The sequence below is a fragment of the Micromonospora acroterricola genome (assembly GCF_003172955.1).
GTDB classification, from domain to species: domain Bacteria; phylum Actinomycetota; class Actinomycetes; order Mycobacteriales; family Micromonosporaceae; genus Micromonospora; species Micromonospora acroterricola.
This window is the reverse complement of sequence record NZ_QGKR01000140.1, coordinates 1-54444: the sequence shown is the minus strand read 5'-3', so window position 1 is coordinate 54444 and position 54444 is coordinate 1. Positions and strand designations below refer to the sequence as shown.

The 54444-nt window shown below is 72.3% G+C and carries 47 protein-coding genes; 22 read left to right on the top strand and 25 right to left on the bottom strand.

The features are described from left to right. Window positions 1–268: 268 nt before the first annotated feature. The 4 genes from DKT68_RS06635 (at window position 269) to DKT68_RS06620 (ending at window position 4386) form a co-directional block, all read left to right on the top strand. Window positions 269–1027: a hypothetical protein gene (locus DKT68_RS06635; RefSeq protein ID WP_236646747.1), complete on the top strand. Its 759-nt coding sequence runs from the start codon at window positions 269–271 to the stop codon at window positions 1025–1027. A 153-nt stretch (window positions 1028–1180) separates the two neighbouring features. Continuing rightward, complete coding sequence (locus tag DKT68_RS06630) at window positions 1181–2599, top strand: WGR domain-containing protein (RefSeq protein ID WP_109816531.1); 1419 nt, start codon at window positions 1181–1183, stop codon at window positions 2597–2599. A gap of 68 nt (window positions 2600–2667) precedes the next feature. Then, a complete protein-coding gene (locus DKT68_RS06625; protein ID WP_109816530.1) occupies window positions 2668–3594 on the top strand; it encodes an acetamidase/formamidase family protein in 927 nt (308 codons plus the stop codon). Window positions 3595–3714: 120 nt separating this feature from the next. Beyond that, entirely contained in the window at window positions 3715–4386 is a 672-nt protein-coding gene (locus DKT68_RS06620; protein WP_236646746.1) for a hypothetical protein, read from the top strand. A gap of 30 nt (window positions 4387–4416) precedes the next feature. Here the strand turns inward: DKT68_RS06620 and DKT68_RS06615 are convergent, their stop codons facing one another. After that, entirely contained in the window at window positions 4417–5322 is a 906-nt protein-coding gene (locus DKT68_RS06615; protein WP_236646745.1) for a LysR family transcriptional regulator, read from the bottom strand. 163 nt (window positions 5323–5485) lie between these two features. Here DKT68_RS06615 and DKT68_RS06610 point away from each other — a divergent pair, with 163 nt between their 5' ends. After that, window positions 5486–6424, top strand: a complete 939-nt coding sequence (locus DKT68_RS06610) for an SDR family NAD(P)-dependent oxidoreductase (RefSeq protein ID WP_109816528.1) — start codon at window positions 5486–5488, stop codon at window positions 6422–6424. Window positions 6425–6483: 59 nt separating this feature from the next. Here DKT68_RS06610 and DKT68_RS06605 read toward each other — a convergent pair whose 3' ends face one another. After that, window positions 6484–7032, bottom strand: a complete 549-nt coding sequence (locus DKT68_RS06605) for an RNA polymerase sigma factor (protein WP_109816527.1) — start codon at window positions 7030–7032, stop codon at window positions 6484–6486. Between the two features lie 55 nt (window positions 7033–7087). Between DKT68_RS06605 and DKT68_RS06600 the strand changes: the two genes are divergently transcribed. Then, window positions 7088–8455: a serine/threonine-protein kinase gene (locus DKT68_RS06600; RefSeq protein ID WP_109816526.1), complete on the top strand. Its 1368-nt coding sequence runs from the start codon at window positions 7088–7090 to the stop codon at window positions 8453–8455. Here the strand turns inward: DKT68_RS06600 and DKT68_RS06595 are convergent. The 3 genes from DKT68_RS06595 to DKT68_RS06585 form a co-directional block, all read right to left on the bottom strand. Beyond that, entirely contained in the window at window positions 8452–9168 is a 717-nt protein-coding gene (locus DKT68_RS06595) for a hypothetical protein (protein ID WP_146218300.1), read from the bottom strand. The genes DKT68_RS06600 and DKT68_RS06595 overlap by 4 nt on opposite strands. Window positions 9169–9308: 140 nt before the next feature. Next, window positions 9309–9764 carry a spore-associated protein A gene (locus tag DKT68_RS06590; RefSeq protein ID WP_146218299.1) on the bottom strand — a complete coding sequence of 152 codons (456 nt, stop codon included), beginning with the start codon at window positions 9762–9764 and terminating at the stop codon, window positions 9309–9311. Continuing rightward, window positions 9764–10231, bottom strand: a complete 468-nt coding sequence (locus tag DKT68_RS06585) for a hypothetical protein (RefSeq protein WP_109816523.1) — start codon at window positions 10229–10231, stop codon at window positions 9764–9766. The genes DKT68_RS06590 and DKT68_RS06585 overlap by 1 nt, the downstream gene beginning before the upstream one ends. 235 nt (window positions 10232–10466) lie before the next feature. On the opposite strand from DKT68_RS06585, the gene DKT68_RS06580 reads away from it, so the two are divergent. The 4 genes from DKT68_RS06580 (at window position 10467) to DKT68_RS06565 (ending at window position 16807) form a co-directional block, all read left to right on the top strand. Further along, the gene (locus tag DKT68_RS06580) at window positions 10467–12056 is read left to right on the top strand and encodes an MFS transporter (RefSeq protein ID WP_109816522.1); all 1590 of its coding nucleotides are present in this window, start codon (window positions 10467–10469) and stop codon (window positions 12054–12056) included. Between the two features lie 96 nt (window positions 12057–12152). After that, on the top strand, window positions 12153–12923 hold the full coding sequence (locus tag DKT68_RS06575; protein WP_109816521.1) for a DUF1223 domain-containing protein: 771 nt from the start codon (window positions 12153–12155) through the stop codon (window positions 12921–12923). Between the two features lie 276 nt (window positions 12924–13199). Then, entirely contained in the window at window positions 13200–16070 is a 2871-nt protein-coding gene (locus DKT68_RS06570) for a glycosyl hydrolase (RefSeq protein WP_109816520.1), read from the top strand. Window positions 16071–16267: 197 nt separating this feature from the next. After that, window positions 16268–16807, top strand: a complete 540-nt coding sequence (locus DKT68_RS06565) for a DinB family protein (protein WP_109816519.1) — start codon at window positions 16268–16270, stop codon at window positions 16805–16807. 64 nt (window positions 16808–16871) lie between these two features. On the opposite strand, the gene DKT68_RS06560 is transcribed toward DKT68_RS06565, so the two are convergent. From DKT68_RS06560 to DKT68_RS06540, 5 genes are all read right to left on the bottom strand, one after another. After that, window positions 16872–19025 carry an FtsX-like permease family protein gene (locus tag DKT68_RS06560; protein WP_109816518.1) on the bottom strand — a complete coding sequence of 718 codons (2154 nt, stop codon included), beginning with the start codon at window positions 19023–19025 and terminating at the stop codon, window positions 16872–16874. After that, the gene (locus DKT68_RS06555) at window positions 19022–19702 is read right to left on the bottom strand and encodes an ABC transporter ATP-binding protein (protein ID WP_109816517.1); all 681 of its coding nucleotides are present in this window, start codon (window positions 19700–19702) and stop codon (window positions 19022–19024) included. Before DKT68_RS06555 ends, DKT68_RS06560 begins: the two co-directional genes overlap by 4 nt. Continuing rightward, window positions 19699–20223, bottom strand: a complete 525-nt coding sequence (locus tag DKT68_RS06550) for a PadR family transcriptional regulator (RefSeq protein ID WP_109816516.1) — start codon at window positions 20221–20223, stop codon at window positions 19699–19701. Before DKT68_RS06550 ends, DKT68_RS06555 begins: the two co-directional genes overlap by 4 nt. Before the next feature lie 83 nt (window positions 20224–20306). Beyond that, window positions 20307–21023: an isocitrate lyase/PEP mutase family protein gene (locus tag DKT68_RS06545; protein WP_109816515.1), complete on the bottom strand. Its 717-nt coding sequence runs from the start codon at window positions 21021–21023 to the stop codon at window positions 20307–20309. Window positions 21024–21136: 113 nt separating this feature from the next. Continuing rightward, entirely contained in the window at window positions 21137–21892 is a 756-nt protein-coding gene (locus DKT68_RS06540) for an SDR family NAD(P)-dependent oxidoreductase (RefSeq protein WP_109816514.1), read from the bottom strand. An 89-nt stretch (window positions 21893–21981) separates the two neighbouring features. Here DKT68_RS06540 and DKT68_RS06535 point away from each other — a divergent pair, with 89 nt between their 5' ends. Together DKT68_RS06535 and DKT68_RS06530 are read left to right on the top strand one after the other, a co-directional pair. Beyond that, window positions 21982–22572: a TetR/AcrR family transcriptional regulator gene (locus tag DKT68_RS06535; RefSeq protein ID WP_109816513.1), complete on the top strand. Its 591-nt coding sequence runs from the start codon at window positions 21982–21984 to the stop codon at window positions 22570–22572. Between the two features lie 151 nt (window positions 22573–22723). After that, window positions 22724–23908: a low temperature requirement protein A gene (locus DKT68_RS06530; protein ID WP_109816512.1), complete on the top strand. Its 1185-nt coding sequence runs from the start codon at window positions 22724–22726 to the stop codon at window positions 23906–23908. Window positions 23909–23931: 23 nt separating this feature from the next. Here DKT68_RS06530 and DKT68_RS06525 read toward each other — a convergent pair whose 3' ends face one another. The 5 genes from DKT68_RS06525 to DKT68_RS06505 form a co-directional block, all read right to left on the bottom strand. Further along, a complete protein-coding gene (locus DKT68_RS06525) occupies window positions 23932–25119 on the bottom strand; it encodes a low temperature requirement protein A (protein WP_109816511.1) in 1188 nt (395 codons plus the stop codon). 84 nt (window positions 25120–25203) lie between these two features. Then, window positions 25204–26055 carry a pyridoxal kinase PdxY gene (pdxY, locus tag DKT68_RS06520; protein WP_109816510.1) on the bottom strand — a complete coding sequence of 284 codons (852 nt, stop codon included), beginning with the start codon at window positions 26053–26055 and terminating at the stop codon, window positions 25204–25206. An 84-nt stretch (window positions 26056–26139) separates the two neighbouring features. Next, on the bottom strand, window positions 26140–27111 hold the full coding sequence (locus tag DKT68_RS06515) for a pyridoxal-phosphate dependent enzyme (protein ID WP_109816509.1): 972 nt from the start codon (window positions 27109–27111) through the stop codon (window positions 26140–26142). Window positions 27112–27164: 53 nt separating this feature from the next. Then, window positions 27165–28076, bottom strand: coding sequence for an alpha/beta fold hydrolase (locus DKT68_RS06510; RefSeq protein WP_236646744.1), 912 nt, complete (start codon window positions 28074–28076; stop codon window positions 27165–27167). A gap of 77 nt (window positions 28077–28153) precedes the next feature. Continuing rightward, on the bottom strand, window positions 28154–29680 hold the full coding sequence (locus tag DKT68_RS06505) for a glycerol-3-phosphate dehydrogenase/oxidase (RefSeq protein WP_109816508.1): 1527 nt from the start codon (window positions 29678–29680) through the stop codon (window positions 28154–28156). A 45-nt stretch (window positions 29681–29725) separates the two neighbouring features. On the opposite strand from DKT68_RS06505, the gene DKT68_RS06500 reads away from it, so the two are divergent. Further along, window positions 29726–31291, top strand: a complete 1566-nt coding sequence (locus tag DKT68_RS06500) for an FAD-binding oxidoreductase (RefSeq protein WP_109816507.1) — start codon at window positions 29726–29728, stop codon at window positions 31289–31291. Between the two features lies 1 nt (window position 31292). Beyond that, the gene (locus tag DKT68_RS06495; RefSeq protein WP_109816506.1) at window positions 31293–32156 is read left to right on the top strand and encodes a diacylglycerol/lipid kinase family protein; all 864 of its coding nucleotides are present in this window, start codon (window positions 31293–31295) and stop codon (window positions 32154–32156) included. Window positions 32157–32180: 24 nt separating this feature from the next. Here the strand turns inward: DKT68_RS06495 and DKT68_RS06490 are convergent, their stop codons facing one another. From DKT68_RS06490 to DKT68_RS06480, 3 genes are all read right to left on the bottom strand, one after another. After that, window positions 32181–32774 carry a TetR/AcrR family transcriptional regulator gene (locus DKT68_RS06490; protein WP_109816505.1) on the bottom strand — a complete coding sequence of 198 codons (594 nt, stop codon included), beginning with the start codon at window positions 32772–32774 and terminating at the stop codon, window positions 32181–32183. A gap of 86 nt (window positions 32775–32860) precedes the next feature. Beyond that, entirely contained in the window at window positions 32861–33673 is an 813-nt protein-coding gene (locus DKT68_RS06485) for a SigB/SigF/SigG family RNA polymerase sigma factor (protein ID WP_109816504.1), read from the bottom strand. A 171-nt stretch (window positions 33674–33844) separates the two neighbouring features. After that, window positions 33845–34315, bottom strand: coding sequence for a response regulator (locus tag DKT68_RS06480; protein ID WP_109816537.1), 471 nt, complete (start codon window positions 34313–34315; stop codon window positions 33845–33847). Between the two features lie 104 nt (window positions 34316–34419). Here DKT68_RS06480 and DKT68_RS06475 point away from each other — a divergent pair, with 104 nt between their 5' ends. The 5 genes from DKT68_RS06475 (at window position 34420) to DKT68_RS06455 (ending at window position 39007) form a co-directional block, all read left to right on the top strand. Then, a complete protein-coding gene (locus tag DKT68_RS06475) occupies window positions 34420–35223 on the top strand; it encodes a Stf0 family sulfotransferase (RefSeq protein WP_109816503.1) in 804 nt (267 codons plus the stop codon). Between the two features lie 8 nt (window positions 35224–35231). After that, the gene (locus tag DKT68_RS06470) at window positions 35232–36068 is read left to right on the top strand and encodes a hypothetical protein (RefSeq protein WP_109816536.1); all 837 of its coding nucleotides are present in this window, start codon (window positions 35232–35234) and stop codon (window positions 36066–36068) included. A 161-nt stretch (window positions 36069–36229) separates the two neighbouring features. Further along, window positions 36230–36646: a helix-turn-helix domain-containing protein gene (locus DKT68_RS06465; protein WP_109816502.1), complete on the top strand. Its 417-nt coding sequence runs from the start codon at window positions 36230–36232 to the stop codon at window positions 36644–36646. 102 nt (window positions 36647–36748) lie between these two features. Next, window positions 36749–37030 carry a GNAT family N-acetyltransferase gene (locus tag DKT68_RS06460; RefSeq protein ID WP_330848929.1) on the top strand — a complete coding sequence of 94 codons (282 nt, stop codon included), beginning with the start codon at window positions 36749–36751 and terminating at the stop codon, window positions 37028–37030. Between the two features lie 147 nt (window positions 37031–37177). Further along, window positions 37178–39007, top strand: a complete 1830-nt coding sequence (locus DKT68_RS06455) for an AMP-dependent synthetase/ligase (RefSeq protein WP_407940696.1) — start codon at window positions 37178–37180, stop codon at window positions 39005–39007. 135 nt (window positions 39008–39142) lie between these two features. Here the strand turns inward: DKT68_RS06455 and DKT68_RS06450 are convergent, their stop codons facing one another. Together DKT68_RS06450 and DKT68_RS06445 are read right to left on the bottom strand one after the other, a co-directional pair. Continuing rightward, window positions 39143–40318 (bottom strand): zinc-dependent alcohol dehydrogenase, encoded by a 1176-nt coding sequence (locus DKT68_RS06450; RefSeq protein ID WP_109816500.1) that lies wholly within the window; start codon window positions 40316–40318, stop codon window positions 39143–39145. Between the two features lie 7 nt (window positions 40319–40325). Continuing rightward, window positions 40326–41276, bottom strand: coding sequence for an SRPBCC family protein (locus DKT68_RS06445; protein ID WP_236646743.1), 951 nt, complete (start codon window positions 41274–41276; stop codon window positions 40326–40328). A gap of 306 nt (window positions 41277–41582) precedes the next feature. Here DKT68_RS06445 and DKT68_RS06440 point away from each other — a divergent pair, with 306 nt between their 5' ends. After that, on the top strand, window positions 41583–42410 hold the full coding sequence (locus DKT68_RS06440; RefSeq protein ID WP_109816498.1) for a peptidoglycan-binding domain-containing protein: 828 nt from the start codon (window positions 41583–41585) through the stop codon (window positions 42408–42410). Window positions 42411–42466: 56 nt separating this feature from the next. Here DKT68_RS06440 and DKT68_RS06435 read toward each other — a convergent pair whose 3' ends face one another. Further along, window positions 42467–42904 (bottom strand): nitroreductase/quinone reductase family protein, encoded by a 438-nt coding sequence (locus DKT68_RS06435; protein ID WP_236646742.1) that lies wholly within the window; start codon window positions 42902–42904, stop codon window positions 42467–42469. A gap of 25 nt (window positions 42905–42929) precedes the next feature. Next, complete coding sequence (locus DKT68_RS06430; RefSeq protein ID WP_109816497.1) at window positions 42930–43052, bottom strand: ribosomal protein bL36; 123 nt, start codon at window positions 43050–43052, stop codon at window positions 42930–42932. A gap of 327 nt (window positions 43053–43379) precedes the next feature. Here DKT68_RS06430 and hflX point away from each other — a divergent pair, with 327 nt between their 5' ends. Next, entirely contained in the window at window positions 43380–44531 is a 1152-nt protein-coding gene (hflX, locus tag DKT68_RS06425; RefSeq protein ID WP_109816496.1) for a GTPase HflX, read from the top strand. A gap of 43 nt (window positions 44532–44574) precedes the next feature. Here the strand turns inward: hflX and DKT68_RS06420 are convergent, their stop codons facing one another. After that, a complete protein-coding gene (locus tag DKT68_RS06420; RefSeq protein ID WP_236646741.1) occupies window positions 44575–45315 on the bottom strand; it encodes a class I SAM-dependent DNA methyltransferase in 741 nt (246 codons plus the stop codon). A gap of 345 nt (window positions 45316–45660) precedes the next feature. On the opposite strand from DKT68_RS06420, the gene DKT68_RS06415 reads away from it, so the two are divergent. After that, on the top strand, window positions 45661–51120 hold the full coding sequence (locus DKT68_RS06415; RefSeq protein WP_109816495.1) for an ATP-binding protein: 5460 nt from the start codon (window positions 45661–45663) through the stop codon (window positions 51118–51120). 51 nt (window positions 51121–51171) lie between these two features. On the opposite strand, the gene DKT68_RS06410 is transcribed toward DKT68_RS06415, so the two are convergent. Further along, window positions 51172–53028, bottom strand: coding sequence for an L-lactate permease (locus DKT68_RS06410; protein ID WP_109816494.1), 1857 nt, complete (start codon window positions 53026–53028; stop codon window positions 51172–51174). Between the two features lie 49 nt (window positions 53029–53077). After that, a complete protein-coding gene (locus DKT68_RS06405; RefSeq protein WP_201748930.1) occupies window positions 53078–54403 on the bottom strand; it encodes a (Fe-S)-binding protein in 1326 nt (441 codons plus the stop codon). Window positions 54404–54444: the final 41 nt, after the last annotated feature.

Here is a 54444-nt window from a genome sequence, read left to right as displayed (position 1 = left end):
ACGCGTCTCGTGGGCTCGGAGATGTGGATAAGAGACAGCGGCCCGGCTGACCGCGGCGCCCGCGGGCGCCGCGGTCAGCCGGGCCGAGCTCGCCCTTCGCTGGGCGCCCGTCCACCACCAGGACGTCGACGCCACCGGTAGCCACGCCCTGGGCGGCCAGGCCGACTACATCGCGAAGGTCGACTTCGACGGTGACCTGAACGGGCGCAACAACTGGGACCGGACCGGCCAGAGCGGGACGTCGCTCGCCGCGCACGCGTACTACTCGGTGGTCGAGACCAGCACCCACTGGTACATCACCTACCTGTTCTTCCATCCTCGGGACTGGACGGACCACCCGTTCTTCGAGACCGAGCACGAGAACGACGGCGAGGGCGTCCTGTTCGCCATCGAGCGCGACGGCTCCGCGTACGGCGTCCTGCGCGGGGCCGTCACCGTCGCGCACAGCGACTTCTACTCGTACACGCCGGCCGGCAGCACCTGGACCAGCGGCCGGGAGAGCGTCGACGGCACCCTCCAGTTCCAGGCGTCACCGCACGACACGTTCCCGCACCCGGTGACGGCGCAGGAGGCGCAGGGCCACGGGTTGAAGGCGTACCCCCAGTACGCCATCAACGGCGACGGCGTCGTCTACTACCCCTCCACGGTCGCGGAGACTCCGAGCAACGGCAACGACCGCGACGTGCGGTATCGACTGATCGACATCTTCGCCGCCGACGGGCTGTGGGCGCAGCGCGCGAACGCGACCCTGTTCGCCGGCCTCGGCACGTTCGCCGGTGACACCTCCGGCGACTGTGGCACCGGCACCTTCAGCTGTTCGGCCAACTCGGCCAACGCGCCCTGGGGCTGGGACGACGGCAACGACCTGCCCGCCCGCGGCGAGCTGGCCAGCGACCCGGCGAAGGTGTCCGCCGAGTACTTCACCACGCCGGCGGGGATGGCCCGCACCTACAGCTACAACCCGTACTCGGGAGCCGCGGCGGCCCTCGCCGAGGCGGCCAGGACGGCACCGCCGACCGTCGACTGACCGGTGACCGGAAGCGCGGCCGGCGCGGTCCGCCGGCCGCGTTCCGGCGTCGTCGCCGCGGCGGCCGATCTTGTCGGAGGCGGTGGCTAGCGTGTGGGCACTGTCGCCGCGCCGGCCATGTCGGGCCGGTCGCTGACCCCCTCGGAGGCACCCATGTCGCAGGAGACGACCTACCTCGAACTGTCCGAAGTGGACGGAGCGCACAAGTTCTACGAGGTCGTCGTCGACGGCGCCACACTGACCGTGCGCTACGGCCGGATCGGCGACCAGGGGCAGGTCAAGGCGAGCGCCTACCCGGACAACGCCCGCGCCCGGGCCGCCGCGGCGAAGAAGATCGGCGAGAAGGTCCGCAAGGGGTACGCTCCGGCGGTCCCCGGTGTCCGGCAGAAGCGCAGCGTCTCCCGGCGGCAGATCGTCAGCACCCGCTCCACCGCCCACACCGCCCCCGTGCTCTGGCGCTACGACTCCGGCGCTCCCGCCTTCGGCATCTTCGTCGACGGGCAGCACTGCATGGTGGGCAACGAGCACGGCGTGATCACCACTCTCGGCCACGACGCCCGGGTGCGCAGCCAGGTCCGCCTCCCCGACGGGGTGAAGTGCATCGTCGCCGACGACGCCTGGATCTACGCGGGCTGCGACGACGGCAACGTCTACGACCTTTCCGGCAAGGTGCCCCGGGTGGCGTACGCGATCGCCCCCGAGATCGACATCTACTGGCTCGACATCCACGACGGGGTCCTGGGCGTCTCGGACGCCGACGGCGGCATCGCCGCGATCGACCACGAGGACGAGTTTCTGTGGCGCCGGCCGGGGCGGGGCCGCTCGGCATGGATGGTGCGCTGCGACACCGACGCGCTCTACCACGGCCACTCGCAGGGGGTGACCGGCTACGACTGGCGTACCGGGCGCGAGCTCTGGCACACCAGGACCGGCTCGGTGCTGTTCGGGTGGCAGGAGCGCGGCAGCGTGTTCGCGGGGACGGGCACCCGCGAGGTGGTGCGGCTGGCCAAGGACGGTCGGGTCGAGCGCAACTACCGGTGCGACGCCCCGGTCCTCTCCTGCGCCACCGCCGAGGGCGGCCGGTACGTCTTCGCCGGCGACAGCCAGTCCTCGATCTACTGCTTCGACGCGGCGGGCACCCGGCTGTGGAAGCTCGGCACCGGCTGCGGCTCGGCGTACTCCATGCAGTACCACGACGATCGGCTCTACGTCGTCACCACCGGTGGCCATCTGGCCTGCATCGACGCCAGCGAGCCGGCCATCCGGGCGGCCCAGGCCGGGGACGTGCCGGAGGTGGTGGACGTCAAGGCGCCCCGTCAGGCGCCACGGACCGTGGAGCCGACGGTCGTCGAGGTGACCAGCGACGCCGGCGCTGGCGTGGTGGTGCAGTGCCTGGACGACCGGGGGCGGCTGCGCGTCCAGGTCATGTCCGACGGCTACCGGCGGGACTGGTCGGTGCAGTTCCCCAAGGGCATCCGCGAGCCGGGCGCCCGCTACCTGGTGACCGAGGTCCGCGAGTCCGGCCGAGGTGGTTTCTACCGGGCGTACGGCGACATCCGCCGGCTGCGCTGACCGCCCGTCCGGGCCGAGACGCCACCGCGCGTCTACCCGCTCCGGGAGGCGGCAACTAGCCTGCGCAGATGCGACACACCCTCACACCGGGCGACGACACCCTACACGGTCACTTCTCCCCCGACTTTCCGCCGGTGCTGACCATCGACCCGGGCGACACCGTCACCTACCGCACCCTGGACTGCTGGTGGTCGGCCGGCCCGTACCCCGGCGGGCACATCCGGGACCGGCCCCGGGCGCCGCAGTACCAGGCCGACCACGGGCACGCGTTGATCGGTCCGGTCGCGGTCCGCGGCGCCCGCGCCGGCCAGACCCTTGAGGTCCGCATCGACGCGGTCGTCCCGGCCACCTGGGGCACCACCGTGGCCGGCGGTTGGCCGAGCGGCTTCAACCAGCGGTACGGCGTCGAGAAGGAGGGCGTCGTGCACGCCTGGACGCTGGACCCGGTGGGAATGACCGGCCGCAACCAGCACGGCCACACCGTCGCGCTGCGTCCCTTCATGGGGGTGCTCGGGATGCCGCCGGCCGAGCCGGGGCGGCACTCCACGGTCCCACCCCGACCCTTCGGCGGCAACCTGGACTGCAGGGACCTGACCGCCGGCAGCACCCTGCTGCTGCCGATCCCGGTCGACGGGGCACTGTTCTCGGTCGGCGACGGGCACGCCGCGCAGGGCGACGGCGAGGTCGGCGGCACCGCGATCGAGTGCCCGATGGACGAGGTGACCCTGACCTTCGATGTCCGCGACGACTTCCCGGTGACCGGCCCCGTGGCCCGGACCGCGGACGCCTGGCTGACCCTCGGCGTCGGCGCGACCCTCGACGATGCCACGTTCATGGCCCTGGACTCGATGCTGACCCTGATGCAACGGCTGCACGGGGTGAGCCGTCCGGACGCGGTGGCGCTGGCCAGCGTCGCGGTCGACGTACGGGTGACGCAGATCGTCAACCAGACCGTCGGCGCGCACGCGGTGCTCCGCAACGACGCGCTGCGCTGAGGAGCCCGGCTCAGCGCGGCCACCGCCGGCCACGGGCTTGTCAGCAATCCGTCGTTGTCTGCGGGTGCGCCCCTCCGTAGCGTCGCGACCACAGATCGATGCCACGCGGAAGGACCCCTCGTGACCGAACCCGTCGCTCCGCAGCTCGTCCTGAACAGCAGGATGCTCTACTTCGGCTGGATCCCGGCCGACCCGGAGGCGGTGGCCGCCCTTGTGCCCCAGGGGCTCACGCCGGCTCCGAACCGGCAGGTCTTCATGAACCAGTACGTCGTCGACGACGCGGCGCAGACCTCCGGCTTCGGCGCCTACTCGCTGACGTATCTCGGACCGGATCTGTCCGGGGTCGACGCCCCGGACGGCGTGACGCCCGGTCGCTGGTGGACGCACTACGTCAACTCGAGTCCGGTCGTCCGCGCGTATGCCGCCGCGCGTGGCGTGCCGGCCACGGTGGGTACCACCACCATCGAGGTGCGGGGCCGCCGGCTCGTCGCCACGACCGAGGCGGACGGCGTACCCGTGATCAGGACGACGGCCCGCGTCGGCCGCACGGGCGACGCCGTGAACCGGGGCCAACTCCGCTACTTCACCCGGTTGGACGGCAGGCTGGTCGGCGGCAACTATCCCTTCGTGGCGGAGCCGGTCGACCCCTTCGAGGTCGAGTCACTGGAGTTCCTCGAACCCGACCACCCGGTGTACGCGCTGCGCCCGGCCGAGCCGCTGGAGTTCGTCTGGGGCTTCTACTCACCGCGCTCGTCGTTCGCCTACCCCGGTGGCGAGTTCGTCCTCGACTGAGCGGGCCCACCTCGACCGGGAGTGCGGAGCTCAGCCGGTCTCGGTCAGATCGGTCGTCGCCGCGAGTTCGCTGACCACGTCCAGGAGCCGGTGCAGGGCGGGTGAGGTGTTGCCCGGCAGCCACACCATCTCGGTGCGCGCAATCTCGCCGGTCAGCGGCACGAACACCACGCCGGTGCGGCGAAGGCTGCGTGCCGAGCGGGCGAGCCGGGTGACTCCTGTTCCGGCGGCGACCAGGCCGAGGAGGGTCTGCACGCTGGCTTCCTCCTGGACGACGTGCGGGACGAAGCCCGCTTCGCGGAACTGGTCGTCGTAGGCGCGGTGCCAGGGCTCCCAGGAGCTGCGCGGTGTCATGACCCACGGTTCGGTCGCCAGGTCGGCGAGCGTCAGTTCGGCGCGCTGGGCGAGCGGGTGGCCCTCGGGCAGGACGGCGCACACCGGTTCGGTCGCCAGGGTCCGGGAACGCAGGCCGGGGACGAGCGGGGTCCGGGTGAAGGCGACGTCGTAGCGTCCGCCGAGGACGCCCTCGACCAGGGGCGCGATGCCGGTGGACTCCGTCGCCAGGCGAAGGTCGGGGAGGTGGTCGCGTACGGCCCGGACCACCGGGGGCAGCAGGTGGTTGGCGACGGTGCCCAGGAACGCCAGGCTGAGGCTGCCGACCTCGCCCCTGCGGGCCCGCCCCACGACGGCGACCGCCTCCTCGGCGCGGTCGGTCACGGCGCGGGCCTCGGGGACGAACAGGGCGCCGATGTCGGTCAGGGTGGTGCCGCGGGTGTCGCGCTCGAACAGCCTGACCCCGAGGGAGCGTTCCAGGGCGGTGATCTGCTGGGACAGCGACTGCTGAGCGATCATCAGGCGGGCGGCGGCCCTTGTGAAGCTCAACTCCTCCGCGAGAACCAGGAAATACCGCAGTTGCCGCAGCTCGGGGGTAGTCACAGGAACAGACTGTAGCCATGCCAGGAAGTGTGTGTTGGGCGCTTCAGAGGCTGCCGCGCACGATGGTTCCGGACCACGGCGGGAGCCGACGACGGACACGAGCGACGTGCCGACCTGGTTGTCGACGCCGCACGGAGCGACAAGGAATCTGAGGAAGCCGATCATGAATGCAGAGCGCGTCACCACACCTTTCGACGCCCGATCCACCGCCCGCGACGTCGTCGCCGGCCTCGACCTCACCGGCCGGCGCGCCATCGTCACCGGCGCCTCGTCGGGCATCGGCGTCGAAACGGCCCGGGCGCTCGCAACGGCGGGCACCGAGGTGACCCTGGCGGTACGGGACGTGGCGGCCGGCGAACGGACAGCGGAGGACATCCGCGCCACCACGGGGAGCAGCCTCATCCGGGTCGCCCCTCTGGACCTCTCCGACCAGGGGTCGGTCGCCGCGTTCGTCGCCGCCTGGGAAGGGCCCCTGCACATCCTGGTCAACAACGCCGGGGTGTCGGCGACCCCCGAGAGGCGGACGGCGGAGGGCTGGGAGCTGCAGTTCGCTACCAACCACCTCGGTCACTTCGCGCTCACCACCGGGCTGCACGAGGCGCTCGCAGCGGCCGGCCGGGCCCGCGTGGTGTCCCTCAGCTCCATCGCGCACGTGCAGGCACCGATGGTGTTCGAAGACGTCAACTTCCGCGCACGCCCCTACGACCGTCTCCTCGCCTACGGCGAGTCGAAGACGGCCACGGCGCTGTTCGCGGTCGAGGCGAACAGGCGCTGGGCCGGCGACGGCATCACCGTCAACGCGGCCAACCCGGGCGCGGTCACCACCAACCTGGGACGCCACCTCACCGAGGCCGACCTCGCGCAGCTTCCTGCGTACGACTTCAAGACCCCGGAGCAGGGTGCGGCCACCTCCGTGCTGCTCGCCACCTGGCCGCAGCTGGAGGGCATCGGCGGCCGGTACTTCGAGGACTGCAACGAGGCGCCGCGTTACAACCCCGAGACACCGCTCCAGGGCGTCGCCGACCACGCCGTGGACCCCGCGGCGGCCGAGCGACTGTGGCAGGTGTCGCTCGACATGCTCGCCGACGCCCGGCACGGCTGAGGACAGCAGCGTCTCCCGGCCGGCCATCAATCGGCCGACGGCGGCCAGCGCGGTCCGAGTCAACCGCCCTGCAGAGACTCCCGGACGTGCCGGCGCGCGTGATGAATCCTGGATTTCAGCGTGCCGACCGGAATACCCAACTGCCCGGCGATCTCCTGGTAGTCCATCTGGCACAGGTCACGGAGCACGAGGGCGGTCGCCAGGTCCGGCCGGTGGGCCTCCAGTTTGTCGAGAGCGTCGAGCAGATCGAGACGCGATCCGGCGATGACACTGGTCGTACGGGGATCCGCGACCTCCACCGGCAGCATCGCGCTCGGCTGCTCGGCTGCCCGCCGCCGCAGGGACCGGTAGGTCTGACGGGCACAGTTGGCGACCACGACGTGCAACCAGGTCGAGAACAGCGACCGGCCCTCGAACCGGTCGATGTGGCTGGCCACCTGCACCAGCGCGTCCTGTGCCGCCTCCTCCGCGTCCTGCCGGCAGGGCAGGATCCGCCCGCACTGCTCGAGCACCCGCGGACTGATCGCCAGCAGCAGCCGGTCGAGAGCCGCGCTGTCCCCGGCCGCCGCGCGGCGCGCCAGCTCTTCCGTGCCCGACGTGTCCGCCACCGGCGCTCCCCGCTCGTGTGCGTCACCGGCTTCCCGGCCGTCGGATAATACGGTCGTGGTCATCCCGTCGCAGGTCGGCCGGTACCGCGTCGTACGCGCCGTCGGCGCCGGCGCGTTCGCCACCGTGTGGCTAGCGTACGACGACGAACTGCGGTCACCGGTGGCGGTCAAGGTGCTCGCCGACAACTGGTCGCAGCGGGCCGACATCCGGGCACGCTTCCGCCAGGAGGCCCGGTTCATGCGGCAGGTCGACTCCGACCATCTGGTCCGGGTGCTGGACATCGGCGAGCTGCCCGACGGCAGGCCGTACCTGGTGATGACGTACGCCGGCGGCGGCACGCTCTCGGACCGGTTGGCCAGGGGCCCGATGCCGGTGCACGAGGCGCTGCGCGTCGCCGCCGACATCGCACGGGCGGTGGCCGTGCTGCACGACAACGGTGTGCTGCACCGTGACCTCAAGCCCTCCAATGTCCTGTTCGACACCACCCCGACCGGAGCCCGGGTGCTGGTCGCCGACCTCGGGCTGGCCAAGACACTCGCACACGCCTCCGGCTTCACGGTGGCGGCCGGCACACCCGCCTACATGGCGCCGGAGCAGTTCGTCCCCGGGGGCGGGTTGGACGCGCGGTCCGACGTGTACGCGATCGGCGCCCTGACCCAGCACATGCTGACCGGGTTGCCGCCCGGGCAGCCCGCGGGACCCGTGCCCCGCGTCCCCGCCGCCGTCGAGCGTGTGGTGCGTCGGGCCTTGCACCGGGATCCGGGCCGGCGCTGGACGTCCGCGAACGCGTACGCCTCCGCACTGGAGGAACTGCTCGCCGCGCGACGGGTTCCGGCCCGCCGCCCGCTGCAGCGCACTCGCCGGTCCGTCACCGCCGTCGGCGCCCTCGCCGCGGCGCTGTTCATGGGCGGATCGGCCACCGTCTCCTCCGCACCGCCCGGCTGGACGCGGGTGGGCGACGCGACCGGGACCATCTCGGTCGCCGTACCCGACAGCTGGGCCAGGCAGCTGCGGGACGGCGGCTGGAACCCGGCCACGATCGGTCTTCCCGGCGGGCGCGGCCCCGGCCTGCTCGTCGGGCCGAACCTCGCTGTCTGGCCGGACGTGGACAGCACGACGCCGGGTGTCTTCGCCGGGGTCAGCCGGTCCCTCGCCGGCACGGCGGGCGAGCCGGCGCTGCCCGCGCACAACGGCTGCACGCGCGAGGCCGACCGCGCGACCACCGTCGGCATCCTCCGCGGCAGCATCGGGCGATGGACGCGGTGCGGCGGCACCGCAACGTCCTTCAGCGAGGTCACGCTGGCCGCACCCGGAAATTCTTTCGGCGTGTACGTACAGATCAAACAGATCGGCGGGGCTGACCGCACCGACGAGATCCTCGGGACGTTGCGGGTGGACCGTTCGACGGCCGCGCAAGGCTAGACCCGCTCCCAGTTTCCGGCGAAGTCGATCATGCGCCACCGGCGGGTCTCGGTGCGGCCGTCGAGCCGGCGGACGGTGGCCTCCACCTTGTCGTCGCTCAGTACCCGGTAGGAGGTGAACGTCATGACCCGGTCACCGGTTGCGCTGGGCGCGTCTCCCTTGATGACCGGCCTGGCCCAGAGGGGATCATTCCGGTAGCCCAGCTGGACCGGGACGAGAGCCTGCTGCCGCGCCGCGTCGGGGTTCCCCAGCTCGACGAGGATGAGCGCGTCCTCGGTCGAAGGGGCGTTCGCCGGCTCCTCGACAAGGAACTCGGCGTACACCGGTCGCGCGCCGCCCGGCAGGATCTTGCACGGTATGTCGAAGCCGTTCGATCCGTTCCGGAATCTGACGGCATCGTCGGACTCGCCGCAGAACTCGAGATTGCGGATGAGCGCGTTGGGCCAGTCGGTCCGCCGGATCTCGCTCCCCTGACGAGCCGGCCCGCTGCCGGTCGCCGGCGCCGTCGGTCGGGAGCTGGCGGTGGTGGCCGGGCGGCTCGCTGCGGAGCTGGCGGTCACGGAAGGGGTCGGGTCGGAAGGCAGGGCGGGGCTCACGCTGGGAGCGGGAGAGCCGGCGGGCGCCGCGTCGCCCCCGGAACGGGCGATCGGTGATGTGCACCCGGTGGCGAACGTGAGGCTGAACGCCACACCAATGAGCAGTCTGCCGCGCATGGACGGTCCTTTCTCCGCAGGATCTGTCACATGGTTGGATGCGCCGATCGGGGCAGCGGTTCACGCAGACCGAACCCTTACCGCCGCGGCACGGCGGCCAAGGGCCGCCGTGCCGCGTGCTCTTTCTCCAACGCCGGTCGTCAGCCGCACCACCCGAAGCCGGACGAGTACGAGGTGAGCGTTCCGGTCTTGTTCGGGCCGCTGTAAGCGACGCCGGAGTAGCGGACGCACTCGCCCGGTGCGTAGAGATAGACGGGCCCGGCGTAGTAGCGGTAGTTGCCCGGGTCCTGTGCGACGCGCCCGCTCCTTGTCTCGATCTTGGCGTTCATCCAGGTCGCGGTGCCGACATAGCTGGACTTGTCGACGACGACGCAGTTCATCTGCGTCTGGGCGCTGTACATCAGGTAGACGTCTCCAAAGGAATGGCGGCCGTCACTGCTGAGCAGCACCTTGTCGTCGAGTTCCCGGTAGCTGGGTCCGCACTGCTCCCCGTACCCGGCGGAGGCGCCGGCCGGCGCCGCGCCGATGGCCGGAGCGCCGGCCGCGACAGCGACGGCCACGAGACCGGCCGACACCGCGCGTCGCACCGTGGACATCAGCCGCACCATCCCGTCTTGTTGTTCCCCGCGTTGGAGTCCGTTGGCGGGTAGTAGATGTTGCCGATGACCCAGATGCACTTTCCGCTGGCGTAGGCGGTGACCGGACCGGCGTAGTACCGGTAGGTGCCGTGGTCCCGGTCGTTGGCCTCCAGCAGGCGGCAGTTGCTGGTGCCGGACGAACAGACCCACAGCTCGACCGACATCACCTTGCTGACGCCCCAGGTGTTCGCGCTCGACACGGTCCGTGCGCAGTTGTATCCGCCGCTGTAGTACACCTCGACGTACCCGTACCGCGTCGAACCGTTGATGGCCACCTCCCCGTACAGGTCGAAACCACCCACCTTCGAGCCCGAGCAGGTTCCGGTCGCGGCCTGCGCCGGCGGGCCGGCGAGGAAGAGGCTCCCGGTCATGGTGAGGACGAGCGCGGCGAGTATCGCCAGGATTCGCGATCGCGAGGTGGTCAATGGTGCCTCCGTTCTCCCGGGTCCCGGCGCGTGGCGGTCCAGGACCGGCACAGTCGAACAGCCGGCCGAACCGCCAACCAAGTGATTCGAACGGGTTCGAATCCCCGCTGGAGAACGACCGCTCCGGAGCTCGCGCACAGGTTGTCCGACACCACCCGGGCGGAAGCTGGTTGCGTCTTGCTCGACCAGCCCACGTTCGCGCTGTGTCACCGGCCCGGAAGGAACAGGTATCAGAATGCGCAAGTGGCTGCCGCTGCTGACGGTCTGCCTGGGCACGTTCATGCTCCTGATCGACGTCACGATCGTGATCGTGGCCCTGCCCGACATGGTCGACGACCTGGACGCGTCCTTCCGGGCGTTGCAGTGGGTCATCGACGCCTACGCCCTGGCGCTGGGCGCACTGGTGCTCGGCGCCGGCTCGATCGCCGACCGGGTGGGGCACCGCCGGGCGTACGTCGTCGGGCTCCTGCTCTTCGCGGTGTCGTCGCTGGCGTGCGGTCTCGCGCCGAACCCGGGCGTGCTGGTCGCCGCGCGCGCCGTTCAGGGCCTCGGCGCGGCGGCCATGTTCGCGACCACGTTCGCTCTGCTCAACAGCGCCTACACCGGCCGCGACCGGGGCAGCGCGTACGGCATCTGGGGCGCGGTGGCGGGCGCCTCGGCGGCGGTGGGCCCCGTCGTCGGCGGGCTGCTCACCGAGGGCGCGTCGTGGCGCTGGATCTTCCTGGTCAATCTGCCGGTCAGCGTCGTCGCCATCCTGCTGTGTGGCAGGACGCTCCCCGTCGCCCACGCGGCGGTCCGCGGCAGGATCGACGTCGCCGGGATGGCGAGCTTCACCGCGGCCGCGGCCTGCGCGACCTACGCGCTCATCCGGGCGAACGAGACCGGCTGGTCGGCCGCAGGTGTGTGGTGGTTGCTGGCCGTGGCGGCGCTCCTGCTGGCCGGGTTCGTCGTGATCGAGGCACGCACCCGGTACGCCATGTTCGATCTCGCCCTCCTGCGCGACCGCTCGTTCGTCGCGGTGCTGCTCGCCGGGCTGCTGCTGACCTTCGCGGCCTTCACGACGCTCACGTACACCTCGATCTGGCTCCAGTCCGTGCTCGGAATGGGCCCGCTCGCGGCGGGGCTCACCGGCCTGCCGCTGTCCGTCACCGCGTTCGGTGTCTCGGCGGTGCTGGGTCGGGTGCTGCACGGCCGTCGACCCGACCTGGTGATCGGCGCCGGGCTGCTGTGCGTCGGCCTCGGCAGCCTGCTCGCCGCGGCACTCCTGCACGGTTCGGCCAGTTGGCCGGCGCTGGTGCCGGGGCTCGCCCTGATCGGCGTCGGCGTCGGCCTCGCGACGCCCATTCTCGGCTCGGTGTCCATGTCCCTGGTGCCCGTCGAGCGCGGAGGCATGGCCGCCGGGGCGGTCAACACCGCCCGCCAGCTCGGTTTCGCCTTCGGCATCGCGGCGCTGGGCAGCGTGTTCACCGCCCAGGCGCAGCGCACCCTTGCCGGACGTGACATCCCGGACCCGGCGGACGTGGCGCACGCCATCGCCGGCGGGCAGACGCCCGGGCTGCTGCGTGCCGCCCCGGCGGCCGGACGGCAGCTACTGGACAGCGCGGCGCAGGCCGCCGGGGTGGCCGGCGTCCGGGCCACCTTCGTGGTGGCCGGCGCCGTCGGCGTTCTCGCCGGCGTGCTCGTGGCCGTCCTCATGCGACCCGGTGGGCCGCACACCGTCCCCTCGGCCGAACGTCCGGCCGTCCCCCGGGAGCGGGACGGCGACGGCGCTCCCGCGACGCGGGACGCCCCCGCTCGATCCGGGGGCGACAGGCGGACGACCTGATCCGCTCCCCTGCGGGAGTCGCCCGCCACGGGCAGGCATGGTCACGACCGTAACGGGAATCGGAGAGCCGCCAGCAGCTCGGACGGAGGAGGCGCCATGACGGACCCCGGGTCGGATCGTGCCCGCCCGCCGGATTCGCCGCCGCAGGCGCCGGATGTCGCCCCGGCGGACGGCGGCTTCGCCGTCGTGGAGATGTTCACCTCCCAGGGCTGCTCGAGCTGCCCTCCCGCCGAAGAGGTGCTGACCGAGATCGACCGCGACGCCCGGGCCAACGGACAGCCGGTGTTCGCCCTCGGATTCCACGTCGACTACTGGGATGATCTGGGCTGGCGCGACCCGTTCGCCGACGCGGCGTACACCGCCCGCCAGCAGGCGTACGCGCGGGCCTTCGGCTCGGGACACCTGTACACGCCGCAGATGGTCGTCAACGGCACCGTCGAGTTCGTCGGTTCCGACCGCCGACGGGCGGCGACCACGATCGGGGCCGCCCTGACGTCGGCGGCCACCACTCCCCTCGCTCTGTCCGTCCAGGACGGGGCTCCCGACACCGGGGACGAGCGCACGGTGGTGATGGACTACCAGACCGAGCGACTGCCGGAGCGCGCGGTGCTGAACGTCGCGATCGTCGAACGCGGCCTGGAGAGCCAGGTGGCGCGGGGTGAGAACGCCGGGCGGACGCTGCGGCAGGACAACGTGGTACGGGCGTTCACGTCGTTGGGTCTGGAGGCCGACCGTGGGCGGGTGACACTCCAGGCCCCGCCGGACCTGGATCGCCGGCAGGCCACGGTGGTCGGTTACGTGCAGAAGGACGGTGACAAGGCCATCGTCGCCGCGACGGCTGTGGACCTGTCTCCCGCGGCGGGGTGAGCGCGGGCTGGCGGCGTCCCCATCGACCCGGGCAGAGGCGCCCGCGGCCAGCGGGGCGTGCTCGTCACGGCGGGTGTCGATGACGTAGCGCGCCGGGCACATCCTGCGTTCGAATCGCGACATCAGCACGCAACCCCAGTGACACATTGACGGAGGTCTCCACCCTCGATTACGGTGCTGTGGTGAGAGAGCGCTCTCTCACCACACGTTCTCCTCAATTCAGACAACGGGCCGGATCCGGCAGAGGCCGGCACTCCGGCACGCGATGGAGGCACCGTGAAACCTCCCGTCCCACGCCGCCGATGGGCCCTGGCCGCCACCACCACGTTGGCCCTGGTCGTCGGCGGCCTCGCGATCACCGTCACCCGTCCCGCGGAGGCCGCCCCCGTCGGCGCGGGCAGCTACACCACCACCCCGGTCGGCCCGCTCCCCAGCGGCTGCGGCTCGATGTCCAGCAACCCCCGGCAGTTCGCCACCGCCAACGCGCCAGCCGGTGCCATCCCCACCAACGACTGGTGGTCGTCCCTGCTCTGGAAGCGCACCGACTGCTCCTTCAGCGAGCCCCTGCACGCGCATCCGATCTCGTACGACACGTTCGGCGACGGCCTCGGCTTCTCCGCCAACTCCACGCCCGCCATCAGCGGCACCGCGACCGGCGTCGGGGAATACCACTACCCGTACGTCCAGGACATCCGGGTCGGCGTCGCCGGGCTCGGCGCGCCCCAGGTCAAGGTGGACGGCTGGACCGACTGGACGGTCAGCCCACACTGGAGCGACGGCACCCGCACCATGCGCGCCACCATCGGCCACGGTCTGCCGTTCGCGTACTTCCAGGCCACCGGCGGGGATGCGGTGATCAGCGCGACCGGCACCCCCGACGTCTGGTCCAACAGCGGCGCCACCGTCGGCTTCCGGGTCAACGGCCACGACTACGTCGGGTACGCCCCGAGCGGCGCCAACTGGACCGTGAGCGGCGGCCGGATCTCCTCCACCCTGGCCGGTCGGGGCTACTTCTCCGTCGCTCTCCTGCCGCCGACGGCCAGCACGGCGGAACGCGCCGACCTGGCGGCCACCTACGGCCGGTACGCGCACGCCCACGTCACCGGCACCACCGTCTCGTACGCCTGCGACCAGGCGACCAGCGGGCTCACCACCACGTACGCGTTCACCACGACCGCCCGGGAGGGAAGCGCCACGCAGACCGTGGTCAGCCTCTACCCGCACCAGTGGAAGTCGCTGAGCGGCTCCACCCCGATCACCCCGACCTACCCGTCGGCGCGTGGCCGGATGAAGGTGCTCACCGGCGTCAACCAGTTCCGCACCGCCATGAAGTTCCAGGGCGTCCTGCCGGAACTGCCGGCCGTCGGCGACGGCAGCGGCGCGGACCTGGCGACGCTCAACGGACACCTGGCCGCCGCCCGAGCCAACCCGATGGACCAGCGGGGCGGCGACACGTACTGGACGGGCAAGGGGCTCGGCCGGGCCGCCCGCCTCGCCGAGGTGGCCGACCTGGTCAACGACACCACCACGCGGGACAGCGCCCTGAACGCCATCCGCAGCACGCTCACCGACTGGTTCACCGCGTCGAGCGGCAAGACCTCGAAGGTCTTCTACTACAACGGCAACTGGGGCACCCTGATCGGCTACCCGGCGTCGTACGGCTCCGACCAGGAACTCAACGACCACCACTTCCACTACGGCTACTACATCGCCGCCGCCGCGACGCTGGCCAAGTTCGACCCGGCGTGGGCCGCCACGAGCCGCTACGGCGGCATGGTCGACCTGCTGATCCGGGACGCCAACAACTACCGCCGCGACGACACCCGCTTCCCCTACCTGCGCGACTTCGACATCTACGCCGGCCACGACTGGGCGTCCGGGCACGGCTCGTTCGGCTCCGGCAACAACCAGGAGTCCTCGTCGGAGGGCATGAACTTCGCCAACGCCCTGATCCAGTGGGGGCAGGTCACCGGCGACACCGCCGTCCGGGACGCCGGCATCTTCCTCTACACCACCCAGGCCGCGGCCATCCAGGAGTACTGGTTCGACGTCAGCGACCAGAACTTCCCCGCCGCCTTCGGGCACTCGACGGTCGGCATGGTCTGGGGTGACGGCGGCGCGTACGCCACCTGGTTCAGCGGCGAGCCGGAGATGATCCAGGGCATCAACCTGCTGCCGGTCACCGGCGGGCACCTCTACCTGGGCAACTACCCGGCGTACGTGCGGACGAACTACGCCGAGCTGGTCCGCAACAACGGCGGACAGCCGACGGTGTGGCAGGACATCCTCTGGCAGTTCCAGGCCCTCGGTGACGGCGACGCGGCACTGGCGAACCTCCGCGCGAACCCCGGCTACACCCCGGAGGAGGGAGAGAGTCGGGCACACACCTTCCACTGGATCCGCAACCTGGCGGCGCTGGGCACCGTCGACACGACGGTGACCGCGAACCACCCACTGTCGGCGGTCTTCTCGCGAAACGGGGCGCGCACCTACGTGGCGTCGAACCCGACCGCGACGCCGATCACGGTGAGGTTCTCCAACGGCACCACGCTCTCCGTGGCAGCCGGACGGACGGCCACCACCGGTGCGTACACCTGGAGCGGCGGCAACGCGTCGGGCGGCGTACCCCCGGGAACGCCGCCGCCCACCGACCCGCCTCCGACGGATCCGCCCCCGAACCCGGGCACTCCGACGCGGTACCTCCTGCCCGGTGGCGGGCTGGGCGCCGCCGGCGGCGCGGCCACGACCACGGTCGCGGCGGCAAACGGAAACCACGACGGTACGCCGACCAACGCGCAGGTCTTCACGGCGACCGGCCTCAATCTCGCCTACGCGGGGGGCCAGACCGCGCTCGACCTGTTCGTGGACTCCGGCACGGCCGTCGGCAACGGCGTGCAGGTACGGGTCTCCTACGACCTGACCGGCAACGGCAGTTGGGAGCGGGTCGAGACCTTGCGGTACTTCGCCACCGACCCGGTCCCCGGCTACGAGCACTACACCCAGAGTGCCGGCCTGGCCTCGGCCACCGGCACGTTGGGCGCGCTGAGCAACGGCACCGTCCGGGTCGAGGTCTGGTCGGCGATCGGCAACAACCCGACCACACTGGGCGTCGGCAACCAGTCGGTGCTGCGGCTTCCGTACTCCTGACCCACCCGTCTGCGCCGCCGCCGGGCCGGTACGGCCGGCGGCGGCGCAGGCTCTCCCGCCTATTCGGGCCACCGGGCGACCGACACCCGGTGGCTCTCGCGCGGGGCGCCGGAGCCGCGCCGACGAATGCCGACCCGGCCGGTTGAGCCGGTAACCCGCTTGCGCCCACCGCCGCCTGTCGGAAAGGGTCGGGAGCCATGAGCGACATGTGGGTGGACCCCGCCGACGATCCACGAACCTACGGCAACCCGAAGGGCGAGAAGGCGACGCTGCGGGAGTACCTCCTCAACTACCGGTTGACCCTGGACATGAAGTGCGCCGGTCTCGACGCCGAGCAGCTCGCCCGCCGTTCCGTGCCGCCGAGCACCATGAGCCTGCTCGGCCTGGTCCGGCACCTGGCCAAGGTGGAGAACCAGTGGTTCCAGCGGGTGCTGCAGGGCAGGAGCGACCGGCCACGCCTGTTCAGCCGCGACGACGACAGGGACGCGGACTTCAACGACGCCGTCGCCGACCCCGCGGTCGTCGAGGAGGCGTTCGCCACGTGGAAGGCGGAGATCGCCGCGGCCGACCAGTGGCTCGACGCGCTCGACGAGGACGACCTCGGGCGGGAGGTGCCGTTCGACGATGACACGGTCAGCGTCCGGGACGTCCTCGTTCACATGATCGAGGAGTACGCCCGGCACGCGGGCCACGCCGACCTGCTGCGCGAGTGCGTCGACGGTCGCACCGGCCAGTGAGCCGGACGTCGGCTTCCACGTGATCGCCTGAGCGGCGAGGGCTCTTCCCCCGCCGCTCAGGCGATCATTCGCTGCGTGCGGTCTCCGGGCCGGTGATCCTTTCCAGCAACGGCAGGGTGGACGCGATGATGCCGAGGCAGGCGGCCAGGCCGACGAGCACGATCGCGTAGAACTCGACGCCGGGAGCGGTGAGCGTGTAGTCCATCTGCGCCTTGAGGAACAGTTGGGCGGCGAGGAAGCCCATGCCGACCGCGACCACGGCGACGGCCAGCATCGGTACGGCGCTCTCCAGGGCGACCACGCGGCGCAGGACCCGCACCGGCGCGCCACTGAGGCGGAGCAGGCTGAACGGGCGCCTGCGTTCGCTCAGACCGCCCACCACGCTGACCGCCAGGCTGCAACCGGCGAGGCCGAGGCTGGCGACGATGATGACGTTGGCCAACTGCTGCCAGCCACGCAGCTGGTCGGTGAAGGACGACTCGAAGTCACCGGGAGCGTTCGGCGCCACCCAGAAGTTCGGGTAGGCCAACGAGAGGACCGTGCGCGACCGTTCGATCGGGACCGTCGAGCCGTCCGTACCGACGACGATCGCCGCCACCGGCAACCGCCGAAGGTCGTCGAGGGAGACGGGTGCGGCGGGCCAGATTCGGGTGGCGGACGCCGACTCGCGGAACGGGACGAGGCTCTGGGCCACCGCCGCCACGGTGGCGTCGTCGGCGCACCGGCCGTACGCCTGGGGGATGTCGGTGCACGCGACCACGCCAGGCTCGGCCATCCTGTCCGGGTTCCGGCGAATCACCGTCGCGCTCCGCACGCCCGGGACCGAGCGCAACTCGACCAGCAGCGCGTCGGGCACCGAGGGTTGGTCGTCGGAGAAGCTGGTGGACAGGGTGCCCGCGTCCGTGGAGCCGATCCGGGCCGGGCCGCGGTTGGCGACGATCGTGGTGATCACACCGATGGCCACACTCGTGACGAAGAGCGCGAGCATGATGCCGCTGATCGCCCGGAAGCCGGCCTTCGGATTGTCCGCGAGGCGTCGCGCCGCGATGAGCGCCGCCGGGCGGCGGGCACGGCCGGCCATGACACGGGCGCCGACCATGGTGAGCCAGGGTCCCGCGAGGACCAGGCCGGTCATGATGAGCAGGAGACCAGGCAGGAACACGGCGGTCTGGCCGTCGGAGGTCTCCGGCCTTCGGCCGATGAAGAACGCCAGCTCGGCCACCCCCAGCACGAGTGGGATCAGCCGGTAGGCGCGGGGCGGACGGGGGGTGACCTGCCGCGTGACGCCGAGCGGGGAGATCCGGACGCGCCGTAGCGAGACCCACGCCGCCAGCGCCGCCCCGGCCGGAACGCCGAGCGCGACCACCAGGACGTCCAGCGGCCTCAGGAACATGTCGTCCGGAAAGAAGCGCATGCCGGTGAACGGGATCGCAGCGAGCTGGCCGCGGAACGCGAAGAACAGCACGAAACCGAGGGCGGTGCCCGCGACGGCCGCCACGGCGGCCTCGGTCGCCGCGATCACCGAGATCTGCTTGGGCGTCGCGCCCACCAGACGCATCGCCGCGAACCGCTGCTCCCGGCGCGCGGCGCTGAGCCGGGTGGCGGTGCCGATGAAGATGAGCACCGGAAACAGCAGCCCACCGGCTATGACACCGACGATGAGGTCCACGACCGTCTCCGGCAGCGCGGGAGCGTCGGCGCCGACGCTCGTGAGCTGGCGGACATTCGGCAGCCCGGCGACCTCGTCGACGGTGTGGCCGACGATCACCACGAGGGCGTCCGGTGACGGCAGCGCGGCGGGGCCGATCGTGCCGAGGTTCCGCCCGGGGTAGCGATCGCCGAGTTCGGCGGCGGGGGTTGCTGCCAGCAGCGTGGTGAGCTGCGGTGAGACGTAGTACTCCCCCGGCCCCGGCGTCTTCGGAATGCCGACCGGGGTCGGCGCGCCCGGCCCCGCCGCAGCGACGTCCACCCGGACGATCTGCTCGCCGCGGAAGTAGTCCTCCCGGGTGGACCACCACAGTGGATCGGCGCCGCCTTCCGCCGACGCGCTCGGGTACAGCGACGCGTACCGCGTGAGCTGCGCGTTCACGGCGTTGAGCCCCGCGAGGGTGACCAACAGCAGCCCGGCACCGACCGCGACGGCGGTGGCGATGATGATGAGGCGGGTGAGTGCCTCGCGCCCGCCCGCCACGGCGAGGCGGAGCCCAAAGCGGATCATGACGCGATCCGGTCCGGCGCGTTCACGCGACCGTCGCGCACGCTGACCTCACGGTCGGCGTACGCGGCGACCCGTGGTTCGTGGGTGACCAGGATGACCGTCGTGCCCTGCTCACGAGCCGCCGTGACCAGCAGGTCCATGACCTGCTCGCCGGTGAGCGAGTCGAGCGCACCGGTCGGCTCGTCGGCGAAGAGGACCTCCGGCCCGGCGACCAGACCTCGGGCGAGGGCGACCCGCTGGGCCTGCCCTCCGGAGAGCTCGCCGGGCCGACGCTGCTCCAGCCCTTCCAGGCCGAGCCGCTCGAACCAGCCGTACGCCTTGCGCAGCGCCTCGGCCCGGCGGGTGCCGCTCAGCAGCAGCGGCAGGGCCACGTTCTCCGCAGTGGTCAACTCGGGGACGAGCTGACCGAACTGGAACACGAACCCGAACCGGTCCCGGCGCAGGCTGCTGCGCTGGGCCTCGGTCATGGAGTCGACCCGAGCGCCGTCGAAGAGGATCTCGCCGGAATCCGGAACCAGGATGCCGGCCAGGCAGTGCAGCAACGTCGACTTGCCGGAGCCGCTGGCCCCCATGATCGCGACGATCTCTCCCGGGTCCACGGCGATGCTGGCGCCCCGGAGCGCGGGTGTCTGGCCGAACGAGAAGACGACGTCCCTCGCTTCGATCGCGATGGTCATTGCCGTACCGCTTTCTTCAGGGCGTCCAGCCGGGCGCCGGTCATCTCGATCCACCTGAGGTCCGCCTCCAGGTGGTACAGACCGTGATCGGCGAGCAGCGCGTCGACGAGGCTGCCACCGCGCTTGATCTCGGTGAGCTCGCGCATCCGCTGCAGGTGCGCGCTGCGCTGCGTGTCGAGGTACTCGCCGGCGGGGCGGTCCAGCATCAGCGCGAGCACGACCTTGGCGAAGAGGACGGTCTGCAGGTGCGGTTCGGGCTCGACCGGTTGGGTCAGCCACTGCTCGACCTCGGTCGCGCCCAGGTCGGTGATGATGTAGCGCTTGCGGTCGGGTCCCTCCCCGGGCCCCACCTCGCTGATCACCACCTTGCCGTCACGAGCCAGGCGGCTGAGGGTCGAGTAGACCTGACCGAACGGCAGCGGCTTGCCGCGGCCGAAGTACGCGTCGTATTCGCGCTTGAGGTCGTACCCGTGGCTGGGCTCGCGGTCGAGCAGGCCGAGGAGGGTGAGAGGAACGCTCATGCGAGCACCATACACCGGGGGTATACACCGCGTATATACCCCCGGTTTCTACCGGGCCTCTCCGGTGACCGGATCGCTGGGCGTCAGGCGCGCAGCCCCGCCGCCAGCTCGCCGATCGCCCGCACCGCGTACCGCTGCATCCCCGGACCGAACGTGATGCGCGTGGCGCCCAGCCGCGCCAGCTCGGCCACCGACTCCCGGTCGGTTCCGGCCGCCATGTTGATGGGGCCCTCGATGCCCTCCCGCAGGGCCGGGAACACCTCGGGCGGCGCCGTGAGCGGGTAGACGCAGTCGGCGCCGGCGGCCACGTACAGGCGGGCACGCGCCACCGCGTCGGCCGGGTCACCGGCCCCCACCAGGAAGGTGTCCACACGGGCGTTGATGAAGAGCGCGTCACCCGCCTCCGCCCGCACCTCGGCCAGCCAGTCCGCATGCCGCTGCGGCTCCCGGAGCGTGGCGTGGTGCTCGGAGTCCTCCAGGTTGCAGCCCACGGCGCCCGCCTCCAGGAGCCGCCCGACCAGCTCCCCGGGTGCCAGGCCGTAACCCCACTCGACGTCGGCGGACACCGGCACGGAGACGGCCCGGACGATCCTGGCCACCGCCGCGAACATCTCGTCGGGCGGGGTCGAGCCGTCCTCGTAGCCGAGCGAGGCGGCGATCCCGGCGCTCGGTGTGGCGAGCGCCGGGAAGCCGGCGTCGGCGAAGGCGCGGGCGCTGGCCGCGTCCCACGGCCCGGGCAGGACGAGCGGGTCGCCGGCGGCGCGGCCGTGGTGCAGGGCGCGGAAGGTGGACGCGGTCATCTCTTTCACGTCTCCCGGGGGGTGCGGAGGGGCGATGGCACGGACGGAGTGCGGCGGACCCACGGTATATCCGGGCAACCGCGCACGGAGACGCCCAGCGGGATCAGGCCCGCTCAGGCGGTGTACCCGCCGTTGGAGTCGAGCACGGCGCCGGTGACGTACGAGGCGGCGGGGCTCGCCAGGAAGGTGATGGCCGCCGCGGTCTCGGCGGGGTCGCTGAACCGCTGGATGGCGAGGCTCGACACCAGGGTCTTGACGACCTCCGGGTCCGGCGGCTCCATGCCGGTCATCATCAGGCCGGCCTGCACCATGTTGACGGTGATGCCGCGTGGCGCCAGGTCGCGGGAGATCCCCCTGGTGTAGCCGACGAGCCCGGCCTTGGTCGCGGCGTAGTCGGCGAGGCCGGGAACGCCCACCCGGGAGCCGATGCCGGAGCCGATGGAGACGATGCGGCCGTTGTCGCGCAGCACCTTCGCCGCCGCGCGGATGATCGCGATGACCCCGGTGTAGTTCGTGGCGTGCATCCGGTCCAGGGCAGCGATGTCCGCTTCCGGGTCGTCGACCTTCCTACCCTGTTCCACGGAGATCGCGGCGTTGTTGATCAGAATGTCGAGGCCACCGAACCGGGCGACGACGTCGTCGATGAGCCCTGACGCCCGTGAGGTGTCCGCCTGGTCATTCTGGAAGGCGGCGGCGCGTACGCCCCGGCCGGCCAACTCCTCGACGACCTCGGCGGCTTTGTCGGCCGAGCCGACGTAGGTGATCGCGACGTCCGCGCCCTCGTCGGCCAGGGAACGGGCCGTGGCGGCGCCGAGGCCGCGCGATCCGCCCGTGACGAGTGCGACCTTGCCTCGAAGAAGCTGTGACATGAGTGTTTCCTCCACCGATCGGATTCTTGACTGCTCGGTCCACCATAGGCTTGGTGGACCGCTCGGTCAATAATTGCTACGCTGGTCACATGGCCAGGCCACGACAGTTCGACGAGGAGCAGGTGCTGCGCGCCGTCCGGGACCAGTTCTGGGACGCCGGCTACGCGGCGACCTCGCTGGAGGACCTCATGCGCGTCAGCGGGCTGGGCAAGGGCAGCCTCTACGGCGCCTTCGGCGACAAGCACCAGCTCTTCCTCCGGGCGCTGCGCAGCTACACCGACACCAGCGGCGGCTACCTGCGGGAGATGCTGACCTCCACTCCCCGCGCCCTCGACGCCCTGCGGGCGTTCGTGATGGCGCCGGTCAGCGACCCGGGCGGAGCCGCCGCCCGCCGTGGTTGCCTCATGGCGAACAGCACCTGCGAGCTCGCCACCACCGACCCCGACGTCCTGGCGGAGGCACGCCGCACCTACGAGGCGACCACCGCACTGGTCGCCGAGTGCGTCGTACGAGCGCAGGGCGAAGGCGACCTGCCGGCCGACGCCGACCCGATCGAGACCGCACGTGCACTGCTCGCCGCGCAGCAGGGGCTCGTGTTCATGGGGCGCACCGGTCTCGGCATCGACCAACTCACGGCGACGGCAGGTACCCTCGCCGACCGGTTCCTCCCGGACGCCTGAGGCGGGCGGACCCGCCCTGCCGCACAGGCTGCCTGTGACCCATTCGGGTGTCCGAGCCTGTCCTGTTTTGTAGGTTCAGAGGTGACAGGAACCTCGACAGGTTGCCAGCGCCTCCGCTCCCGGTCGGGCGTCCCCGCAGGAGGCAGACGCCGTGACCTCGACTCCGCTACCCCGGATTCTGCGCCGACGCGGCGAGCCGGAGTTTCCGACGTTCCTGGAACTCTTCTTCGACCTGGTCTACATCTTCATGTTCTCCCGGCTCGCCGCCGGGCTGGCCAACGACCTCAGCGCTCGGAACGCGGCGCAGACGGCCGTCCTGCTGCTCGCCGCCTGGTGGGTCTGGGTGCTCACCGCGTGGCTCACCGACCTGTTCAACCCGCGGCTGCCACTGATCCAGGCCACCGTTCTCGTGGTCATGTTCGGCACCCTGTTGATGGCCGTCGCGGTCCCGCGGGCCTTCGGCGCGTACGGGTGGCTCTTCGTCGCGGCGTACTTCGCGATCCACCTAACCCGGGACTCGGTCCTCATCCCCGGCACCCGGGTGAACCGGCCGATCCAGGCCCGCAGCATCCGCGTCTTCTTCTGGTTCGGCGTCACCGTCGGGCCCTGGGTGGCCGGCGCGTTCGTGGACGGCACGGCCCGGCTGGTGCTCTGGTCGATCGCCGTGGCGATCGACCTCGGGTCGGCGCGGATCGGCTGGCCGACGCCACGGCTCGGTCGTACCGAACTCGCCAGCCAGATCTTCACCGGCGCACACCTGTCCGAACGGCACCGGCAGATCTTCATCATCTCGCTCGGTGAGTTGATCCTGACCGTCGGCATGGGGTTGGCCGCCAGCGACTTCGAGGTCGGCCGGGTGGTCGCGTGCACGATCGCGCTCACCAACGCGCTCCTGCTGTTCCAGATCTACTTCCACCGGATACGACAGTTGCTGGCGCCGACCGCCGTCTCGACCGTGGAGCGGGTGCGCTCGGGGACCGCCACGTCGTACACCCACCTGGTCATGGTGTCGGGCGTGGTGGTCATCTCGGCCAGCGACTCGCTCGTCATCGACCGTCCGTTCGGCGAGGCGCCGTGGAGCTGGATCGTCGCGATCCTGGGCGGGCCCGCGCTGGTCCTGCTCGGCGGCTGCCTGTACGACGTCGTGGTCACCGGTCGGATCCTCTGGCCACGGGTGCTCGGGATCGTCGTGCTGGGCGCCGTCGCACCCGCGATGCCGCTGCTGCCACCGGTCGCCGTCATGGCCGTGGCGAACCTGGTCCTGCTGCTCACGCTGATCGTCGAGACCGTGACCCCGCGCTCGCGGCTGAGCACCGCTCCGCTGCCCGCCGCATGACCACCGACACGGGCCGGACCGGGTCAGCGCAGTGCCGGCGGCGCCGCCGTCCGGGGGTGCACCCGGGTGCTCAGCAGGTTCGCGGCGGCGACCAGGGCCAGAACGACCATGGCGAGGAGGGCGACCGCGAGCGGCGGCAGCCGGTACGTCACCGACGCCACCGCACCCAGCAGGATCAGACCCGCCAGCCGCGACCTGGACACCCGACCGAACACGGTGTAGTCGAGCACCCCACGGCCGAACAGGAAGAGCGCTGGCCCGCCGAGGATGACGGCGGCCCAGGACGGCGGGGTCTCGCCGAACGGACGATCGACGACGAGCGTGCTGGTGACCGCCGCGCCCCCGATACCGGCCACCATGATCAGGTGGGTGACCGCGGCGGACTGGCCGAGCAGGGATGGCCTCGTCGACTTGGCGATCGCGTCGGTCAGCAGTTCTCCGGCGCGATAGATGTAGATGCGCCACATCAGCACCACCATCAGGAAGACGACCACGAGCGCCCAGACCCGCGGGGCGGTGTAGTCGCTCTCGCTGAAGGTGTCCGCGGTCGAGAATATCGACACGCCCAGCGCGATGATCACGAACTGCCGGTACCGCTCGGAGAGCCGCTCGCCGGCCAACCGCCACTCCTCCGCGTGCAGACGGCCCAGCCGCGGCACGGGCCAGCCGAGGGCGGCCGCCGCGTACTCGATCGCGACCGCCACCGCCCACAGCATCAGACGAGCCGTGCCGTCGACGAGTGCCCCACCGATCCACCCGATCCCGGCGATGGCCTCCCAGAACAGGACCCGGCTGTTCCGCCTACGCGGGGACGGCATCCGCACGACCAGCAGGATGTAGACGCTGGAGCCGAGGTGGATCGCCACGTAGGTGACGGCGAACAGCAGGCCCCGGCTGCCGTACGCGTCAGGGACCGTGGCCGCCAACAGCAGGCTCGCCGCCAGTGTCCCGATGACCTGCACCTGGAGCGCTGGCCGGGCACGGTCGAGCGTGTCACCGCCCCACGCCGTCAGCGCCCAGATGAACGTGAACCCGAGCAGCAGCACCAGGGTTTCGGCGGCGCCCGTCCAGGTCAGCTCGGTGGCCAGCTTGTCGGTGAGGGTGATCAGCGCGAAGACGTAGACCAGATCGAAGAACAGCTCCAGGAACGCCGGATGCGCGGGACTCCTCCGGCCGGGAACCGCCGACCCGGCGCCGCGGCCCGCTGTCATCGATCACCCTGCCCCTGCCCGTCCACGGTCACCGCAGATCGACACTACGGGTAACGGGGACGCCGCCGGGGGCGGTTGCCCAGGTCAGCGCAGCCGGCGGGCGGCGAACCTGGTGGGCGGCGCGGCGATCGCGTCCTGGGCCGCGATGAGCTGGATCTCCCGGGTCCCCGCGGCCAGGGTCGCCTCCAGGACGGCGAAGACGGAGGCGATGGTGCGTTCCAGCGCCGTCGCGGGCGAGCCCGTCGTCCACAGGTGCGCGAGGTACAGCGCCGCGGTGACGTCGCCGCCGCCGTTCGGGTTGATCGGCAGCAGCGGCGTGGTCACCGCCCAGGCGCCCTCGTCGGAGACGGCCACCACCTCCAGGGACCCCTCCGGCACGTCGCCGTGGAGCACGCTGGTGACCAGCACGTGCCGCGGCCCCGTCGCGCGGACCGCGTCGACCGCCTCCAGCACCTCCGGGAGGGAGTTCGTCGCACGGCCCGCGAGGAAGTTCAGCTCGAAGTGGTTCGGGGTGATGATGTCGGCGCGCGGGACCACGACGTCCCGCATGTACTCGGGGATGCCGGGCCGGACGAACATCCCGCGGCCCTCGTCGCCCATCACCGGATCGCAGCAGTACACCGCGGCCGGGTTGGCGGCTTTGACCTGGTCCACCGCGTCGAGGATCACCGCGCCCATCGCGGGGTCACCCTGGTAGCCGGAGAGCACCGCGTCGGCGCTGCCGAGTACCCCCCGGTCCGCGATGCCGGCGATCACCTCGGCCACCTGGGTCGGTTCCAGCAGCGGCCCGCGCCACGCGCCGTACCCCGTGTGGTTGGAGAAGTGAACCGTCAGCACCGGCCAGACCTCGTGGCCGAGCCGCTGGAGGGGAAAGGCGGCCGCCGAGTTGCCGACGTGGCCGTAGGCGACCGACGACTGGATGGACAGGATCTTCACCGCCTCATCATGGCGGTTCCCACCGTCACCGCACGAGTGCCCGGCGTTTCTGTCGGGTGGCCCACTCCGGGCCCCGTACCCGGATCAGTTGATCTTTTGGGCTCTTTCCGCGAACGCGGGAACGTCGGGGTGCCCGAACATACCGGGAAGCCCGCCCGTGTGAATGAAGACCGTCGTGTCGCCCGGCGCGATCTCACCTCGCCGGGTGGCCGCGATGAGCCCCGCCATCGCGCGCCCGGTGTACGTGGGATCGAGGACGATCCCCTCGACCCGGGCGACGAGTGTGATCGCCTCCTCGACCGCCGTGGTGAGGCTCGGGTAGCCGCTTCCGACCTGGTCGCGGTCGACGCGCAGGTCGTCGGCGCGAACACCCGGCGCGAGCGGGGCGACGAACGCGGCCACGCGCTGCCGGGGGTCGTCGACCGCCCCGACGTCGACACCGAGCGTGCGGTCCGGGCCCAGGCTCGCGACGAGCCCGGCCATCGTGGCGCCCGACCCGAGCGCGACCACGGCGGTACGCAGGCCGGGCACCTGGGCCAGCAGCTCCTCGCCGCAGGTGGCGTAGCCGCGGGCGGCCAGGGCGCTGGACCCGCCGAACGGGATGAGGGCGGGACGTGCGCCTTCGGAGCGCAGCCGCTCGCACACCCGCGCGGCGGCGTCCGCGAGGGCCGGCTGACCCTGCGCACCGGTGAAGACGATCTCGGCGCCGAGGAACGCGTCCAGGACGAGGTTGCCGGATCGGTCCGCCGGCGGTTCACCCGGGAACACCAGCACGGCGCGCAGACCGAGGCGCGCGGCGGCCGCCGCGGTGAGCCGCGCGTGGTTGCTCTGCGGCGCGCCCGTGGTGACGAGTGTGTCGGCGTCGTTCGCGAGCGCTTCGGCGACGGTCCACTCCAGCTTACGGATCTTGTTGCCGCCGCCGGCGAGGCCGGTGAGGTCGTCGCGCTTGACGAGAAGGTCCTCACGACCAAGCCCGAGGGCGGCGGCCAGCCGGGGCATCGGCTCCACCGGTGTGGGCCACGTGCCGAGCGTGAGCGGGACGACGGATGCGGACATGCCGCCATCCTGTCAGGACGAGGGGCATCGGACGGGCGGCCCGTCCCTTCGCGCTACGTCAGGAAGTCCAGGAGTTGCCGTGCGGTCTCCTCGGGCGCCTCCTCCGGAATGAAGTGCCCGACCGGGACCGGCTCGCCACGAACGTCGTCGGCCCACTGCCGCCATATCCCGAGCGGGTCGTCGTAGAGCTTCGCCACCTGACCCTGTCGGCTCCAGAGGAACAGCACGGGGCACTCGATCCTGCGCTTGCCCCGGTCCGCCTCGTCCTGCTGGTAGTCCAGCGTGGCGGCCGCGCGGAACTCCTCGCAGACCGCGTGGACGGTCGCGGGGTCGCTGAACTGCCGGTGGTACGCGGCACGCACCTCGGGCGGGAACGCGTCCTTCACCTCGGGCCAGGTGTCGAGCATGAAGTCGACGAGGACGGCGGGCGCCGCGTCGATGAACCGCTCGGGCACCGGCGCCGGCGCCGCCAGGAAGGACCACACCCAGTACGAGAGGCTGAACGCCCGGTCGGCACGGTTGTAGACGTCGCCGACGGGAACGACGTCCAGGACCGCGAGCCGGGTGACGACATCCGGGGCGTCGAGCGCGAGACGGTACGCGCACCGCGCTCCGCGATCATGGCCGACGACATCGAACCGGTCGTAGCCCAGACTCCGCATGACCTCGACCTGGTCGCGGGCGATCGCCCGCATGCTGTACGGCTCGTGGTCGGCGCTGCTCGGCGGCTTACCGCTGTCGCCCCAGCCGCGCAGGTCGGTGACGACCACGCTGTGGTTCTCGGCGAGTCGCGGCGCCACGCGATGCCACATGAGGTGCGTCTCGGGGATGCCGTGCAGGAGAAGTACCGGGGGGCCGCTTCCGCCACGGCGTCCGTGGATCGTCGCCCCCGAGGTAGGAATGTCGAATTCCTCGAACCCGTCGAACATGCCGCCGGCCCCCTCCACGTCCGCGAGACCGTCCATCCCACGGTTGTCCGGGCATCCCCCGGGAATGGCCCCGCAATCCCGACGTCCGGCACGGATACGACCGGCCGGCCCGGTCAGCGGTCGGCGGCCAGCGCGAGGACGTGTCGCGCGGTCGGCAGCGCGGCGTCGCGGTGCGCCGGGACGAGACCGATGCGGGTCCGTCGGTCGAGCAGGTCGTCGACGGTGAGGGCGAGCTCGTGCCGGGCGGCCCAGAGGAGTTCGGCGCCGGTGACGGGGACGTCGGGGCCGATCGGCTGGTGGAGTTCTGCGGGCGCCTCGGCCAGGACGTCGACGGCCTCCGTGCCGTACCGGTGGATGAGCCGGCGGGGTGCGGGGACCCGGGCCAGCTGCGCCCTGCTCGCGGCGCCGGGCAGTGGGAGCCGGCGGGTGCGACACGGGCCGGCGGCGAGGTGGCGTTGCCGGACGGCGGTGTCGACGGCGTCCTGGGCCATGCGCCGGTAGGTGGTGAGCTTGCCGCCGATCACGCTGATGATCCCGTCGGGGTCGTCGATGACGGCGTGCCGGCGGGAGAGGTCGGCGGTTCGGCTGTCACCGGCGTCCAACAGCGGTCGCAGCCCGGCGTAGGCGCCGAGCACGTCGGTGGGTCGCAGCGGCTGGTCGAGGACGCTGTTCAGGACGTCGAGCAGGAACGCGATGTCGGCCTCGGTGGGTTGCGGCACATCCGGGACGGGCCCGTTCAGCGGCTCGTCGGTCAGCCCGGCGTACACCAGGCCGTCGGTCTGCGGGAGGGCGAAGACGTAGCGGGTGAACTCGCCGGGGACCGGGATGGTCAGGCCCGCCCAGAGCCCGCCCAGCCGGGCGGCCGACAGGACGATGTGGGTTCCTCGGGACGGACGCAGGCGTACGTGCGGGGTCAGGCTGCTGGCCCACACGCCCGTGGCGTTGATGACCGCGCGGGCGGCGACGTGCATGCGCGTCCCGGTGCGGGTGTCCTCGATGGTGGCGCCGTCCCGGTGCAGGCTGATCGCCCGGCAGCGGGGCAGGATGCGGGCGGAGTGCGCGGCGGCCGCGCGGGCCAGACCGACGACGAGTCGGGCGTCGTCACAGAGCTGGCCGTCCCAGGACAGGTGTGCTCCGCGCAGGCCGGCCGGCCGCAGCGCGGGGGCGATCGCGCCGGCCTCGGCAGAGCCGAGCCGGCGTGTTCCGGGAAGGGTCCGCCGGGAGGTTCCGGCGCAGGTGCGCAGCAGGTCTCCGGCGCGCAGGCCGGCCGCCGCCGCGCGTGCCTGCCAACGGCTGGTGTACGCGGTCGCGGGGAGCAGCATCGGCAGGGGGCGCGTCAGGTGCGGGGCGGTGCGGGTCAGCAGCAGGTGGCGCTCGGCGGCGCTTTCGTAGGCGACGCCGACCTGGCCGTGCGCGAGGTACCGCAGACCGCCGTGGATCAGTTTGGAACTCCACCGGGAGGTGCCGTGGGCCAGGTCGTGGGCGTCGACGGCGAGCACGGACAGCCCACGGCTCGCGGCGTCGAGCGCCACTCCGGCGCCGGTGACGCCCAGCCCGACGACGAGGACGTCGACGGGCGCGCCGGCGGCCAGCTCGGTGAGGTCACGTTCCCGGCGGGAGACGGTCAGCGAGGTCTTCACACGCCTCCTTGCGATGTAGTGACGTTGGATGTCACTCTGTCACACATGAATATCGGAGGGGAAGCGTCGACCGTTGGTTGGGCCCGCTGGGGTGCCACGACGAACGCCAGGACGCTGCCGGACGCCGCCGCGGCGCTGCTGGCCCAGGTGCTCGAACTGACACCCCCGCCGCCGGCGGTGCCACTGACCGAGGTGACGGTTCCGGGCTGCGAGCTGGACGACGCCGTCCTCGGCGCGCTGCGGCAAGCGCTGGGCGCCGGGCAGGTGATCACCGCCGACGACGTCCGGGCACGTCACGCGTCGGGCATGTCGACGCCGGACCTGCTACGCCAGCGGCACGGACAGCTGCGGTCGGCCCCGCAGGCCGTGCTGCGCCCGGCCGACCACGCCGAGGTCGTGTCCATCCTCGACATCTGCTCCCGGTTCGGGGTGGCCGTGGTCCCGTTCGGTGGTGGCACCTCGGTCGTGGGTGGGCTGACGCCGTCGGCGGCGCGGCACGTCACCATCGACCTGAGCCGGCTCGACCAGGTCGTCGCCATCGACCCGGTGTCGCGGACCGCCACCCTCCAGGCCGGGCTGCGCGCCCCACGGGCCGCCGAGCTGCTCGCCGAGCAGGGGTTCACTCTGGGCCACGTCCCGCAGTCCTACGAGTACGCCACCATCGGCGGGTTCGCCGCCACCCGGTCCTCCGGCCAGGCGTCGGCCGGCTACGGCCGCTTCGACGACATGGTGCTGGCGCTGACGGTCGCCACGCCCCGGGGCACCGTCCGGGCCGGCCGCTCCCCCGCCTCGGCCGCCGGTCCCGACCTGCGGCACCTGTTCCTCGGCAGCGAGGGCGCACTCGGCGTCATCACCGACGTGACCGTCCGGATCCGCCCCCTACCGGCACGCTCACACTACGAGGGCTGGCGGTTCGCGTCGTTCGCCGACGGGCTGCGAGCCGTGCGGCGGCTGGCCCAGGACGGGCCACGGCCCACGGTGCTGCGACTGTCCGACGAGGTCGAGACCATGATCGGGGCGACGAGAGCCGGACGATCCGACGGCGGCTGCCAGCTCATCGCCGGGTACGAGGGCGCCGACGTCGAGCCCACCGTCGAGGCGGCCGCGGCCGTGCTGGCGGCACACGGCGGCGTGCCACTGGGCGAAGAGGCGGGTCGGCAGTGGGCGCGGCACCGCTTCGACGCCCCGTACCTGCGGGACGCGCTGCTCGACGTGGGGGCGTTCGCGGAGACCCTGGAGACCGCCGCGTTCTGGTCGGCGCTGCCGGAGGTGCACGAACGCGTCCGGCAGGCGATCATCGAGGCGCTGCCCGACGGGGCGCTGGTGCTGGCCCACGTGTCCCACGTCTACGAGACGGGCGCGTCGCTGTACTTCACGGTGATCTGCTCCCCCGGACCGGATCCCGCCGAGCGCTGGCGTACGGCGAAGGCGGCGGCCAGCGACGCGATCGCCGCCGCGGGCGCCACGATCAGCCACCACCACGGTGTCGGGGCGGATCACCGGGCCTGGTACGCCGCCGAGATCGGAGACGTCGCCGTGGACCTGCTCCGTGCGGTCAAGCACCAGCTGGACCCGGCCGGCATCCTCAACCCCGGCATCCTGGTGCCGTGAGGTGCGGTCCTTCGCGGTGATCCTCGGGCCCACGGCGCGCCGTGGGCTGTCCCGGGTGATGCCGGTGGCGCACCGGCTCCGCGCCGCCGGCGCACGGATGCGGGTCGAGTACACGCAGACGGCCGAGGAGGCGCACCGCTGTGCCACCGCGGCGGTGTACGGCGGCGAGGTGGTCGTCGCCGCGGGCGGCGACGGCACCATCCGACTGCTCGCCGGCGCGGTCGCCGACACCGGTGGTCTGCTCGGCGTCATCCCCGCCGGTCGCGGCAACGACTTCGCCCGCCAGCTCGGGTTGCCGCACTCTCCCGACGCGGTCGCCCACCTGCTGCTGCACGGGCGTCCGCGGCACCTCGACGTCCTGCGCGTCGCGGGGCGAACGATCGTCGGCAGCGTCTACGTGGGGGTCGACGCGGTGGCCAACGAGCTGGCCAACCGGTCCCGTCTGCCCGCGCCGCTGGTGTATCCCACCGCCGGGCTGCGGGCGCTGCTGCGCTGGCCGCGCACCCGGTACACGATCACGGTCGACGGCCAGGCGGAGCAGCGGCAGGCGTTCACGGTGGTGATCGCGAACTGCGGGTACTACGGCGGCGGCCTGCACGTCGCCCCGGAGGCGCAGCCGGACGACGGGACGCTGGACGTCGTGGTGATCGGGCACGCCCCGAAGGTGCTGTTCCCGGTGGCGCTGCGACAGATGCGCACCGGCCGGCACGTGCGGCGCGGGCACGTCTCCGCCTATCGCGGCGCGTCGGTCACCGTCGGCGCCGACCGGCCGATGACCGTGTACGGCGACGGCGATCCCGTCGGCCGGACGGACGAGGTGCACGTCGAGGTCCGCCCACAGGCACTGCGTGTCATCGCCGGCTAGGTGTGCTGCCCGTGGACGGCACACCTAGTCCGGTCGCAGGTACCCGTCGACCAGGAGGGCCAGCTCGCGGTCGAACTCCTCGACCGGCACGTCGTCGGCGACCGTGCGGACGGACAGCACGAACGACTGTGTGGTCAGGAAGACCGCGCGGGCCATGACCTCGGGCGCGCCGGGCCGGATCGAGTGGTCCTCGTGGCCGGCGGCGAGCGCCGCCGCGAGGAACCGCAGCATCTCGTCCTGGCCGTTGCCCCGCCGGTCGAGGAGGTACGGGAGCAGCACCTCCGGATCGACGTCCCGGATCTTGCACAGCAGCGGGTGTTCCCGGAGCTGCCGGGCCACCGCCACCACCCGCGACACCAGACGCGACCGGGCGGACCCGACCGTCTCGGCGTCCGCCGCGGCCATCAGCACCTGGTGCCACTCGCGGCTCATCAGGTCGCCGATCAGGGACTGCGCGTCCGGCCAGCGACGGTAGACGGTCATCCGCGAGACGCCGGCGCGTCGCGCGACATCCGTCATCGTCGTGCGACGCACCCCGTACGCCAGCACGCAGTCACGGGCAGCGTCGAGAACCGTGTCGTCCACGCTGCGCTCGCCGGACTGGCTCGCCTCCACCACGCCGACTGTCTACCACAGGGGCGCGGTGTGCTCCCGCTGCGCATGCGTCCTCGAGAGCGGCGGCGACACGGGAGCCCGGCGGTGGCTCAGAAGGCGTCGACCAACTGCGTCCGCAGCTTGGCCAGCGCGCGGGCCAGCAGGCGGGACACGTGCATCTGTGAGACGCCAACCTGGTCGGCGATCTCGCTCTGCGTCTGGTTGCCGTAGAAGCGCAGGGTCAGGATCTTCTGCTCCCGCTCGTCGAGCGTGGCCAGCGCCGGCCCGAGGGCGACCCGCAGCTCGGCCAGCTCGAACTCGCTGTCCTCGCCGCCCAGCATCTCGCCCAGCTCGGTGCCCCGCTCACCGTCGCCGACCGGGGTGGACAGCGACACCGCGTTGTACGCCCGCGCGCCCTCCAGGCCCTCCAGGATCTCTTCCTCGGTGAGCTTGAGGTGGGCGGCGATGTCGGCGACCGTCGGCGAACGACCCAACGTCTGCAGCAGCGTGCTGTTGGCATCCGAGATCGCGAGCCGCATCTCCTGCAGGCGGCGGGGCACCCGGATGTCCCAGGTGCGGTCGCGGAAGTGGCGCTTGAGCTCCCCGATGATGGTGGGGATCGCGTAGCCGGCGAAGTCGACACCGCGGGACGGGTCGAACTTGTCGACCGCCTTGATCAGGCCCAGCGCCGCGGTCTGCGTCAGGTCGCCGGTCGGCTCGCCGCGCCCGCTGTACCGCCGGGCGAGGTGGTTGGCCAGCGGCAGCCACGCCTCGATCGCCCGGTCCCGCAGGGCGGCACGGGACGGATGGTCGGCGGGCATCGCCGCCATCGCGAGGAGCAGCTTCGTGGCGGGCGAGTCGGCCGAGGCGTCGTGGTCGACGGGGGTGCTCGTCGGCGCGGGCCGGTCAGTAGTGGTGATCATGATGGTTCCTCCGCATCGCGCCGGCCGCACACCGCTGCGCGGGCACCAACCGTATGAGCAGAGGCTAGACCAAACGACGCCAGAAACCTAGCCGAAAGTATGAGGTGGCGCTGATGGACACCCTGCCGCCGGAAGCAGTGACGCACCCCGCGCCCGCGCTCGCGCGTTCGGTCACTCGGTGGGCGGCGGCGGTGGGAGCGCCACGGTCCTGCCGTAGAAGCGGTGGATCTCGGCGATCACCCGGCCGAAGCTGTCCAGGTCCATGGGCTTGGTGACGTAGGCGTTGGCGTGGGCGCTGTAGCTCGCCAGCACGTCCGTGTCGACGGCAGAGGTGGTGAACACGATGACCGGGATCGCCTTGAGCTGCTCGTCCGTCTTCACCGCGGCCAGCACCTCCTGACCGCTCATCCGTGGCATGTTCAGGTCGAGCAGGATCAGATCGGGGCGCGGGGCGTCCGCATGCGCCTCCTCCCGCCGCAGGAACGCCATCGCCTCCACGCCGTCCGGGACGTGGTGCAACCCGGCGGGCAGGGCGTGAGCCACGAAGGCGTCCTCGATGAGGGTGGCGTCGGCGGGGTCATCCTCGACCAGCAACACCTGCAGCACGGCAGGTCCACCGGTGACGTCTACGACGGCAGTCACCACGACAGCCTACGACGGGGGTCTGGGAGGACCCTGTTCCCGCGCAGGACGGCGGCGCGGTCGGAAGCCGACCGTTGCGCGGCGGCCCGGGACACGGTTACGTCATGCCCGTGCCGACGAACCACGTGGACCGGGTCGACTCCTACTTCGTCTGCGCCACCCCGCGCACCGGCAGCTCTCTGCTGCTCGGGTTGCTCGAGTCGACGGGCGTCGCAGGGCACCCGCAGGCGTACTTCCGCGTTCCGGACGAGCCGCTGTGGGCGGGGCGGTGGCGGATTCCGCGCGGCGGTGACGGCGGGTTCGACGACGCGGCCTTCGTACGGGCGGCACTCGACGCGGGTCGCACCGACAACGGCGTGTTCGGCGCGAAGCTGATGTGGGGCACGCTCGACGAGCTGGTCGACAGGATCGGCCGGCTCCACCCCGATGCCGCCGGCCAGGATGCCGCGCTGCTGGAGCGCGCGTTCGGGCGTACCCGATACGTGTATCTGCGGCGTGCGGACGTGCTGGCACAGGCGGTGTCCTGGCTGCGTGCCGAGCAGACCCAGGCCTGGTACGTCGGTGGCAACGGCGAGATCAGCGGCGGTGGCGGCGACGGGCGGGCGCCGCACTTCGACAAGGACGGGATCGACGGCCTCCTGCGGACGATCGACGAGCACAACGCCGGCTGGCGGGCGTGGTTCTCCGCGGCCGGCGTGCGTCCCCACGTCGTCCGCTACGAGGATCTCGACGAGGACATGGTCGCCGTCACCCGCGAGGTCCTGGACTTCCTCGGCCTCGACACGCCGCCCGGTCGCGCTGTCGCGCCCCGACACCACCGCCAGGCCGACGACCTCAACCGTGAGTGGATCCGGCGGTACCGGGCCGAGCCGGCGAGCGGATCAACCGAGCCGGGAGCCGATGAGTGAACGTGAGCATGGCGACGAGCGCGGGCCGGCCCGACCGGCCGAACGAGGACTTCGCCGGCGCCGTTCCCGGCGCTGTCGTGATGCTGGACGGCGCCGGCATCCCGGGAAGCGAGTCGCTCTGCTCCCACGGTGTCGCCTGGTACACCCACCGTCTCGGTGGCGCGCTGCTCGGCCGGCTGTCCCGTGCCGACGGACGAGACCTCGCGACGATCCTCGCCAGCTCGATCGGGGAGACAGCCGCCGATCACCGCGACACCTGCGACATCACGCACCCGAACAGCCCGCAGGCGACCGTGGTGGTCGTCCGCGCCCACCGCGGCCGTCTGGACCATCTCCTGCTCGCGGACTGTTACCTCCTCCTCGACCAGGCCCGCGACGGCCCGCAGGTCATCACCGACGAGCGTGAGGTGACGGCCAGGCGCATCTGCTCGGAGCCCCTGGACGGCGTTCCCCGGGGAACGCCGGAGTACGACCGCGTCCGGGGCGCCTGCGCCGAGGCGCTGCGGGCCCTCCGGAACCAGCCGGGCGGCTACTGGATCGCCAAGGACGACCCGCACGCGGCCGAGCACGCGGTGACCGGCAGCCGGCCGCTCGCTGACCTGCGCGGCGTCGCGCTGCTCAGCAACGGCGCCAGCCGCATCGTCAGCCCGTACGGCCTGACCGACTGGCCCGGCGTGCTGGCGCTGCTCAGGGCAGACGGGCCGGCCGACATCATCCGCCACGTCCGGCGGGCCGAAGCCGCCGCCGACCCCGATGTCCGGCTCCCGGACGACGCCACGGTCGCGTACTGCACCCACCTGGCGCACTCCGGGGCCGGCGAGTCGTCGCCGGCGTCCGGCCGCTGAGGGTGTCCGCCGTGACACCGCCGCCCATCCCGACACCGACAGCGCCCCACGGTGACCGTACGTGGTCGGACGATGTCCGGGCGCTACGGCGGATGGCGACGCGTCAGCGGTCGGGGTTAGCCTGCCTGGGCATCGACCACGGGGGAAGCGACGGCCAGGACATGGGTGAGACGCCGGCAACCGCGCAGGCCGCATTCGCGCGATTCGTCCGCCAGGCGGTCGAGACCGCCCGTGACGAGCGCGGCTGGTCGGTGGCCGAGGTCGCGACGCGCACCGGCGTCAGTCGCTCCACGGTCTTCCGGTGGCTGTCCGGCGAGTGGCAGCACCACCCGGAGCTGCCCAAGGTGCGGGCGTTCTGCGCGGTCCTGGACCTGCCGCTCGGCGCGGCCCTGCGCGCCCTCACCCCGCCGCACACGGACGTCGCGCCACCCACCCCGCTGTCGGCGGACCCGGACGTGGAGGCGCACATCGCCGCCATCCGCGACCGGCTGGCCGACCCCCGCACCTCCGGCGCCGACAAGCAGCACATCCGCGCCACGCTGCGTCTGCTCGCCCGCGTCGAGTCCCGCGCCAGCTGACAACGCGCACTCCCGGCGGCGGCACCCGGCGGCGGCCACGCTCACCGGCCGGTCAGCTGGCGAGCGTGGTTGGATGGTCCGGTGCAGTTCACCGTGACAGACGTGCCGGAGCGCGAGCGATTCGAGGCGCGCGACGAGGCGGGCGTGGTCGCCGGGCTGGTCACCTACCAGCTGACCGGCACGATCATCGCCTACACCCATACCGAGGTCGACCCGGAGTTCGAGGGCAGGGGCGTCGGGTCGACACTGGCTCGCGCGGTGATGGACGACGCGCGGGCCAGGGGCCGGACCGTCGTGCCGATCTGTCCCTTCCTCGCCGAGTGGCTGGTCAAGCACCCGCAGTACGAGGACATCGTGGCCCGATCCACCCGCAAGGTGAAGTAGCGACCCTCGGGCTGACCCGTCGCACGGCACAGCGCCGCGCGTGGCGGTTTCGTCGTTCACCGTCGTGGCCACACTCCGCCGCGTCATCATGACCGCGTAGCGGCTTCGGACGCCGGGCGGCGTCGGTGGTGGAGGGGGTGCGACGGGGTGCAGGAGGTGTCGGTACCGCCGGCTGTCACGGACGCCACGTCGCCGGGCCTGGCGGACATGGTGTGGGACAACGCGCGGCAGGAGCCCGAAGGCCTGCAGTTCCTGCGCCCCTCGCCGGTCCCCCGGTCCTGGCCGGCAGCGACGGCGGCGGACGGGGCCGCCCCCGTGACGTGCGCCCAGTTCCGCGACGACGTGTGCGCAGTCGCCCGCGGCTTCATCGCCGCCGGGATCGGTCACGGGGACCGGGTGGGGTTGATGAGCCGAACCCGCTACGAGTGGACGCTCGTCGACTACGCGTTGTGGTCGATCGGGGCGGTCACCGTCCCGATCTACGACACGTCCAGCCCGGAGCAGCTCGAATGGATACTCGCTGACTCCGAGGCGGTGGGATGTGTGGTCGAGGCCGACAAGCACGCCGCGATGCTCGCCGACCTGCGCGCGGGCCTGCCCGGCGTGCGCCACGTGTGGCAGATCGACGCCGGGGACCTGATCGCGCTCGCCGGGCAGGGCCGCACCGTGGACGACGCCCAGGTGGACGCCCGCCGCACGGCGGTCACCGGCAGCGACGTGGCGACGATCGTCTACACCAGCGGCACGACCGGCAAGCCGAAGGGATGTGTGCTGACGCACCGCAACATCTACAGCGACATCGGCAGCGCCACCGCCGTGTTGCCGGAGCTGCTGCACCCGGGGGCGTCGACGGTGCTGTTCCTGCCGCTGGCCCACACGTTCGCCCGCCTGATCCAGGTCGGCATGGTGCTCACCCGCGCCACCCTGGTGCACAGCGCCAGCATGCGTGGCGCACTCGCGGACGTACAACGGCACCGACCCACCTTCATCCTCGCCGTGCCGAGGGTGTTCGAGAAGATGCACGCCCGGGCGCGGGAGAAGGCCGCGGAGGCGCACCAGGAGTGGCTGTTCCGGATGGCGGACAGCGTCGCGGTGCGCTACAGCCATGCCATCGACACGCCCACCGGCCCCGGAGGCCTCCTGCGGCTGGCGCACCGGGTGTTCGACGTGATCGTCTACCGGAAGCTGCGGGCCACGCTGGGCGGACGGTGCCGTACGGCCATCGTCGGCGGCGCCCCGCTCGGGGAGCGGCTCGGTCACTTCTTCCGCGGCGCCGGCCTGACCGCGTTGGAGGGGTACGGGCTGACCGAGACGTCACCGGCGTTGACCCTGAACCTGCCGACCGCGCTACGGATCGGCACGGTCGGTAGGCCGTTGCCCGGCGTGGACATCCGCATCGGCGACGGCGGGGAGGTCCTGGCACGCGGCGAGATGGTCTTCCCCGGCTACTGGCACAACCCCGACGCCACCGAGGCCACCTTCACGGCGGACGGGTGGCTGCGCACCGGGGACCAGGGCAGCCTCGACGGCGACGGCTTCCTGCGCATCACCGGCCGGACGAAGGAGATCATCGTGACGGCGGCGGGCACGAACCTCGCCCCCGCTCCGGTCGAGGAACGCGTCCGCGCCCACCCCCTGATCAGTCAGTGCGTCCTGTTCGGCGACGACCAGCCGTACGTCTCCGCGCTCATCACCCTCGACCAGCAGACGTGGGAGCGGTGGAGAGACTCCCACGGCCACCCCCGCGCGTCGGTGGCGGACCTGCGGGACGACCCCGGGCTACGCCAGGAGATCCAGCGAGCCATCGATGCCGCCAACGAGACGGTGTCCCAGGCCGAACGGATCAAGACCTTCCGCATCCTGCTCCGGGACCTCACCGAAGCCGACGGGGAGCTCACCCCCACGCTCAAGGTCAAGCGCGGGGTCGTCCGGTCACACTTCGCCGCCGACGTCGACGCCCTCTACCGCGGTCACTGACGCCGAGGCCACGCGGTGCGGAGCGCCGGGAGGTGACGCGTCTGCCATGCCTGCCGGGCCGCCGCACGGCGTGCCGGGGCGAGGGTGACGTCAGCTCGACCGGCGTCCCCTCGTCCCGGCAGACCATCGCCGCCGCTACGGCGTGAGCACCACCTTCAGGCAGTCGTCCTGCTTGTTCTTGAAGATGTCGTAGGCGTGCGGGGCCTCGGCCAGCGGCATGGTGTGGGTGATGATGAAGCTCGGGTCGATCTCGCCCTTGCGGATCCGTTCGAGCAGCGGCCGCATGTAGCGCTGCACGTGCGCCTGCCCGGCCCGCATGGTCAGCGAGCGGTTCATGAACGAGCCCATCGGGAACTTGTCGATGAAGCCGCTGTAGGCGCCGATCACCGAGATCGTGCCGCCGTTGTGGCAGCTCAACACCGCCTCCCGCAGCGCGTGGGGCCGGTCGGTCTCCGTCTTCGTCGCCTGCTTGGCCTTGTCGTACGCGTGCAGCGCGGCGGACGCGTGGTGCCCCTCCAGGCCGACCGCGTCGATGCACGCGTCCGGCCCGCGGCCGCCCGTCATCTCCCGCAGGGCATCCAGGACGTCGGTCTGCTCGTAGTTGATGATCTCCGCGCCGGTGTTCTCCTGAGCGATCCGCAGCCGGTAGGGGAACCGGTCGATGACGATGACCCGTTCCGCCCCGAGCAGGCGGGCACTGGCGGCCGCGAACTGGCCGACCGAGCCGGCGCCCCAGATCGCGATGGTGTCGCCGCGCTTGATGTCGCACATCTCGGCGGCCATGTAGCCGGTCGGCAGCACGTCGGACAGGAACAACGCCTTCTCGTCCGGCAGGTCGTCCTCGATCTTGATGGTCCCGACGTCGGCGTAGGGCACCCGTGCGTACTGCGACTGGCCGCCGGCGTAGCCGCCCAGGAGGTGGGAGTAGCCGAAGATGCCGGCGGGCGAGTGGCCCAGGAACGTCTCCGCGATCCCCGCGTTGGGGTTGGAGTTCTCGCAGATCGAGTAGAGGCCGGCCTGGCAGGAGGCGCAGTTGCCGCAGGCGATCGGGAAGGCCACCACCACCCGGTCGCCGACACTCAGGCCGTTGCGGACGCCCGGGCCCAGCTCCACGATCTCGCCCATGAACTCGTGACCGAGGACGTCCCCCTTCTTCATCGCCGGGATGTACCCCTGAAGAAGGTGCAGGTCGGAGCCGCAGATCGCCGTCGAGGTGATCCGCACGATCGCGTCGCGCGGGTTGAGGATCTGCGGGTCGGGCACCTTCTTGACCGCCACCTTGTTGGGTGCGATCCAGCAGGTCGCTTTCATGGGTGCCCTACCTTCCGGACCGGCGCGTCGCCAGCGGCTGCGCCGGGCGCTGCTTCAGCTGTTGCTGGATGCTGATGCCGTCCGGGCTGCCGTCGGAGCGCGTGATCTCGCCGGTCTCGATCATCTGCTTGAACCTGCGCAGGTCGTCGGAGACCTGCTGCTGCGGATCCTCACCGAACAGCTTGGCGACCCGCGCGCCGAACATGCCTCCGGGCACCCGGTAGCCGATCTCGACCCGCACCTCGGTGCCACGGCCCCCGGTGGACGGGACGAAGCGCACCGACCCGGAGTTGGGCACCCGTGCCCCACCCGTCGAGCGCCACGTGATCAGTTCACCCGGGCGGTCGTCGACGATCTCCGCGTGCCACGTGACGCTGCGGCCGGCCGGCGCCTTCGCCGTCCAGCGGGACCGCCGGTCACCCGTGGTCTGCACCGACTGGAGGTGCGACATGAAGCGCGGCAGGTTCTCGAAGTCGTGCCAGAACCGGTACGCGTCCGCGGCGCTGCGGTTGATCGTCACCGACCCGTGCACCCGGTTGGCGTTCCGCCCCGGCCGCCGACGGGTGACCCGTACCGCGCTGTACAGATCCACGGCGGTGATCCCGGCCAACGCCCAGGTCGTGTACGTCAGACGCCGGCGCCGTTCGCCACCGCGACCCATCATCGCCTGCCCGGCGGCGGCGAGGTCCAGCACGTCGCCGGCGACCCGGGTCCACGCTCCCCACCCCGCGCGCCGGGGGATCAGCAGGGCGGCGGCGTGGCCCAGCTCGCGTACGCCCGTCACCGCCAGCACCCGCCGTGCGGTGGGCGAGTCGTCGACCCCGCTCATCCGGCTGACCTGCTCCCGCCGCGCGAGAGTGGCCACCCCCAGACCGAGGCTGACCCAGCCCAGGAACCGGGCCAGGCCCTGCGGGCCGCAGTCCTCGCTGGCCCGCTCGATACCCAGGCTGTCGGTCACGGACCGGACACCCATGGTCGTTCTTCCCATGATCACCCCTTCGAGTTCGTGGTTGGCGGCGGCGTGCCGGGTGGCCGTCGCTCACGTCGAGCCGTTGCGGGGACCGGCTCGCCTGTCTCCAGCAGATCAGGCGGACGCGGTCGCCGCGGGCCGACCGGAAAGATGGGGTCGAGGAACCCGGGGGCCGGTCCGGGATCGCGGGGTGGGGAAGCCTTTCGCGCGATGAAGAATTCTGCCAGTATCCATCGATACATGGAAAAGCACTTACGAGCGCGTCAGCGTGCCGCACAACCGCATGGAGGAAGAGTGCTAACCAGGAGACGTGTGCTGCTCACCGCCGCGCTCGCGACGGCCGGTTCGGCGGTCACCGGCCAGAGTGCCCGCGCGGCGCTGCCGGTGGTCGACATGGAGGCGCTCATCAAGGCCGCGCAGATCGATCCGCGCCGGGCAGACACGGCGATCACCTCCGGCAGCAAGGACAGCGTCCTCCAGGTGGAACGCGCGCTGCAGGCACGAGGCCTTCTCGCGGCCACCTACGTCGACGGTCACTTCGGCACGAGCACCATCGCGGCGTACGCCGCCTACCAGCGGTCACTGGGATACACGGGGCTGGACGCCACCGGCCTGCCCGGGCAGACCTCGCTCCGCCTGCTGGGTGAGCAGCGGTTCACGGTCACGCGGGCGCTCTCCCCGGGCAGCGTCGTCACTCTTCGCGGCGCACAGGTCAACACGCGCACCCGGAGCATGCTCCTGGAGGCGGAACGCCTGCTCGGCGCTCAACTGACCATCACCCAGGGCTCCTACAGTTCCAGCACCCCGGCCTCGGCGGGCACCCACGACGGCGGCGGCGCGTTGGACCTGTCCGTGAGCGGCATGACCTCCACCTACCGGACCACCGTCGTCAGGCAGTTGCGCCGGGTGGGCTTCGCCGCGTGGCTCCGCACCCCGTCGCAGGGAGACTGGCCCTACCACATCCACGCCATCGCTCTGGCCGACACGGACCAGTCGGCCGGCGCCCAGCACCAGGCGGGCGACTACTACCTCGGCCTCAACGGGCTGGCAAACCGGGGTGCGGACGACGGCCCGGCCGTCACGCCGAAGGTGTCCTGGGAGGAATACCTGCGCACGGTCTGAGGCGACGGGCTCCGCCGCTCGGGCGTCGCCCGGTCAGGTCGAGGCCGGCTCGGGCGTCAGACCGGCTCAAGATCGACGCGCACCGTCAGCGGGCTCTCGGTCACCGCCTTCGACGTGCGCAGGCAGAGCCGGCGCGCGCGACCGCCGCCCCCGAGGATCCGCTGGCGCTGGCGCGGGTCGTCGTCCTCGACGATCCGCGCCGTTCCGGTCCGCCAGCGCGCACGCCGCCCGCCGCCCACCTTGAGCCGGACGCGGTTGTCGGCCTCCACGTTCCGGACCCAGTCGGCACGGCGCCCCCGCTGGGAGACCAGCCAGAAAACGTCACCGTCCAGGCCGTCGCACACCGGGGTGTACCGCGGCTGGCCGGTACGCCGTCCGGTCGTCTCCAGCAGGGCGTCGCCGGGAATCGGGAGCTTCCAGTCCCACGCGAGCCGGACGATCGGGTTGATCAGGCGCTGCTGGAGCGCGCGGGACATCGCGACCGGCCAGGACACGTCAGTACCCGTCCGCTCGCGGCTCTCAGCCCTGCCGGGCCTTCTGACGCGGGTCGGACTTGTTGATCACAAAAGTCCGGCCCCGACGACGTACGACGATCGAGTTCATCTTGTTCTTCAAACCGCGCAGCGAGTTCCTGACCTTCATCGCAGCCACCCTCTCCTGGTCGTAGCGCGCTGTCCGGTCCGACCGGCGTACCCGACCGGTCGACGCCCATTCGTCGCGTCGATCCCGAGGTCGCCGGCCGGCGTGGCCCGGTGCCACGTCGACCGCGAGGCGCGTGACCACGTCCAAGAACCCGTGGACGGACAGGTCGCGGTCCTGTCCCTGACCGGCAACCGCTCACCGGACACCTTCACCGCGTGGGCGCGCGGCGCCCGAGAGCGCCGTCGTTGACGACCGGTGGGGTGGCGGGTCCGCATGTCCGGCGGCAACGGGGGTAGGTCAGAACGCACGAGACGAGCGAGGTGGACGATGGCGGGATCGTGGTTGTTGGGCACCGGTGTCGGCACTCCGGGCGAACGCCCGACGGCGGTGCTGGTGGCGGTGCGTCAGGAGGACGGGGCGGGCGACAGCGGGCCGGGCACGGAGACCTCCCTGACCGAGCTGCGCCGGTTGGCCGACACCGACGGCCTGACCGTCGCCGACGCGGTGGTGCAGAGCCGGCCGAAGCCCGACTCCGCCACCTACATCGGCTCCGGCAAGGTCGACGAGTTGACCGAGCTGGCCGAGCGCGCGCACGCGGATGTGGTGATCGCCGACGGCGAGTTGACCCCCGGGCAGGTGCGCAACCTGGAGGAGCGGACCGGGGTGCGGGTCGTCGACCGCACGGCGCTGATCCTGGACATCTTCGCCGAGCACGCGCGTACCAGCGAGGGTCGGGTCCAGGTGGAGCTGGCGCAGATCGCGTACCAGTTGCCCCGCCTGCGCGGCGACGGCCGGTCGATGTCCCGGGTCGGTGGTGGCCGGATGGCCGGCGGCGCCGGAATGGGTGTGCGTGGCCCCGGTGAGATGCGGTTGGAGACCCAGCGGCGGACGCTGCGCCAGCGGGCCACCCGGCTGCGTCGCAACGCCTCGGAGCTGGCCCGGAGGCGGGAGCGGGTGCGTGGCCGGCGAGCCCGCAACCAGGTGCCCTCGGTCTCCATCACCGGCTACACCAACGCCGGCAAGTCCGCCCTGCTCAACCGGCTCACCGGCGCGGACGCGCAGGTACGGGACGTCCTGTTCGCCACCCTCGACCCGACCGTGCGCCGGATCAGCACCGGCGACCTCACCTACACCGTCGTCGACACCGTCGGGTTCGTCCGCCACCTGCCACACCAGCTCGTGGACGCGTTCCGCTCGACGCTGGAGGAGGTCACCCGCAGCGATCTGACGATGCACGTGGTGGACGCCTCGGCCCCGGACGCCCTCGACCAGATCACCACGGTCCACGGGGTGCTGCACGAGATCGGCGCCGGCTCGGTACCTGAACTGCTGGTGCTCAACAAGATCGACGTCGCGCCGCCCGAGTCGGTGCAGGCACTGCAGCGCGTCCACCCGGACGCGGTGGCCGTGTCGGCGCTGACCGGGGCCGGCATCGGTGACCTGCGGGTCACGCTGGCCGACCGGCTGTCGCACCGGTGATTCCCGTCCGGCGGGGACGGTCGGCGTGGGCGGCGGGTCGGGCCTACGCCGACGCCGGTCGCCGGTAGACCGACACGTGGTCGCGGCTGTGGTCGGTGAAGGGCCGGCCCGTCCAGTCCTCCCACCGCTGTTCCCGGGTCATTCCGGCCAGTTCGGCCATTAGGTCGAGCTCGGCGGGCCAGGCGTAGCGGTGGTTCGCGGGGAGCAGGTCGACGCCCGTCCCGGTGAGCCGGATCTTGGTGGTCGTCATCCGCTGCTCCGCCGGGTGCAACAGGGCCGCCTCGAGCATGACCGCGTCCTGCGCCACCCGAACCGGCCGCAGGGCCGCGCCGGCCCGGAACGCGGCCGGGTCCGGCACCCACGCCTCGACGACGAACCGGCCGCCGGGACGCAGGTGCGCGGCGGCGTTGCGGAAGCACGCGACCTGCGCGGCCTGGTCGGGCAGCGCGAAGATCGTGTTGAACGCGAGCAGCACCAGGGCGAACTCGCCCGGCACCCGGGTCGCGGCGAAGTCGCCGATGGCCACCTCGATCCGCTCCCCTCCCGGCTTCTCCCGTAGCCGGGAGGCCATCACCGGGGACCCCTCCACGCCCGCCACGGTCAGCCCGCGCTCCTGCAGCGGCAGCGCCAGCCGGCCGGTGCCCACCCCGAACTCGCAGACCGGGCCACCGTCGGCGAGTTCCACGAGTCGCTCGACCGCCGACGTCGGGTCCAGGTGCGCGAAGGCGTCGTCGTAGGTGTCGGCCGGCACGTGCCGGCCGTACTCGCTCGCGTCGAACGGCAACGGTGCCTCCCGGGGCTGGTGGGGCCCGCGGGCCGACGGGCGCCCGCACCAGGTGCCCACATTCGGCGCGATCAAACCGAAACGCCCGAGATGGGCACTCGTCGGATGGCCGGCCCCTCGACCACTCTCAGTAGTCTCCCGAGCACGTTTCGCCACCTCGCCTGGCACGCGCTGTGCCTCCGCGGTCCGGTGGCCAAAAACTCTTGTCGGGTTCCTACAACTGAAGGCCGGGTGGTTCGGCGATTGCGCCATGGCGCCGGCAGCCACCAGACGGAAGGGTGGATCACTGCGGGGAGCCGTCGTCTCCCAGCGAGCAGATCATGGTCTACCAAAGGGGTCAGTCGGGTGTTCAACCGTGTCGCCATCGTCAACCGTGGTGAGGCCGCCATGCGTCTCATCCACGCGGTCCGAGAGTTGGCTGCGGAAACCGGCATCCGGATCGAGACGGTCGCCCTCTACACCGACGTCGACCGCACCGCCACCTTCGTGCGCGAGGCGGACATCGCCTACGACCTGGGCCCGGCGTCCGCCCGCCCGTACCTCAACCTGGCGACGCTGGAGCGCGCCCTGACGGAGACCGGGGCCGACGCGGCGTGGGTCGGCTGGGGGTTCGTCGCCGAGGACCCGGCGTTCGCGGAGCTGTGCGAGAAGATCGGCGTCGCCTTCGTCGGGCCGAGCGCGGAAGCCATGCGCCAGCTCGGCGACAAGATCGGCTCGAAGCTGATCGCCGAGGAGGTCGGCGTGCCGGTCGCGCCGTGGAGCCGCGGCGCCGTCGAGACCCTCGATGCCGCGCGCACCGCCGCGGCCGAGATCGGCTACCCGCTGATGCTCAAGGCGACCGCGGGCGGCGGCGGACGCGGCATCCGCGTGGTCAGGAACGAGGCCGAGCTCGTCGACGCGTACGAGCGCACGAGCCAGGAGGCGGCGCGGGCGTTCGGCAGCGGCATCGTGTTCCTGGAGCGCCTGGTCACCGGCGCGCGGCACGTCGAGGTCCAGGTGATCGCCGACGGGCAGGGCACCGCCTGGGCCCTCGGTGTCCGCGACTGTTCCGTACAGCGGCGTAACCAGAAGGTCATCGAGGAGTCGGCGTCGCCGGTGCTGAGCCCGGCGCAGGCGGCCGAGCTCAAGACGTCGGCCGAACGGCTGGCCCTGGCGGTCGGATACCGCGGCGCGGCGACCGTCGAGTTCCTCTACCACCCCGGCGACCAGCTGTTCGCCTTCCTCGAGGTCAACACCCGCCTCCAGGTCGAGCACCCCATCACCGAGCTGACCACCGGGTTCGACCTGGTCAAGGCGCAGCTGCACGTCGCCTCCGGCGGGCGGCTCGACGGGGAGCCGCCGGTGGAGCGCGGGCACGCCATCGAGGCCCGGCTGAACGCCGAGGACCCGGATCGCGACTTCGCGCCGTCCCCGGGCCGCATCGCGCGGCTGGACCTGCCCACCGGCCCGGGCATCCGGGTCGACACCGGCGTCAGCGAGGGTGACACCATCCCGGCCGACTTCGACTCGATGATCGCGAAGATCATCGCGTACGGCCGGGATCGCGACGAGGCGCTCGGCAAGCTGCGCCGGGCGATGGCGAACACCACGGTGATCATCGACGGTGGCGCCACGAACAAGAGCTTCGTGCTCGACCTGCTCGACCAGCCCGAGGTGATCGACGCCAGCGCGGACACCGGCTGGATCGACCGCGTCCGGGGCGAGGGCAGGCTCGTCGCGCACCGACACTCCGGGGTCGCGCTGGCGGCAGCCGCCATCGAGTCGTACGAGGAGGAGGAGCGCGTCGAGCGGCAGCGGCTGCTGTCGACGGCGTCCGGTGGGCGGCCGCAGGTGCAGCACAAGAGCGGCCGGCCGCTGGATCTCAAACTGCGCGGGGTCACCTACCGCATGCGCGTGGCACGGGTCGGCGCGCACCGGTTCCGGGTCGGCATCGAGGTGGGCGCGGCCGTGCAGACCGCCGACGTCGAGCTCGACCGCTTCGACCGGCACACCGGTCAGATCGTCGTCAACGGCGCCCGGCACCGCCTGCTCACCGGCACGCACGGTCCGACCCACCTGGTCGAGGTGGACGGTGTGACGCACCGGGTCAGCCGCGACGAGGGCGGTGTCGTCCGCTCCCCCATGCCGGCGCTGGTCGTCGCCACGCCACTGGAGGTGGGCGCCGAGGTCGAGGCGGGCGCCCCGGTGCTGGTGCTGGAAGCCATGAAGATGGAGACGGTGCTGCGGGCGCCGTTCGAGGCGCGGCTGAAGGAGTGCGCGGTCTCGGTCGGCAGCCAGGTGGAGGCCGGCGCGCCCCTGCTGCGGCTGGAGCCGCTCGCCGACGAGGCCACCGAGGCCGCGGACGACCAGGCCGCCGCCCCCGTCGAGCTGGACCTGCCCACCGCCGCCGAGGACGCTCCGGCGTACCTGCGCAGCCGGCGCGGCCAGGAGGACCTGCGCGCCCTGCTGCTCGGCTTCGACGTCGACCCGCACGACGACCGCCGGGTGCTCGACGACTACCTCACCGCGCGGCGGGAGGCCGCCGAGGCCGGCCACCGGCCGCTGGCAGCGGAGCTCGACCTCGTCGACGTGTTCGCCGACCTGACCGAGCTGAGCCGCAACCGGCCGACCGGTGAGGACAGCGGCGCCCACGCGCGCAGCGCCCGCGAGTACTTCCACACCTACCTCCAGAGCCTCGACGTCGAGCGGGCCGGGCTGCCGGACTCCTTCCAGGCCAAGCTCGCGAAGGCGCTCGGGCACTACGGCGTCACCGACCTGGAGCGCACCCCCGAGCTCGAAGCCGCCGTGTTCCGGATCTTCCTGGCCCAGCAGCGCGCGTCCGCCGACGCCACGGTCGTCGCCGCGCTGCTGCGCGCGTGGCTGCGGGAGACCCCGCCGGACGAGGCGCTGCGCGAGCCGGCCGGTCTCGCGCTGGAGCGGCTGGTGGCGGCCACGCAGGTCCGCTTCCCGGTGGTCGCCGACCTGGCCCGCGGCGTGGTGTTCGCCTGGTTCGCCCAGCCGCTGCTGCGCCGCAACCGCGCCCGCGTGTACGCCGAGGTCCGCGGGCACCTGCGTCACCTGGACGCGCACCCGGACGCGGCGGACCGCGCCGAGCGCGTCGCCGAGATGGTCCGCAGCACCGAGCCGCTGGTACGGCTGCTCGGCCAGCGGCTCGTCCGCGACCACCTCGACAACGCGGTCATGCTGGAGGTGCTGACCCGGCGGTACTACGGCAACAGGGCGCTCACCAGCGTGCGGACCCGCGAGGCCGGGGGCTGCACGTTCGTGGTCGCCGAGCGCGCGGACTCGAGCGTGCTCTCCGCCGCGGTGAGCTTCGACGCGCTGGGCGGTGCGCTGCGCGGGCTCGCGGAGCTGGCCGGCGGCGAGGACGCCGTCGACGCCGACATCTACCTCGGCTGGGAGAACCAGCCGGAGGACTTCGACGCGATGGCGGCCGCCCTGCTCGAGGTCGTCACCGCGTACCCGCTGCCGCCCCAGGTCCGCCGGCTCACCACCACGGTGGCGGGTCGCGGCGGAGCGGTGATGCACCACCACTTCACCTTCCGCCCGTCCGGCGGCGGGATGACCGAGGACCGGCTGATCCGTGGGCTGCACCCGTACATCGCGCAGCGGATGCAGCTGGAGCGGCTGCACAAGTTCGACCTGACGCGGCTGCCGTCCTCGGACGAGGAGGTCTACCTCTTCCAGTGCGTCGCGCGGGAGAACCCGTCCGACGAGCGCCTCGTCGCGTTCGCGCAGGTGCGTGACCTCACGGAGCTGCGCGAGCAGGACGGTCGGCTGGTCGCGCTGCCGACCACGGAGGACGCCGTCGCCGCCTGCCTCGACTCGATCCGCCGCGCCCAGTCGCGGCGACCGTCGAAGACGCGCTTCAACACGAACCGGATCGTGATCTACGTCTGGCCGCCGAGCGAGCTGACCCGCGAGGAGATGGAGATGATCGCCGGGCGTGTGCGCCCGACGACCGCCGGCGCCGGGCTGGAGGAGATCCTGTTCATCGCACGGCAGCGCGACCGCCGCACCGGTGAGCTGACCAAGATCGCCGTGCGGATCTCCTTCGACGCCGCGGGCGGCGCGGAGCTGGCCATCGGCGCGCCGCCGGTGGAGCCGGTCGAACCCCTCGACGAGTACCGGCTGAAGGTGCTGCGCGCGAGCAGCCGCAACACCGTCTACCCGTACGAGCTGACCGGCCGGCTCGGTGACTTCGTCGAGCACGACCTCGACGACGACCACGCGCTGGTGCCGGTGGACCGGCCGAAGGGGCGCAACAGCGCGGCGATCGTCGCCGGGGTGGTCACCACGCCGACCGCGCGGCATCCGCAGGGTGTCACCCGGGTCGTGCTGCTCGGCGACCCCACGAAGTCGCTGGGCGCCCTGTCGGAGCCGGAGTGCCGCCGCGTGATCGGCGCACTGGACCTGGCGGAGCGGCTGCGGGTGCCGCTGGAGTGGTGGGCGCTGTCGGCGGGCGCCCGGATCTCCATGACCTCGGGCACGGAGAACATGGACTGGGTGGCCGCGGCGCTCAAGCGGATCGTCGAGTTCACCCAGGCCGGCGGCGAGATCAACATCGTCGTGGCGGGCATCAACGTCGGCGCGCAGCCGTACTGGAACGCCGAGGCGACGATGCTCATGCACACCAAGGGCGTCCTGGTGATGACGCCGGAGTCGGCGATGGTCCTCACCGGCAAGCAGTCGCTCGACTTCTCCGGTGGTGTGTCCGCCGAGGACAACTTCGGCATCGGCGGCTACGACCGCGTGATGGGGCCGAACGGGCAGGCGCAGTACTGGGCGCCGAACCTGACGGCCGCCCGGGACGTGTTGATGTCGCACTACGAGCACACGTACGTCGCGCCCGGCGAGGACGCGCCGCGCCGCGCCGTGACGACCGACCCGGTCGACCGCGACATCTCCTCCTTCCCGCACGACGTCGCCGGCAGCGCCTTCGCCACCGTCGGGGAAATTTTCTCCGCCGAGTCCAACCCGGACCGCAAGAAGCCGTTCGACATCCGCACGGTGATGCGGGCGCTCTCCGACCAGGACCACCCGGTGCTGGAGCGCTGGGCGGGCATGGCCGACGCGGAGACCGCGGTGGTGCAGGACGTACACCTCGGCGGCATGCCGGTGTGCCTGCTCGGCATCGAGTCGCGATCGGTGCCGCGGCGCGGCTTCCCGCCCACCGACGGCCCGGACACCTACACCGCGGGCACGCTGTTCCCGCGGTCGTCGAAGAAGGCCGCGCGGGCGATCAACGCGGCCAGCGGCAACCGGCCGCTGGTGGTGCTGGCGAACCTGTCGGGCTTCGACGGCTCGCCGGAGTCGATGCGCAAGCTCCAGTTGGAGTACGGGGCCGAGATCGGGCGGGCGATCGTGAACTTCCGCGGGCCCATCGTCTTCTGCGTGATCTCGCGCTACCACGGCGGCGCGTTCGTGGTGTTCTCGAAGGCGCTGAACCCCAACATGACGGTGCTCGCGCTGGAGGGTTCGTACGCCTCGGTGCTCGGCGGCGCTCCCGCCGCCGCGGTGGTGTTCTCCGCCGACGTCAACGCCCGCACGGCGGCCGACCCGCGGGTACGGGACCTGGAGGCGCGCGCGACGGCCGTGGCCGGTGCCGAGCGTGCCGCGTTGACCGCGGAGCTCGACGAGCTGCGCTCGTCGGTGCGCGCGGAGAAGCTCGGCGAGGTGGCCACGGAGTTCGACCGCGTCCACAACATCCAACGCGCCGTCGAGGTCGGCTCGGTGGACGCCGTCGTGAGCGCCGCCGACCTGCGTCCGCGCATCATCGAGGCCATCGAGTCCCGGCTGGGCTAGGCCGTGGGTGGGGTCGTCCCCGCGCGGGACGACCCCACCCGCCCGGCGGGATCAGGGCACCATCCACCCGAGGACCGCCGTGCCCTGGAGCGCGACCAGCACACACATGAACAGCAGCAGGAGCAGGCTCCAGCCGAACACCTTGCGGAAGATCTCCCCCTCCCGGCCGGCCATGCCGACCGCGGCGGCGGCGATGGCCAGGTTCTGCGGGCTGATCATCTTGCCCAGCACCCCGCCCGAGGAGTTGGCCGCGGCCAGCAGCACCGGGTCCAGCCCGGCGCGGGCCGCCGTCTCCACCTGCAACGCCCCGAACAGCGCGTTGGCCGAGGTGTCCGAGCCGGTCACCGCCACGCCGATCCAGCCGAGGATCGCCGAGAGGAAGACGAACGCCCCACCGGCGGCGGCCAGGAACGCGCCGAGGGTGTTGGTCTGACCGGACTGGTTCATCACGTACGCCAGGGCGAGCACCGCCATGACGGTGACGATGGCGTAGCGCAGCTCGACATAGGTCCGCCCGTAGGCCCGCAGCGCCCGACCGGCGGAGACCCGCAGCACCAGCGCGGTGAGGACCCCGGCGAGGATCATCAGCGTGCCGGCGGCGGGCAGCCAGTTGAGGGTGAACGTGGCCGACGACAGCGGTTTGGCGTTCGTGCCCAGGATGTCGAGGCCCGGCCAGGCGAACTTCACCGTCCACGGCTCCCCCGCCAGGGCGTCCTTCACCGGTCCGAGGTTGGCGACGGAGAAGATCGCGATGATGATCAGATAGGGCGCGTAGGCACGGACCACCTCCGCCGGGGTGTCGGGGAGCCGCGGGGCGGCCGACCGGCGCGGACCGGTGTCGGCCGGGTCCCGGCGCTCCCCGGGACTGTCGTGGGAGACCAGCGGGTCGCCCGGCGGGGTCTCGCCGCCCGGGCCGTCGAGCGACGGCGCGGCGGCGGTGGTCGTACCGGATCGACGGCTGGCGGTGGCGCGGACGGCGCCGGGGTCGGCGGCCTCGGCCTGGGCGGGCGTCCGGGCGGCGGGCACGCTCGCCGCCTCCGGCTCGCGGCCCAGGTCGTCGGGGGTGACCGGGCGCCAGACGCGGACCAGCAGCACCACGGCGGCGGCCGAGACCAACGCGGCGACGATGTCGGTGAGCGGCACGGAGATGTAGTTGGCGGCGACGAACTGCGCCAGGCCGAAGGTCACGCCGGCGACCAGAGCGGCGGGCCAGGTCTGCCGGATGCCGCGCCGTCCGTCCACCAGGGCCACGAGCAGCAGCGGTACGACCACCGCGAGGATCGGCGTCTGGCGACCGACCATCGCGCCGAGCGTGTCCACGGTGAGCCGGGAGTCCTCGTTGGCGCCGCTGGTGACGGTGGCGAGGGTGACGATCGGGGTGGCGAGCGCGCCGAACGCCACCGGCGCGGTGTTGGCGAGCAGCGCCACGGAGGCGGCGTGGATCGGGCGGAAGCCGAGCGCCATCAGCATCACCACGGTGATGGCGACCGGGGTGCCGAAGCCGGCGAGGGCCTCCAGCAGCGCGCCGAAGCAGAACGCGATGATGATGGCCTGGATCCGCATGTCCGGGCTGACCCGTTCGAACGAGCGGCGCAGCACGTCGAAGTGTCCGCTCTCGACGGTGAGGTTGTAGACCCAGATGGCGTTGAGCACGATCCAGAGGATCGGGAAGAACCCGAAGGCGGCGCCCTCGGTGGCCGAGAGCACGGCCTGTCCCACCGGCATGGCGTAGACGGCGACCGCCACCACCAGCGCGACCGCTAGCGAGATCAGCCCGGCCAGCCAGGCCTTGACCTTCAGCGCGCCGAGCAGGACGAAGAGGGTGAGCAGCGGCAGGACGGCGAAGGCGGCCGAGAGCCCGACGGAGTCACTGACGGGATCGGTGACGACTGTGAACTGGTCGAACATGGGTCACCTCGACGCTGGGAGGGTGGCGGGTGGCGGCTGGGGTTCGGCCCTACAGCAGTTCCTCCACCGGGCGGGCGCGGAGGGAGGCGTCGAGGACCTGGACGGTGTGGGCCAGCGCGATATGGCCCCCGGAGCGGGTCACCGCGGCGGCGACCTGCATGAGGCAGCCGGGGTTGGCGGTGACGAGCAGCCGCGCCCCGGTGGCCAGTACGGTGCGGGCCTTACGGTCGCCGAGTTCGGCGGCCGGCCCGGGGTGGAGGACGTTCCAGATTCCGGCCGACCCGCAGCAGATCTCCGGGTCGGCGACCTCCCGCAGCTCCAGCCCGGGAATGTCGCGCAGCAGGCGGCGGGGCTGGGCGCGGACACCCTGGGCATGGGCCAGGTGGCAGGCGTCGTGGTACGCGACGGTCACCGGCAGCGGGTGGCGGGGGGCGACCGGGCCCAGCTCGACGAGGAGCTCGGACAGGTCACGCACCTTCCCGGCGAAGTCGGCGGCGAGCGCCGCGTACCGGGGATCGTCGTGGAGCAGCTCGCCGTACTCCTTGAGCGTGGAGCCGCAGCCGGCCGCGTTGACCACGAAGAAGTCGATGCCGGCGGCGGCGAACGTGTCGAGCATCCGGCGGGCGAAGCGCTGCGCCTCCGCCTCCCGTCCGTTGTGCACGCTGAGCGCGCCGCAGCAGCCCTGCCGGTCGGGCAGGATGACCACCTCGCAGCCCTCGGCGGCCAGCACCCGGGCGGTGGCGGCGTTGACCTCGGGGAAGAACGCGCTCTGCACGCAGCCGGTGAGCATGCCGACGACGGCCCGCCGGGGCCCGGTCGCGGGCACCCGCTGCGGTGGACGCGCCGGCCGGCGGAGCCGAGGAGCGAGGGACTCCAGCGCCGCCAGGGTGGGTGCCAGCCGTGGCAGGAGGCCGGTGCGCTGGACCAGGCGGCGCACTCCGCTGGCATGGTACGCGCGCAGCGGGCCACGCAGCAGCCGCAGCCGCCGCGGGTACGGAAAGAGCGCGAAGACCGCCGCCCGCAGCGCCCGTTCCCGGGGCCCCCGGCGGTGCCGGCGTTCGACCTGCTGCCGGGTGTCCTCGATGAGCCGGTCGTAGCGGACCCCGGAGGGGCAGGCGGTGACGCAGGACATGCAGCCGAGGCACTGGTCGAAGTGGGTGATCATGGACTCCGACAGCGGCTCGCCCTCCAGCCCCTCCTTCATCAGGTAGATCCGCCCGCGTGGCGAGTCCATCTCCTCGCCCCACAGCACGTAGGTGGGGCAGGTGGGCAGGCAGAAGCCGCAGTGCACGCAGTCCGACACCAGCTCGGCGGCGGGCGGGTGGTGCGCGTCGAACGCGCCCACGCCGGGCGGTTGGCCGGCCAGGCCGAGCACGTCGCGTGGCCCACTGGCGGGGCGGGTCCCGCCCGGGGAGG

Excerpts from the sequence above, each read along its gene's own strand:
- DKT68_RS06630 (WP_109816531.1), top strand. The coding sequence starts at position 1,181 with ATGTCGCAGGAGACGACCTACCTCGAACTGTCCGAAGTGGACGGAGCG.
- DKT68_RS06625 (WP_109816530.1), top strand. The coding sequence starts at position 2,668 with ATGCGACACACCCTCACACCGGGCGACGACACCCTACACGGTCACTTC.
- DKT68_RS06610 (WP_109816528.1), top strand. The coding sequence starts at position 5,486 with ATGAATGCAGAGCGCGTCACCACACCTTTCGACGCCCGATCCACCGCC.
- DKT68_RS06595 (WP_146218300.1), bottom strand. The coding sequence starts at position 9,168 with ATGCGCGGCAGACTGCTCATTGGTGTGGCGTTCAGCCTCACGTTCGCC.
- DKT68_RS06590 (WP_146218299.1), bottom strand. The coding sequence starts at position 9,764 with ATGTCCACGGTGCGACGCGCGGTGTCGGCCGGTCTCGTGGCCGTCGCT.
- DKT68_RS06580 (WP_109816522.1), top strand. The coding sequence starts at position 10,467 with ATGCGCAAGTGGCTGCCGCTGCTGACGGTCTGCCTGGGCACGTTCATG.
- DKT68_RS06575 (WP_109816521.1), top strand. The coding sequence starts at position 12,153 with ATGACGGACCCCGGGTCGGATCGTGCCCGCCCGCCGGATTCGCCGCCG.
- DKT68_RS06565 (WP_109816519.1), top strand. The coding sequence starts at position 16,268 with ATGAGCGACATGTGGGTGGACCCCGCCGACGATCCACGAACCTACGGC.
- DKT68_RS06560 (WP_109816518.1), bottom strand. The coding sequence starts at position 19,025 with ATGATCCGCTTTGGGCTCCGCCTCGCCGTGGCGGGCGGGCGCGAGGCA.
- DKT68_RS06555 (WP_109816517.1), bottom strand. The coding sequence starts at position 19,702 with ATGACCATCGCGATCGAAGCGAGGGACGTCGTCTTCTCGTTCGGCCAG.
- DKT68_RS06550 (WP_109816516.1), bottom strand. The coding sequence starts at position 20,223 with ATGAGCGTTCCTCTCACCCTCCTCGGCCTGCTCGACCGCGAGCCCAGC.
- DKT68_RS06545 (WP_109816515.1), bottom strand. The coding sequence starts at position 21,023 with ATGACCGCGTCCACCTTCCGCGCCCTGCACCACGGCCGCGCCGCCGGC.
- DKT68_RS06540 (WP_109816514.1), bottom strand. The coding sequence starts at position 21,892 with ATGTCACAGCTTCTTCGAGGCAAGGTCGCACTCGTCACGGGCGGATCG.
- DKT68_RS06535 (WP_109816513.1), top strand. The coding sequence starts at position 21,982 with ATGGCCAGGCCACGACAGTTCGACGAGGAGCAGGTGCTGCGCGCCGTC.
- DKT68_RS06525 (WP_109816511.1), bottom strand. The coding sequence starts at position 25,119 with ATGACAGCGGGCCGCGGCGCCGGGTCGGCGGTTCCCGGCCGGAGGAGT.
- DKT68_RS06515 (WP_109816509.1), bottom strand. The coding sequence starts at position 27,111 with ATGTCCGCATCCGTCGTCCCGCTCACGCTCGGCACGTGGCCCACACCG.
- DKT68_RS06510 (WP_236646744.1), bottom strand. The coding sequence starts at position 28,076 with ATGGACGGTCTCGCGGACGTGGAGGGGGCCGGCGGCATGTTCGACGGG.
- DKT68_RS06500 (WP_109816507.1), top strand. The coding sequence starts at position 29,726 with ATGAATATCGGAGGGGAAGCGTCGACCGTTGGTTGGGCCCGCTGGGGT.
- DKT68_RS06485 (WP_109816504.1), bottom strand. The coding sequence starts at position 33,673 with ATGATCACCACTACTGACCGGCCCGCGCCGACGAGCACCCCCGTCGAC.
- DKT68_RS06475 (WP_109816503.1), top strand. The coding sequence starts at position 34,420 with ATGCCCGTGCCGACGAACCACGTGGACCGGGTCGACTCCTACTTCGTC.
- DKT68_RS06470 (WP_109816536.1), top strand. The coding sequence starts at position 35,232 with ATGGCGACGAGCGCGGGCCGGCCCGACCGGCCGAACGAGGACTTCGCC.
- DKT68_RS06465 (WP_109816502.1), top strand. The coding sequence starts at position 36,230 with ATGGGTGAGACGCCGGCAACCGCGCAGGCCGCATTCGCGCGATTCGTC.
- DKT68_RS06450 (WP_109816500.1), bottom strand. The coding sequence starts at position 40,318 with ATGAAAGCGACCTGCTGGATCGCACCCAACAAGGTGGCGGTCAAGAAG.
- DKT68_RS06430 (WP_109816497.1), bottom strand. The coding sequence starts at position 43,052 with ATGAAGGTCAGGAACTCGCTGCGCGGTTTGAAGAACAAGATGAACTCG.
- hflX (WP_109816496.1), top strand. The coding sequence starts at position 43,380 with ATGGCGGGATCGTGGTTGTTGGGCACCGGTGTCGGCACTCCGGGCGAA.
- DKT68_RS06410 (WP_109816494.1), bottom strand. The coding sequence starts at position 53,028 with ATGTTCGACCAGTTCACAGTCGTCACCGATCCCGTCAGTGACTCCGTC.